We start from the raw sequence: 57,263 nt of genomic DNA, 5'->3' as shown, positions 1-57,263 counted from the left end.
CTCCGTCTTCCCACACTGCATCCCACTGGTGCGAGTTGAAGATTGGCATATCATTACCAAAGCACATCTTTACCCACGAATGGTCGGTAAAATCACCCGCCAGGTAGGCCTCTTTGCTGCTGGCGGTCTGCATCTTGCGCAGCACATCCGGCGACACTACGGGCTCTGCCGAAACCTTGCGCCAGCTTGGCGTAAATATCAGCGCATAGCGCGCTAGGTCTTCAAGCGTGGAATTCAATAAACCATAGCCAATGGCCAAACCGGCAGGAGAAATATTGATCGCCAATGGCGACCGCGCGCCGATTTTCGACCAGATACGCTCGCCAAGATAGGCGGTGTAGGTTTGTCCGGTCACGCTTTCCACTGCTGCGCACAATACTTTGGTGATAACGGAGCTATAGCGCGCAACTTTGCCCGGCGACTCGCCTGCTATGGGGGCTACGTCGCGCAGCACCTCATATTCATCTTCCTTTACCCCATCCGCATTCGGGATCCCAAAATCAGCCGCCAGCATCCGTTGAAACACAGAATGGGGGTCCATCGTGGCCTTGGCATCCTCGGAGATATCGAGACCTGACGCCATGTTCATCGCATCGATGAGCGCGACCTTGTCCCACTCGGACCCTTTTAGCATAGCCGCAAAATCAGTAACTGGCTTGGATGTGTCGACCTTGCCTTCAAGCTCTAGCATCGTAAGCAGAGTGCCCACGGCCGACTTAGCGACTGAAGCCCAGATGTGCATCTGTTCAGGATGCATGCCCGGAAAGGCTTCGTAGACGACCTCGCCTTTGTGCAGGATCATCACGCCTTGAAGCCTCGTGTCAAAATCCGCGATGTGGTCATCCAAGGTTGCACTTTCACTGCCGTCACCCAGCATGTAGGTTAAGTCCCCCAGCGATGGGTTTGGTCGACGAGCTAGTTCACTGACCGGACCTTTGGAATAGGTAAAGGCAGCCGGCACGAATTCGGTCATGTTTGTGGTGTAATACAGCGCGTGGTCGCCACCCAACTGCATGTGCGTGTTGCTAAAGTTTTTTCGGGCTGCGGCGACGAACTCGAGGTCGAACCCATCGTGTACGGCACCTACTGGCAGCGTTACTTTAGCGCCTGGTACGCTCATTGGATCGTCTGGTGCATGAACAATACGATGGCCTAAGGGCAGAAAAATACCAGAAATCTCTGACAGGGGCGTTCGTGGTTTCATTTCAGTTTTTCCTTTTCACAGTGCATTAGTTTTGCTCAGTCAAAAAGCCCCGACGTCGCGATGGGCCTCAGGTATTGCATGATCGAATCGTCCGCCGCGTTCACCGAAAAATGCACGATAACCAAATCGCGAGACGACGACGCATAGATTGCCTGCCGTTGGAAGCCAGCCTTGAACATGTCGCCGTCCGGCCAGAGTGATTGTGCCGAAATTCTTGGGTTCAGTCGCGATTTTACCGATTTCCGGGTTGATGGGCTTCGGCAGGGCAGCTGGTGGCAACAGGTTCGGGGCGGGACCACTGGTCATAATTGCTTACTCCTATTGAAAAATCAGATCGGAGGAGGCAGAATCTTCTCACCTTTTTGGCTATTCACAATTCGGCTGGGTTGAGCACTGATCCGCCGCGCAACCACGCCAGTTCTTTTGATGGATTGAAACAGTCCGAAACCTCTCCCGTTGCTCGAATGTCCTTCTTAAGATCGAACATTACGACCGGCGCTCCGTCGCTCAGGTTGAGCTTGTGCAAATCTATCCAAGCGACTGTCGGATTCTGAGTGAACTCGAAATAATACCTTCCATTGGTCAGATCACTGATCGTGCGCCAGCGGGTGGGAGAGACGTTGGGCCGGGTTGGATCACTAATACCCCAAGGCGTTGACATGTTCCGAATGACGGCCAGTACATTTGCGACAGCCTCATGGTAGTCAGCCGGCTCCTCAGGCAGCGCACTGAGATAATAGGCGCCGCGCACAAAACGTTCGTCGGCCTGCGAGCCGCCCGGAAGCGGTTGATCCCCGCCAAGACCAACATACTTCTTCATGTTTTCAAGCTGTTGTTCGTATGGTGGCGAGTTCGTCATGATTGTGACATCACGGCCTTTGTGAACGCTGAACTTTCCGTCCAACACCTCGATTACCGCCGAGTTGCCGGTCTTGTCGGCAATTGAGTAGTGGAAGGGTGACTGCACCTTGTCATCAAAATGCATCATGTAGATCGGCACGATCTGAATGCTGTCTAGCGCAGCGAGCACTTCGTCCACCGTCGCGAAGTTGTCGAGCATCCATTGCGCAAAAATCGAAACTGACAGACCGCCCTTTGAGGTATCGCGAGGGCCAAAGTCCGACTCCGCGAGATACAACAGGTTGGCGTTCAATCCCGCTTCGTTCATGCCATCAGTAATTGCCGCGCCGTAGCAGGCCCCAACTATACTTCCGTACTTCGATGTCCAGGTCTCAGGATTGTCGTCTACCGCGCCGTCACGCTTCATCCCTTTGGGAAACGCGTAAACTTTGGTTTGCAAGCTCTCGAACCAATCCTCATTCCGGCCTACCAGCATTGGTTGGCCATCCTTGTTGAAAAAAATGCGCGAACACATGGTCTTCTCCCTGTCTCAGACTCTACTGTTGATCTTGGCCTGACTGTCGCTTCAAAACTTTGAAGGTTACCTAGGCAGCGGATTACCGTTGATTGCCCGAACGATAGCACGCGCCATGCCTTCTTCCTGGTTTTCCCCATCACTGGTGCTGAAGAATGCCACGACGGTGTCGGTCTCGGGTGAGATGTAAATCCCCTGCCCGCCCACTCCGGCCTTGAACAGGTCGCCGTCTGAAAAGACAGCATCCCACTGGTAACGGTTAGAGATCGCGCCGGCATCATCCCAGAAGGTGATGCTGTTCTTCTTGCCGATCCAGCCCTTGTCGTACATGTCGAGATACGTCCGGTCATAGATCTTGGCCATGACCGCGTCAGGGATCAGTTGCTCACCAGCCAGCTTCGCGCAGCTTGGCGAAAAGGCCATGCCGAACCTGGCCAGATCGCGCAGCGTAGAGTTCATGCCGAAAAAACCGAGTGTATTTCCGGTCGGGCTGACCACGTAAAAAGCGTCATGCTCCATGCCAAGCTTAGACCACAACCGTTCTGAGAACTGCGCGTAGAGCGGTTTGTCGGCGATCCGCTCATTAATCCGGTTCATGACAAAGGTGTCGATGGAGTTGTATTCAAACTTCTGATGCGGTGGAGAATGCCGCTCCATATCGCGCAAGACATCAACCCATGTTTCATTGCGACCGCGCACATCGGGCAACATGCCGACCGCGCTCGTCGCCGCCCAGCGAAACCAGATTTGGTCAGGATCGGTGCGCGAGTTTGGCTCCGGCTCATCGTGCTCTGTGCCGTTGAGGCCCGTGGCCATGTCCATGGCTTCGACGACTTTCACCGTGTCCCATACCGATCCTTGCAATTCTGTCAGGTAGGAACTGACCGGCGCGTCCACATCGACATTCCCCTCATGTTCATGCATCGCCATCATGGTTGACCCGGTGACTTTGGTGACGGACATCCACAGATGCTTCTCATGCGGTTTCATCGTGCGATAGCGTTCGTAAACGATCTCACCACCTTTCACGACCATCATGGCGTCGATTGGTTTGGTGGCAAAATGTTCATCCACGCTGACCCAGTCACCATGCTTGTTCCGGTATTCGATATTCCCGATTGACGGGTCGACTGCGTAGGGCAGGTCGACCACGGGTCCACCGCGCATTACCTGCGCCGTTGGTCTGATTTTTGAGAAGTTCACATAGGAGTACTGCGTTTCAGGAGATGGAAACTGTACCTTGACCATATTCTCCGGCGCGTTGAGATAGGCGCTGATCTCGAGAACGCGGTCAAGCGGCACGTTTGTACTGAGATCTTCGGGTTTCGCGAGGATAGGTCCATCGGTCGATGTATTAGCCACTTTTTTGCTCCCAGCTGTAATGAAACTTGCGTTTGTCCAATATCACAATGAAATCAAACAAGATCATGAATCGAGATAGATGCAACTGTTTTCTGGTCAAACTTGTGGGTCATTCGCTTGGCGCCCCTATCTTGACCAAAGGTGCCTTACCAAAGACGTGGAAAGTAACCTTCCCCCGGTCTTTCGCGTGATGGGATACAGCCCGCCAGACCGGATCAAAGTCGGTGAATTCCTTGGTATCGAGGCGGAAGCCTAAAGTTACCCCTGAAGCTTGCGAGTCGCCGTTGAAAAAAGCTGCCCACAAGTAGGCACTTCGACAGATTTTTCTTTTTTCGCACTTTCACCAGTCGAGAGATGCACGTGCACCTCGCGACCTGTTTGATCAACAGCAAGACAATACACAATCGATTGAGAAACCGATCCAGTGGCGGCAAGAAGTCTTTTCAGGGCACTATGGCCAGAATGACGAGTCCGACGACGATAAATGTCAAGCTGGATACAGCGCCTGGTAAGCCAAAGGCAACAGCCGGTGCGGAACTCTTGGCATCCTTGCAGACCTCAGCGATTGCGACGCCTGTCATGACGCCAGTCGTGGCACCGGCGTTCTCAGCAACGTTCAACCTCATGATGAAGTGCCCGAATAAGAAACAAGAAATCGTGCAAACCGTCGTCACAAATGCTCCGGCAATCAGAAGGTTTACCCCAAAAGCCTGCATGGTCGAAATCAACGAACCACCTGCGCCAATTGCGACAGCCGCGATAAAGAGTGACAACCCTAGGTCAGAGAGCGCCGTTGCCGCGGGCGCGGATACCGACCCCATGCTGGGGCTGCGGGTCCTTAACCAACCGAGAATAGCCCCGCCAAACATGGCACCCATTGCGGACCCCCCGAGGGGTGGAATTTCAATCCCGGCTATGGTCACTGAAATCGTACCCAAGGCCGCAAATATGGCGATGAAAAATGAAGTATTCATCAAATCAGTCGTCATCTGGTTTGTGACCTCGTAACCGACTTCGTCGGCAAATATCGACACACACCGTGCTGAACCAAACACAAACAGCACGTCCCCAGCGATCAGTTCAAAATCCTCGTCGTCTATTGGCATTTCTGTACCGAGCCGCACTACGCGCTCCAGGCTGACACCGTAGCCATGCTCGTTTAGCAGTTCCGAGAGTCTTCTGCCGACGTGTGCATTGTTGGTGAGAACGAGTTCTGCCGATGCCATATCCACGGCCAAAGCGTCATTATCCGCAACTTCCGGCCCCAGCGTCTCATTACCCCTCAAGAGCAAATGGCTGGGCGCAAGGAAGGTCAAGATATCATCTTTTGCAAGGACCAGATCATCGGTGACGGTCAAACGTTCTCCATTGCGAATTACCTGCTCAAGTGAAGGTAAAGCTCCTTCTTCTCGCCGCTTTTCAACGTTTTTGACAAGCTCGCCAGTTGTACTTCCGATGTACTTCGGTAATTCCAGCCTCCAGGCCCGAACGGATGGCGCTACGCGCTTCTGGGGCACACTCCCGACTACGTCAAGTTTCGCCGCTTCTTTAGCTATGTCTGCTCCCACAAGCGTTGGGCACAATTTAATAAGGATAATTAGTCCAAATGTGCCATACAGATAAGTGATGGCGTAGGCGCTGGCGAGGATATTGCCCGCATCTGACGGCGCCATACCCTCTGGAAGCTGGACCGATCCGGAAAACACAGCGCCTTGAGCGGCGGCTAGGACCGCAGATGTTGTGACCGCGCCGGCAGTCAGCCCACCGGCGACAATGTTGTTCAAGCCAAACACCAAAGCCATGAGATAAACCGAGACCCCAGCGACCACGGCAGTAAAAACGCACATTACCAAGTATTTGAAAGCCGACTTACTTTTAAAACACGCACCAGGCCAGGTCCAACCATCGTTCCCAGAACAAAAAGGTAAATTGTAAACGTCAACCCTTTGATTATTTCCGGAACTTCGATTTGTGCCAATCCGATAACCAACCCGACAATCAGTATTCCTGTAGTTGGTCCAAGCCCGATACCGGCAATCTTCAGCTTGCCGACCAGATACCCCAATCCGATGACAACAAAGAGAAGAATGACAACATTTTCTCGAGCATAAGAAATCAAAGCTTCCACACGTCTTTCCCGATCAGGCTAGTTCCTCAACTGCAATATTGCGGCACACCAATCGATGTCCAAGGCCAAGTATTTTGTTTCAAACACCTTCGTTTCTGGCTGCTTTAGGCAAGTTATTCAGCAAAATATGACTTGTCATCAAGCGTTTTCAACAGCTTCACAATGTAGGCAATCATTCTGTGACACAGGGCTGTCACACGGGGCAAGGCTAGCTAAGGAGGAGAGTGAACGCGCCATTTCAGCCTGTTTAGGATTGCAATTGGAAAACTCATAAGATCAAGATACATCTCGATTAATGCATTATTGTGATCTCATCAAACGATGCCATGACCATGGACTCCTTGCGCCTTAAAGCTGCTATCAAATTGGCGTTGGCTTTGGTGCTTGCGTATTGGATCGCTTTGTCGATGGACTGGGCTAAGCCCTACTGGGCCGGTCTCTCAATAGTTGCTTGTTCGTTGACAACATTTGGCGAGTCCTTTCACAAAGGACTACTCCGGCTGGGTGGCACGTTCTTGGCAATTGTCGTTGCGATTGCTCTGCTGTCGCTGTTCCCGCAGGATCGTTGGCTATTTATCGCAGCGCTCAGTTTATGGCTGGCATTCTGTTGCTTCAATATGTTTCGAACGTCTCGCTCATACTTCTGGATGACTGCCGGATTTGTGGTGCCCATATTGGTCATTGGAGGCGGCGAAAACCCGGTCAATGATTTTACTGTTGTGGTTCTTCGGGCTCAGCAAACCGTCCTTGGTATTGTGTGCTTCAGTGTCGTCTACTCACTGCTATGGCCCTACAGCAGTCGGGAACAGTTCGAAGAAGAAGTACGCAAAGCACTTACTTTAAAACGACGTCTTCTCATGGCGACCTTGGACATCTTGACTGGAAATGAGCGCAAGGAAGACCTGCCAAAGCTTCGGATGCAGATCGCTCAATTGCGCTCCACTGTCGAAAGGCTTTTGGATGCCGCAATTGTCGATAGTTATGACGTCTGGGATAGACGCCTTGTCTGGCGGCAATTCGTGGCAAATATGGCGTCACTGGACCGAGAGCTTCAGCGTTTATATTTGAACGCAAGAGACTTGGAAGACTCCCGTGACACAGCCCAAGTCCAATCTCTTTGCTCCGCGATACTGAGTACCGAGCAATATCTTCTTGAAGCGGAGAAAATTCTGTCCGCAACCGCATCGCAAGCTGGGTATCACACCGAAAACCAGATTACCCAAGAAATGGTCAACAGCGGGCTAGGACACTTCCAACTTGCTGCCATGACTGCCACCCGTCACAATGTCCAACGGTCGCTAGAATACAGTCGGTCTTTGTCAGATTTGATGACCAACATTAAAGATGCAAGCTGGAAGGCAAACACCCGGCATTTGGCCTCATCCCAACAACCTAAACCCACATCCGAATTCCTTGATCGGGATATGTGGAGCGCGCTAATCCGTGTTCAGGTTATATTTCTTGCGACAGTGGCATGTGTCCTGTTTGTTCCAGGCTTTCCCAATCCGGCTCTTGTAATATGCATAGGCGTTTCTCTCGCTCTGAACCTTGCTTTACATCCGCAGGCGTCTGTCTCCGTCGCGCTGCCTTTCGCAGCGATCCTACTGTTGATTGTTGGAACTGTGCACCTTGTTCTATTACCGCTATTGGCCACCTTCTGGCAGTTGGCTTTATTAATCTTCGGCACCACAGTCCTGGTGGCTTACTTAACTTCCCGCCCGGAACAAATGATTGTTCGAAGTTTTTTCCTGAACTTGTTTCTGGTCGGCCTTCAGATCGATAATCAGCAGCAATACAGTTTCCTCTTCTTTGCAACCATGTTCATCGGTTTGTTCTGTGTAATTGTGATCATCGAATGCACGCGTTTTTTCCCGGTTTCTTTAAGGCCGGAAATCCGTGTGGAAGCTCTAACAAAGCGTTTCTTTTCTAGCGCGGATTATGTGGTCCGACACAGCCTTACCGACCAAAGAGAGCAACCAAACTGGTTTAATCGGATGCGCCTTTCGCTACATGTCAGCGAGATAGATAGCATTCCGACCAAACTTGTTCCTTGGCTATCTGCATTGTCGGAACCAGCACTGGGCAATACCAAAAGGACGGATACGCTTCAAATCGCGACAAGTTTGGAAGCGCTGAGCAGCAAGCTAATTGAATTTGCCGCAACCCGAAGACTGTCACAGGCAGCTTCACTGAGAGAAGGCGGTGGCGAAGCAATGAAGCAGTGGCGCTTGGCCGTTGCGGATGTAATGTTGGATATTGAACGCGACCCAGGGGGGATTGACCCTGAATATCTGCAAAACAGGCTTCAAAGCGCTACTGTAGCCCTTGAGAAGACTGTAGAAGTCCTAATTAACAAAGAGTCTAGTTCAAATTTGAATACCGCTGACTACGAAAACATGTATCGTCTTCTTGGCGCGTATCGCGGTCTTGCGGAGGGTGTTTTGGGGTACACCGGCAGAGCGGCATTCATTGATTGGCACGCACTACGAGAGTCCCGTTTCTGAAGTCGAGGAAAAAATGCTACCTGTTCCAAGCGAATTCGACTTTTTTGGCGTCTACCTCTCACCACTTTTCATATCTTCCCTACTGGCAGTCGTTCTAACTATGATGACGGCGCGTGTTTTGAACCGTTTCCGAATGTCGCGTTTCATCTCTCATCCGGCGTTGGTTTTTGTTGCACTTGTAGCAATCTATACGTCCGTCATCGGAACCTTTCTTATCCCGGCATAGTCAAATGAACCGAAACACCAAGTTGATCGTCACAGTTGCAATCGTACTCGTCGCTTTGGGCGCCGTGTTCTTGAAATATGCCATTTACGTATCCAACCCATGGACGCGCAATGGGCAGGTTCGCGCAAATGTTCTAGAAGTTGCACCGCGCGTTTCCGGGCCAATCGTCAACCTTCCGATACGAGACAACCAGTTTGTAAAGGCTGGGGATCTTCTCTTCGAAATCGATCCGCGCACTTTCGAAGCAGCACTGTCGCAAGCACAAGCGAGATTCGACAAAACCGTCGAAGATCTGGCTTCTTTGGATAAGCAAATTGAGGCCGCCCGTGCGAGTGTTCAGCAATATGAATCGTCGATCCAACAAGCCGAGTCTCAATTGTCTTCCGCAAAAGCCCAGCAGACAGAGGCACAACGTCAATTTGACCGGGCCTCTGTTTTGGTAAGCGACGGTCGCATCCCCGAGTCACAGTTCGACGAATTACAAAGAGATTTGGACGTTGCTCAAGCAAACACCGCCAGAGCACAAGGCGGAGTGGTTCAAGCCAAAGCCGCGCTCGCCCAAGCGCAGGCTTCGCTGGAGGGCTCAATTGCAAGCCGCGGCGTAACTGGTGAGGAAAACTCAAGCCTCCGCGAGGCTAAAGCTGCTCTAGAAGCTGCGCGCCTCAACCTTGAATTCACTAAAGTACATGCCTCAGTTGACGGATATGTGGCAAATCTGACATTGCGTCTCGGCAGCCAGGCTGTCGCTAATCAACCGATCCTTGCACTCATTGATGCCCAAAGCTTTTGGGTCGACGCTTATTTCCGCGAAAACTATGTAGGCGATATATCCCCTGGTAACCGCGCCGCCATAACGCTCATGTCTAACCCCGATATCGTAATTCCTGGGGTGGTGGATAGCATCGGGCGAGGAATTGCCAAAAGTGATGGGAGTGTTGGAGTCAATCTCTTGCCAAACGTGAGTCCAACGTTTGAATGGATCCGACTGGCACAGCGAATTCCGGTAAGAGTAGAAATTGACCAACTCCCCGAGGGAGTCGAATTGCTTGTAGGCACAACGGCGTCGGTTCTTGTGATGACTAATACGGATTCAACCGATGTAAATGAAGCGTTACCACCGCCGGCGCCGACAATTCTACAATAGTCGGTTCAATAGGTTCGGTACTCGCGAGGCCTACAAGACGACTGGTTGGTGATACGTGAGTGGTTGGAAGCGCACGGTGTCGCTGCCCCTGATCGCGTCTTTTCTAAAGTGCCTGAGTTGGCGGGCAACATGTCCGATTGGCGCCCTATGTCAAAGCATGGCGCACAAGACTAGTGACGAGACGCCAGTTCTGCTGGCCACCAGTTGTAGTGCCGCATTCCTAGTTATAACAGTGCTTTGTCAGTATCGAGAGGCGCAAAATGAGCAGAAGACGGATGTGTCGCAAACATTTGGAAAGGCCAAAGTCAGCGACTTACTGGATACACCTATCCTGCGATCTCGGCGAATAGCTGAAAGCCGGAAGTCTTATCGCTTGAGAATTGCCGCTTCCGGATCATGTTGGCGACTTCGATACCGTCCAAAGTAGCTGATGCGGATCTGAACGATTTGAACCCGCGCATGTGCCGTATGCGACGCTTGATAAACCGATGATCTTGTTCGATCAGGTTATTCAGATACTTGGACCTGACCGTTTGGATTTTGGCTAGGCAGCCGAACCGCTTCAGGATCCTGTTCACCTCTCGAATGCCCGCCGCGTTGGCGCCGCTTTTGTCGATGACGATCTTGCTCGGGATTCCATTCGTCGATAGCGCTTTGCCAAAGAACCTTGCTGCTGCTGGACGGTTCCTGCGCTCAGACAGCATGAAATCAAGAGTATTCCCAGCTTTGTCGACGGCCCGATAGAGGTACACCCAATTGCCGCGAACACGAATATAGGTCTCGTCCATGCGCCATGAACTCAGTGTTGGACGCTTCTTTGACTGCGCACGAGCAGCGACGATCGGCGAGTATTTCACAACCCACCTATTCAATGTGGCATGATCAACTCGCACACCGCGCTCAGCCATGATCTCTTCCAAGTCACGATAGGACACCGTGTACCGCAGATAGAAGTAAACAGCGTACAAAACTGCATCCTTAGGGAAATGACAGCCCTTTAACGAGATCATGCTCAAATAACCTGTTCGAAAATTAATCGACTAGTACAAAAAACTCAGATCACCCAGGCTCGTCAACTATACCTCAGAGTTTGCGACACATCCGTTTACGACACATTTTTTTAACAGAGCATTGCCTTTACTGCCCATTTTTTACAGCTTTTGAGCACTGCTTTGAAGCCGTGTTACAGGTGTATGGTGATGTTAGGCTCTTTAACCCTAGCTGTCTTTTGGCTCACCACAACTAGCAACCTTGTCTTGTTAACTTTTTCTGTCTTCTGAAATGCGCGCAGTAATCAATAGCCCTGCTTTTCACCTCGGCAGGTACACTTCATAATCCGTAGTACGGCTCTTGCTTGTGACTCAGGCATCGATCGTAGACTTCCGAGCAACTCCGATCAAACCGCAGGACCATTTAGCTTCCAGGTTTGGTATTTCCGGAATGGCTATTCGAAAACTTTTTTCTCGGAAGACGGCCAGCGTACCTGCAAATCTCTTCGCCACTTAAACGTTGACACTTCACACCCAGCTTTTCGGTGCAGCTAAAACCTGATCATTTCATGCCAGTTGAAGTAGCTGCGCTCTGTTCTCTCTCAACGAAGACAGAGCACAGCCAACCTTCGAACCCAAGGCTTACAGAATGGAACGTGACCTAGGCCAGACTGCTAGCAATCTTTTCAAGCAACGCCTGAGCTTCCTCGACTGAAACGTTTTCAATCTGAATGCGGATACGCACTTCATTGGCCGACAATTCGCCGACCACGTTGCCTCCACCGGACAACGCGACAGAAGTCAGTTTTTGCACTTGCTGAGGCCTACCTCCCCGCGACTTGATTTTGCCGGGTTGGTTCAATGATTTTAGTGCTGCGTTTAGAACAGCCCATTCTGACTTCGCATCACTCGGCTCAGAAGCGACCAAGGCATTCCGGAGCTCCGTCTGAGCGCCCGAACGCAATGCAGCCGCAAGGGACAATCCTATTTTCTCTGTCAAATCAATAGGGTATCGCAAAACGTCCCCCAATGCTTCGTGCACGAGGGCAAAACTTCTGACTTTCGAGCGCTTGGCTTTAGAAGCTGCTGCAAACAAAACATCCACCGCCTCCTCGGTCGAAGAAAAAACCCCCTGCCCCGCAGCCAACACGGCAATGCGACCTCGTTCGTATGGGCTAAGATTCGCTCTCAGTTCATTCTCTTCGACCATCGAAACGTAGGCTCCCTGCCCCGTTCCAGCCTGGCGCACAAATGCCGGGATTTTGGCAAACCGCGACTCCGTTTGAGATAGACGACGGAAGGCCACCAGTCGTCGAAAGCCGGAAATCAGCCCATAGCCTTCGCCGCTTTGCGTCACCTCAATTGGCGTTCTCAATCCGTTTTCCCGTAGCGATTCTAGCAACTCGGCCATCGCCTCTTCGTCCTCGGCCATACGGTCGCGACGAATGAAGTCAGGATCAATCGCTTCGATAGGCAGCTCTTCAGCGACCAATCCGGCGTCCTGAGCTGCGCGCCATTTGGACGCGTCACCTTGATCTTTCGCCAAAGCAGCCCGATCAGTGACGGACGTCATACCGTTTAGCATGGCAGCTTCTGCAGCAACTTGCGCTATTGGGGGCGTGACACCCGAACCCTCAAATGGGTTCAACGATGGTTTCGCGGCGAAACCTTCCTCGATCTCCTTGAGCTCCTTAGTGTCCGGCACCGAAAGTCTTCTGCGTTTAGCCATTGCTCTCACCTCCCATATTTGCGTCGCGCCACCAGCAACCGATCAGGACTTCTTTGAATTCTGCGTATGTGCGATCAAACGTTTCCCGCCCTCTGACGTAGGTTTCCCGGTTGAAGTCTCTGTAATCCGCTTCATAGATGCCGTTAACTTGCTCGCCCGCCTGCCCGACAAGCGCAGTAAAATCCTGCCGGTAAGCATTCATAAAGTCACCAAAATAAGCTTGGATGACATTCGCCATGTCTGTTTGCTGGCTGGCGTCAAACCTGGTTATGATGGCCCGAACAACGTCCCACTCAAATTTCAGTTCCGGTAAGCCTGCGGCCCTCAAGGCTGCATTCTCTCCGTCCTCTATACTGGCGAAAGTCGTGTAGAGCATATCGAAGAATCTGCCCGTTGAATCAAATTCAAGGAACGAGGCCCCCAACGGCACCAAAAGAATGTCAGCGGCTGCAAGAGCGTTGATTGTAAGGTACCCAAGTGCAGGAGGGGTATCGAGAAAGACAATATCGTAGTCATTCAGAACCCCCTCATCCTCTAAGAAATTTGTCAACCCATCCCACAACGGCCAACTCCGAAGTCCCATTCGCCACACAGGTATCTGAAACTCGGCCCAGTAGAGGTTCAACTGCGCTCCGATAAGGTCAATGTTTGGCCAATGTGTTTTTTGAATTACGTCTTTTGGGGAGGTTTTCATCGCCTCTTCTAGAGTTTCATCCAAGGCTATTTCTGGCTGTCCTGCAGCGCTTCGCACACGGTTCTCTTCCTGTACCGCACGCGCGTAATCTTTTGCTATCAAAGGGAAAACTGTTTGCCACTCATCTGCTACGCGTCCGCCCAAGATAGAGGTCATGGATCCTTGACTGTCCAAGTCAACAACCAGCACCTTGTAGCCGTCTAAGGCAGCGGACATTGCCAAATGCGCGGCGGTAGACGTTTTACCAACGCCTCCTTTGAAATTTGCGACAGCCACAACTTTCGCAGGCAATCCTTCCGGGCGATAAGGCAGGTATTCTTTCGTACTAACTCCGCCTGCCGCAAAGTGTTTTCTGAGACTTATAACTTCTTCAAGAGTAAACCATTTGGAGCCGGCCTCACCTTCTCCTTGCGGAAGTTCCGGATTGGCCTTCAATACGCGTCTTAAATGCGCAGGAGCTACCGGAATTAGGTACTTTGTTATTTCCCAAATAGAAAAACGGCGAAGGCGTTTTTCTCCGTCTGGAGCGTAACCTCTTAGTGCCAGGTCTTCCCTCCCTTTAGCACAAAAGGTTGCCGCCTTGGCAAACCGCGTGGTTCCAATAGGGTCTGGAAGTTTCCCTGCCGCTTGCTCTGGATCTAGGTTAAAGTAGGGGGGCAGGGGAGGTTGCGTCGGTTTGCTCATTGTGTGTGCCTCATAGTATGTTCGCTATTAGAGCGTATATCGCCGAACTTAACGAACATTTTACGTAGGCGCTATCCTGTGAGTCGGGGTTTTCCACAAAAAACATGGATAGAGCGCCTTGGAGGTGTGTTCTGAATAAAAAAATGAATAGAACAACGCAACAAATCGTTTATTTATTTTTAGATATTTAGAGTCTTTGCCATTAGAAAAACGTTTAAAAACAACAGTATATAGCGTTTTGGGTACCTGGTTACAGGTGTTAAGGGACCATTCTTCGGTATCAAAGGTACCCGTATGCGGGTCGATTGGTAACAGAATTCGGTGGGAAAGGGCCCGATTCGCAGGATGTGCGGAAACCCGCCTTTTAGGCTCTGAGAAAAGCAAAAAATGTATCGGCGCTGGCTCGTGGTTACGGAGGTGTGGTCAATATACAGAGGTTTCTGTGGATAAGTTCGGATGGAAAGTCTTTGGGTACCCGTCTGCAGGATAAGGGTCATCCCGTATTTAGGCACCCAAAACTGTTTGCTCCGGAGGTACCTTTCGTGTCAAATGTCACAATAAAGAGCAGTCAGGCAGAATCATGCCAGAAACGAAATTGAACCTCGACCGTCTCTCGGGTGCGTTGCGCCGTGAAGCAGTCAAAAAGAACGTCGCTGCTATACACATCAGCGGTAAGTTGACGCTATTGCAGCGTAAGTTGTCGAATGTACTTTTGCTCAACGCCTATGATGCATTGACGTCTGCGACAACCCATACAATTGATGCGCGAACACTAGCGATGATGGTTGGGTACAACTCAAACGATTTTGATACATTGCGATCAAGCCTTCGAGCTTTGGCTGAAACTGTAGCCGAGTGGGACATGCTTGATGAAAAGGGCCGTCAAGAGTGGGGAGTTTCGTCTCTTTTAAGTTTTGCAAAGCTGAAGGGCGGTGTCTGTGAATATGCCTATTCACCAGCCCTGGCTCAAAAACTCTACGACCCCAAGATTTACGCTTTGATTAACGTGCAAATTCAGAAGAACTTCAGTTCTGGTCATGGACTGGCGCTTTATGAAAACTGTTACAGGTTTGTCAGAACCGGTTCGACTGGGTGGTGGTCGTTGGATGTTTTTAGGAAGTTGATGGGCGTTGATGGAAGCGACTACTACAGTAGTTTCAAGCATCTGAACGCAAAGATTATCAAGCCGGCTGTGGCAGAGGTAAACAAGAGCTCGGATATTCTGGTTGAGGCGGATTTTCAAAAGAAAGGTCGTACAGTCACCGATATTAGGTTCAGGATTAAAGGTAACCCCCAAAAGGCAATGTTCCAAATTGACGACAGTGATGGGGTTCGAAATTTGCCGGTTTATAAGAAGTTGCTAAAGCAAGGCGTGTCTGACCGGTTAGCTCGTCAGTGGATCGCGGAGCACGGTGAAGACTACGTACAGCAGAAACTCGAATATGTAAGCGGGCAGGGGAGTGTGAAATCTGCGTTGGGGTATCTTTCAGCGGCTCTACGGGACGATTACCAATCAAACTCACCTGAGAACGACGTTGAACCTTCGCCCGAAGCCAAAGAGGCTGCTCGGCTGCGGCGCCTGGAAAAGTATGAGGAGGATCAGGCATACGCAAAAAGAGCTGCCGAGCGTTCGGAACGTTCACGTATGTTCGCTATTGTTGAGAAGTTGGTTTCGCGGCGAAACCCTACGCAAAGAGATGCTGATAAGCGTCTGTTCATGGCAGGGTTGGAAAATGAACTTGATCGAGAGCACTTCCGGACACATGGTTGGCGGTCCGGGTTGAATGCCTCTAAGATTTTTGAGTTTTGGGAAGATCTTGAGCCTGAAGCGTTCATGCTGGTTTCGAAAGATGCGTAATAGGATCTTTGGTATCTCAATAGTGTTTTGCAGTACTATATTGAGCAATTCGACGCTCGCACGGCATTAGAGCCGCAATTTGTTCATCACCCGCATATCCTTAGCAAGGAAGTTTCTCCTACCTTTGAGAATATATGTAATTGCACAACGTTGGCTGATCAAAATGCCAATTGTAGCTTACTGGGAAGAATTGGGATGCGCGACGAAAACTTTTCGTTTGGTGTGTTGAAAGGTAATACGCAAAAAGGTAGGATAATGAGCGCATAGCGCGAAGCGACTATTACTGACTTGCTGGTTTAAAAGAGCCCTATGACTCCAAAACAAACCCGTTTTCGCTGGTTTTGTTGCCAAGCTTTGAGTCACGGAACTGTCCTGGCGAATTCGCCAAAGTACCGAGCAACCAATCAGTTTGCAGTGTTGTGGACAACTGAGATACCGCAGCAGGCCATGACTTCTTCCAGATCCTGGCAAGAAATTCCGTACCGGATATAGAAAACTACCGCAAAAAGGATCACGCCCTTTTGGATTCTGCGTACCTTTGAAGAAATCCAAGAACTGGCCTTCGGCTGGTTTTACCGAAAGTCATTCATCCGCGGTATCTGACGCCGTCAATAGCCAAAAGTATGTAACAGATTCTGGTGATACTTATCGAAGTCCTACTGGGTATTTCGGATCTTGCCGTGAAGGTAGGCATTTCCGTCGGGTAGCTTCAAAGAAGATACTTTAACAAAGCAAGCGCGAAGCTACTGGATATTTGTAAAGTGTCCCACTTTCTAAAACATGCTTGATAGTGGCACTACCAACTGGTTCGCGCGTTTGAAAAATGCCTGAACTGCGCAGAGAATTAGTGTGGCCTCAAGTTTTCAAAGCCCGCATTGGTTCTAGCGCTAACAAACGCACTACTTTTGATGGTTCCTTAGTGGATGTGAATGCCTATAAGTTTACTGGTCTCTCGTGCGCTGCAATAATTGCCAAGACAATCCTCAAAACTTCCAAAAAATAGACAGTTTGCACTTTTTTTAACTTTTTTGTTGCCGAAACCGGTTTCGGAACATTGAAATACCCTTAATGACTACGAATCTTTCATATCCACTAACCAACCATTCCAGCCAGATGACTGTGTCCGGCCGAGTTAAGCTGGACGAGTTGGCCGCACACCTCGGCTTGTCCAAGAGCACGGTTTCGCGGGCGCTCAACGGGTATTCCGATATTTCTCCGGTTACGCGTGCGCGGGTTGAAAAGGCCGCGCGGGCCTTGGGGTATCGACCGCTCAGTCACGCGCAGGCGATCCGAACCGGGCAGGTTCGGGCTATTGCGATGGTGCTGAACAGCGAAGAGCCGGATCAGCACAATCCCTTCTTGCAGGACTTTCTGGCCGGAGCCTGCCAAGCGGCGAGCAGTCTCGACTGGACCATGACCATCTCTACGGCCACATCCGAGAAAGACACGCTGAAAGTGCTCAGCCGACTTTACCAGGAGCGCAAGGCAGACGGATTCATTCTACCGCGAACAGCAGTGAAGGATGCGCGCATCGGTTTGCTGCGTAGCCTCGACGTTCCGCATATCCTTTATGGGCGCACGGGCTATGGGCAGCCGAACAAGTGGGGCGAAACCTCGTGGTTCGACATTGCGGGGGAAAGTGCAATGCGCAACGCCGTTTTGCGGCTGAACGAATTTGGGCATTCGCGTATCGGCTTTGTTGGAAGCGACCCCAAGTTCAACTACGCACATCTGCGCCGTGACGGCTATGCCGAGGGTATGCAGGCTGCTGGCCTGCCTTTGGACACGGATTTAATCCGTGAGGGCGCACGCACGCGCGAAGACGGTGCGTCGCAGGGGCGGGCGCTGATGGCGCTGGAATGTCCTCCGACAGCGATTGTGTTTGCGACCGATCTGGCAGCTCTGGGGTTCTGCGCGGATGCGCAGGATCAGGGTTTCGAAATTGGGCGCGATATTTCGGTGATTGGCTACGACGGCGTACCGGAATGCCAATACGCCCGCCCGGCGCTGACAACCTTCTCGGTGGATTCGCGCAAGGCAGGGCAACGGTTGGCAACCTTGTTGATCCAGCAAATCCAAGGGGCTGACCCCTCGACATTACAAGAACTGGTTGATGCCACCCTTGTTACGGGTGGTTCGGACGGTCCGCCAAGACTGACGCCAGAAGAACTGGCGCAGAAACGACAATATCTAACAAACCAAAAACGGGGAGATCTAACATGAGACTGAAATCCAAAGCGTCCCGGCTGTTGCTTGGAACGTCGCTCGCCTTTGCGTTGACCGCGTTGTCGGCGCAAGCGGACACGATCCGGTTCTGGACCACAGAGGAACAGCCCGAGCGTTTGGCCAAGCAACAAGAGATGGCCGATCAGTTCAAAGTCGAAACCGGCACCACAGTCGAGGTAATCCCGGTCACCGAAAGCGATCTGGGAACGCGCGCTACTGCCGCATTTGCCGCTGGGGACCTGCCGGACGTGGTCTATCACACTTTGCAATACGCTCTGCCTTGGGCCGAGGCTGGTATTCTGGACACCGAAGCCGCGACCGAGGTGATCGAAGAACTGGGTGCTGGCACATTCGCTCCGGGTGCTTTGGCGATGGCTGCGTTCAATGGCGAAACCGCGTCGGTGCCGGTGGATGGCTGGACGCAGATGATTGTCTATCGCAAGGACTTGTTTGACGAGGCCGGACTTGAGGCGCCCAGTTCCTATGCAAATGTCTTGGCCGCGCTGGACAAGCTGCACAACCCGCCCGAGATGTATGGATTTGTTGCCGCAACCAAGGTGGACGAGAACTTCATGAGCCAGGTGCTGGAGCACGTGTTTCTTGCCAATGGCGTCAGCCCGGTCGGCCCGGATGGGTTCCAGCCTCTGGACGAAGCGAAGACAACCGAGGTCTTGGACTTCTACAAGGCGATTTCAAAAGCGTCGCCTCCGGGTGAGTTGTTCTGGAAGCAATCGCGCGAGCTGTATTTTGATGGCAAAGCCGCGATGATCATCTGGTCGCCCTTCATTCTGGACGAGTTGGCCGGTCTGCGCGACAGCGCGCCGCCAACAATCAACGATGATCCGACCTCGCGCGATTTGGCGTCGAAAACAGGGATTGTCACCAATTTCTCAGGCCCCTCCAACCCGGATGGGGCAGCTTGGGGCGATGTTCGGTATTTTGGGATCACCAATGACGCCGACACGGACGCGGCGATGGAGTTTGTGAAATTCGCTATGGATGACGGGTACACCCAAACCTTGTCAATCGCGCCCGAGGGTAAGTTCCCGGTTCGTCGCGGTAACGCCGAAAACCCGACCGCTTTTGCCGAAGCCTGGGCAGAATTGCCTGTAGGCGTCGACCGCAAGGCGCCGCTGGGTGATCTTTATGATCAGGCGATGATAGATGAGATTGTCGGCGGATTGGATGTGGCGCAGCGTTGGGGAGTGGCCGAAGGGCAGCTCTCGCTGGCCTCCAAGATGATCAACAGTCAGGCCATCAACCGGGTTGTGCGCCAGTATATCGATGATGAAATCGACGCCGCGGCTGCCGTGGCCGCGATGAATGATGAGCTTGCCAAGGTCCAGTAAACTCCTGCTTGACCGGCAATTGTAGCGGCGTGCGCGCCGCTACACCTAAACCTCTGAGGTCCCTTATGTCTTCGGCCACCCCACCGACCGGAACCGGGGCGCTAGCCAAACGCGAGGCGCGTCTGGCCTGGGCGTTGCTTTCCCCGACCGTAATCAGCGTATCGCTTGTCGTGATCCTGCCTTTGCTGGCGATCTTCTGGATCAGTTTCAAGCCGTTCACCTTGTCCGATCTGCGGCCGCCCGCACCCGTTGTGCGCGAGAGCTTGCGCGGATCAGGTGATGATTTGCGGATTGAATACCGCGTGCGAAACTCCAGTCAGGATATTGCTGTCACCGGTGTCACCTTAACCGACGTTTTGCCGGATGGCGTGACCGCGGGCGAGGTCTTGGCCCCTTGCGTGCTGGACGGGCAGGATTTGTTCTGTGATTTCGGCACTCTCGAAGGTGGCTATCGCGAACGTGTTCGCATTCCGGTCACGCTGGAAGGTGACCCGGATACTTTCGAAGATCTGATCGAAGGGTCCGAACCCAGCATAACTGGAAGTGGCCCAAGCGTTCTGACCAATTTCGAGTTCAGCCTCGAAAACTTCGCCCGCGTTTTTGACGGGGATGAGTTCTGGGGCGTTTTGTGGGTCACGCTGTTCTACACGGTGTTCGGCACGATCGGGGCGCTGGTGATGGGATTGTTCGCAGCCCTGTTGCTGAACAAAAGTTTCAAAGGGCAGGGGATCATACGGGGTCTTTACCTGTTCCCCTACGTGGCCCCGGTCATTGCCGTGGCCTTTACTTGGGTTACGCTGTTTGATCCGTTCTCAGGCTCTGCCAATGCGCTGCTTGTGCAAATGGGGCTGAGCAGTGAGCCTATCAATTTCTTCGGCGAACGTCCTCTGGCCCTGATCATGGTGACAGTGTTCGAGATCTGGCGCTATTTTCCGCTGTCCTTCCTGTTCATTTTGGCGCGAATGCAATCCATCGACTCTAGCATGTATGAAGCGGCAGATATGGATGGGGCGTCACCGTTTCAGAAGTTTTGGCTGCTGAGCATCCCGCAACTGCTGGGCATCCTGTCCGTGCTGTTCCTGCTGCGCTTTATCTGGACGTTCAACAAGTTCGACGACATTTTCCTGCTGACCGGCGGCAACGCGGGGACCCGTACGCTGACCGTGAACGTCTATGAACAGGCCTTTGCGATTTCCAATATCGGGGCAGGGGCGGCGGTGGCCGTGGTGATCCTGATGTGCCTGATCGCCTTCAGCTTTGTCTTCTTCCGTTTCATCAGCCGAGAGGAGGGCCTGTGATGCGCAAAGGCTATTTGACTGGTCCAGCCTTGGGCGCGCTCTGGCTGGTTGTGATTGCGACCACCGTCGCCATTACCATGTCCTTCTCGACAGGGGCGGCGTTTCGACCGCAGGTTTTGCTCTGCCTTGTTTGGGGCGCTGTAGCCGGGTTGATCTATGTGCGTTACCCCGAACGACACGCTATGGCGCGGCTTGGTCTGTCGATCATGCTAGGACTGTCGGCCCTGACGCGCTTTGGTCCCGTTCTGATCGGCTCTCAAACGTCCCTGCAGGCGTTGTTGGTGACCGTTTTTGCCATGGCTGCCGTGACGCACCTGTCGCTTACCGCGATATTGCGGGACACGCCGTTTGGGGAACTCACACGGCACGAGTTCGAGGATGCCGTGATCCGGTTCTGCACCGGCTTTGGCTATATCTTTTTCACCGCCATTGTTGTGATCCCTTTCTACGTCATGGTCATGACCAGCCTGAAATCGCAACAGGCGCTATTGCAGAACCCTTTGGATTTCTCGGTCGACCTGTCGCAGGGCAGTGCGTTGTTCCGCAGCTATACCGAGCTGTTCCGCGACTTCAATTTCGGCACCTACCTGTGGACATCATTCTATGTCTCGGTCCTGACGGTGTTCATCACGCTGGCCTTCAGTGTACCCGGTGCCTACGCAGTGGCGCGGTTCCGGTTCAAAGGCCAAAAGGCCTTCTCGCGCTCAATCCTGCTGATCTACATGGTGCCGATGATCGTGTTGGCGCTGCCGATCTACATCGCGTTCTCGCTGACCGGGCTGCGCAACTCGATCCTGGGCATCGTTATGATCTACCCGGTCACGACGATTCCGGTCGCCCTATACATGCTGCAAGGCTACTTCCGCGGCCTGCCGACCGAAGTCGAAGAGGCGGGTCTGATGGACGGCCTGTCGCGGCTGGCAGTGATCTGGAAGATCACCTTGCCGCTTAGCCTGCCGGCACTGGCTTCGGTCTCGCTTTACGTCTTCATGATCGCCTGGAACGAGTTCCTGCTGGCCTTCATGCTGCTGGATGACCCGTCGAAATTCACCCTGACCCGAGGTGTCACGATGCTGAACTCCTCGGAGATTCCACGCCAACACCTGATGGCCGGTGCGGTGATTGCCACCGTTCCGATCATGGCCCTGTTTCTGGGGCTTGAACGTTTCATGACCAAGGGCCTGACGGCAGGCTCGGTCAAAGGATGACTGACATGAACTACTATACGACCCCAAGTGAATCGGCCCGCAACATTCTGATCGCCAATGATCGCGGTGGCTATACCATCCCCACCAGCGGCCTTTACCCCTATCAGTGGAACTGGGACAGCGCGATTGCCGCGCTGGGTTTTGCCGAGTTCGACATCACGCGCGCCTGGACCGAACTTGAAACGCTGTTCTCGGGCCAATGGGCGGATGGCATGGTTCCGCATATCCTGTTTCACAAGCCCGATCCGGGTTACTTTCCAGGACCGGATGTTTGGGGCGGCACCGGGCCTATCCCGTCTTCGGGCATAATCCAACCACCACTGGCCGCCACAATGGCCCGGCGGATTTTGGACATAGACCAGGCCATTGGGGCAGAGAGGATGCGCGCGCTATTTCCCAAAATGCTGGCCTGGCATCGCTGGATCATGGCATGGCGGCTGGACGATCACGGTGCAGTTTGCACGACGCATCCGTGGGAGGCCGGGCGGGACAACGCGCCTGATTGGGACAATACGATGGCGGCGATTGATGCCTCGGATGTGGGTGAATATCAGCGCCGTGACACCAGCCACGTGAACAGCGCGGACCGACCGACGAAATACGATTACGACCGTTACATTAAACTGGTGAACATCGGGCGCGAGGTCGGCTGGGATCAGGAGAAACTGCTGGCATTGAATCCATTCCGTGTGGCCGATCCAACCATGAGTTTCACAACCTTGCGCGCCGCCCGCGATCTGTTGGCTATCAGCAACGATCTGGGGCTAGAAGCGGAAGGGCTCAGTGAGGATGTGGACATACTGGAAACCGGAGCACGTTCGCTTTGGAATGACGCGCTTGGTGCGTTTGACTCGCGCGATGCGCATACCGGTGAATGGGCGGACAGCGTCTCGAACGCCAGCTACTTGTGTTGGTATGCGGGCATTGACTCTGACCGGATGCTTGAGCGGGTCAAGACGGTTCTGACTACTGTCCCACACCCCATTCCAAGCTATGACCCGCAAATGCCCAAGTTTGACGAACGCCGCTACTGGCGCGGCCCGACATGGGCATTCATGAACATGCTGACAGGTTTCGGACTGGCCGAGATGGGCCATGGGGTTGAAGCCGAAGCCTTGCGTCTGAAAACAGCCCGGCTTATCGCGGGCCACGGATTTGCCGAGTATTTCGACCCTCTTACCGGAGGTCCGGCAGGAGGCAATTCTTTCACTTGGACGGCTGCGGTTTGGCTGCATTGGGCGGGGAAGAACTGATGGGGAGTATCCAGCTTAAAGCCGTCGAGAAATGGTTCGGCGAAGTTCAGGTGATCAAGGGCATCGACCTGGAAATACAAAACGGTGAGTTTGTCGTTTTCGTGGGGCCGTCTGGTTGCGGCAAGTCCACATTGTTGCGGATGATCGGTGGGCTCGAGGATATCTCGCGCGGATCGCTTCTGATCAATGGCGATGACGTAACCGACCATCCGCCCTCCAAGAGGGGGCTGACGATGGTGTTTCAGTCCTATGCGCTATACCCTCATCTTACCGTGGCCGAAAACATGGGTTTTTCGTTGAAAGTTGCGGGCGTGTCGAAACCTGAAATAGCTGAACGTGTGGGAAAGGCTGCCGAGGTTCTCAAATTGGATCCTTATCTGGAGCGCCGCCCCAAGGATCTTTCCGGCGGCCAACGACAGCGTGTCGCGATCGGCCGGTCGATCGTGCGCGACCCCACTGCGTTCCTGTTCGACGAGCCCTTGTCCAACCTTGATGCCGCTCTGCGGGTCGAAATGCGCTATGAGATCGCGAAACTGCACCAAAGTCTGAACCGAACCATGATCTATGTAACCCATGATCAGGTCGAAGCGATGACTCTGGCGGATCGCATCGTGGTGCTGGAATTCGGCAAGATCGCGCAGGTGGGCACTCCGCGCGAGTTGTACGAACGCCCCGCCAACCTTTTTGTCGCGCAGTTCATTGGCAGCCCAAAGATGAACGTTTTGCCTTGCTCTGTGGCGGGGGACCGGTTTCGTCTGGAAAACGGCGGGATTGGCCCATTTGACAGAACAGGTGACGCGACCCGGTTGGGTATCCGTCCTGAACATATCAGCGTTGTTGAATCTGGTGCGGGGAATAGTGATGGCGTGGTCGAGGTTGTCGAATACCTTGGGGCCGACATGTTTGTTATCGTCGACTGCGGATTTGACGAGAAGGTGACTGTTCGCCTTGGCGGGGATACGCAGATAAAGGCCGGAATGCAGGTTGGCCTTCTTTTCGCGCCTGAGAAACTGCAGTTCTTCGATGCGTCAGGGCAGGCGATCAGCGCAAATTAAAAGGGGGATAACCTTTCAAGGTTTAGTCTGGTCGTTGCCAATGTTTTGCACAGGCCATCGCTTCCAAAGCATAGTTTCATGAGCTTGTCGAAAAAATGGAGTGGCGCGGTCGCAACTTTGCTAGGTCGCCTCCAAATAGTTCTGATGGTTGAATCCAAGCGGTGCAGGGATCAATTCAACAAGCAGAGCGGCGTCAGGCGGGCGCGACACCAATAGAAACGATCTGAGAGCACAGTGTGCTCGCCGCAGTGAGTGACCGAGCCGTGGTCTGCGCCATAATCGGTAAGATCATCCATTCCAACGCCCAAGCGCTGCCAGATCGTTCCTGTTCATGCACCAACGCGTGATGCATCCCGGACACCTGTGTGGCGTTAAACCGGGCCAGTGTGACCAGCAGTTCGGCCAGAATGGGGTTCTGTTTATGTGGCATGGCCGAAGATGTCCCGCCGCCGGACAGCGTGATCTCGTCCACGCCCTGTTGGGCCATCAGGCAAATATCCTGCCCGATTTTCCCAAGCGAGCCTGAGATCCGCGACAACAGATTGGCATAATCAACCAAACCGTTGCGGTCGGTCTGCCAACCATGATCCACGTCATGCAACCCCAAAGAGTTGGCAATATGGGTCGCCAAATCCCGCCGCGCGGTCCCAATCGTCTGGCCATCGCCAACAGGGCCGCCTAGCTGAACGCGCTCGATCTTAGGGCGAATGTCTTCGATACTATGGTGAAAGGCATGTAAAGGGCTGCGCCAGGTTCCGATCCGGTGGCCGACGGTGACGGGCAGGGCTGCTTGCATCCGCGTGCGCCCCATGATTTTGCGTTCACTAAACTGTTCACTCAGATCGCCCAACATGTCCGACAGCTGCGACAGGCGCGTTTGCAGCAGGTTGCTGGTCTCGCGCAGGGTCAACGCCAAGGCCGTGTCCATCACGTCTTGGGATGTTGTTCCGGTGTGAATGGCCGGGGCCAATGGGCCTGCATCCGATCTAAGGGCCTGAACCAGAGCCGGTACAGGCAGCCCATCCGCCATGGTGCCAGCGCGCAAGGTATCCATTCCGGGCACGGCCTGTTCAATCCATGCGGCAGCAGCGTCCGCTTGCTCGGCGGGGATTCTTCCGATTGCACCCAACCCGCGCGAATAGGCGGCCTCGAAGGCCAGCATATGGGTAAGTGACCGCTCCGCCGACCAGATCTCTTGTGTCTCGGCATCTCCGAACAGGCCCGAAAACCAGGGGTGCGAGAACAGATCGGTCATAGTCTACGTCCTTATTTTGGGTCGTCCGGCCTAACGTTAGGCCGCAGCCGGGCGCAGGCCCAGAATGGCGCGCGCCTGGTCTACACTCGCAACTGGGCGGTCGTGGGCGTGGCACAAATCGACGGCTCTCTGCACCAGCGCTGCATTGGACGGGGCAAGCGTGTCGCGATCCAGACGCACGTTGTCCTCCAGCCCCGTGCGCACATGCCCGCCCGCCGCGATGGACCATTCGTTCAGCTTGATCTGCCCAGCCCCGATCCCGGCGGCGCACCACGGGACGTCTCCGAACAGGCGGTGCACGGTTTTGACGTAGAAGTCGAATACATCTCGATCCACGGGCATGGCATTGCGGACCCCCATGACGAATTGGACATAGGGCGTATCGGGCAATTGCCCCTCGCGGTGCATCCGGGCCGCTTGCAGGATATGCGACAGGTCAAAAGCCTCGATCTCGGGTTTGACGCCGTAGGTTACCATCTCACTGGCCAACCAGTTCACCAGATCGGGCGGGTTTTCATAAACGCGCGTCGGAAAGTTGTTCGATCCCACCGAAAGCGAGGCCATATCCGGGGACAGCGGCAACATGCCCCCGCGCGCTTTGCCCGCGCCGGACCGCCCCCCGGTTGAAAGCTGCACAATCATGCCGGGGCAGTGCGTTTCGATTCCCTCCTTCAGCGCTGCGAACAGGTCGGGGTCCGAGGTGGGTTTGCCCTCAGCGTCCCGCACATGGCAATGAGCGATAGAGGCTCCGGCCTCGAAAGCTTCATGAGTGCTTTCGATCTGCTCCGGCACGCTGATGGGAACGGCCGGGTTATCGGCCTTGGTGGGCACCGATCCGGTGATCGCCACACAGATGATGCAGGGGGTTTGTGAGACAGGATCAGACATCGAAAAACACCGTTTCTGAAGGGCCTTGCAATTGAATATCGAACCGGTAGCCGCCTTCAACCTGTTCCGCGATAAGAGTTTGCCTGCGCACGGGCTGCTCAATCAGGTTCAGCACCGGATCCGACGCATTTGCCGCCATTTCATCGGGGAAATAAAGCCGGGTGTTGAGGCCCAGATTGATCCCACGAGCAACCAGCCACAAGTTAATATGCGGAGCCATCACCGCGCCGGATTGGTCTGTCACGGCGCCCGGTTTGATTGTGCCGAACGCCCATTCGCCCGTCTCGAAATCCGGTATCACACGGCCCCAGCCACGAAAGCCCGGATCAACAGAGCCCTGATCGGGATAAACGCCATTTGCATCCGCCTGCCATGTTTCGATCAGTACATCCTTGACCGGCGCGCCGGTTCCGTCGCGCACCACACCGCGCACAGTGATCTTCGTCCCTGACGCGTCTGGCCCCGCGATGTCACGGCCTAACTCGTGCCGGTAGATATCGAACCCGGCGTCTCCGGGGGCCAGCCCGATATGCACATAGGGCCCCGCGGTCTGTGAGGGTGTTTCCTTGAGATAGTCCAGCTTTTGCACCATGGTCAGTTCCCCTCGGGCCGGTTTTCGAAATAAGTCGACCGCTGCCCGCGCAGCACGATGTCGAACTTATAAGCAAGACAATCGAAAGGGACGGAGGCATTGATATCCAGCGCGGCCACCAGTTGGTCAATCGCGCGCGGGTTGGGGATAGTGTTGATGATCGGACATTTGGCAATCAGCGGGTCGCCTTCAAAGTAAAGCTGCGTGATCAGGCGCTGCGCAAAGCTGGTCCCGAAGACTGACACGTGAATATGCGCAGGCCGCCAACTGCTGACCCAGTTGCGCCAAGGGTAAGCGCCGGGTTTGACGGTGCGAAACTGGTAGTAACCCAGATCATCGGTCAGCGTTCGCCCACAGCCGCCGAAATTCGGGTCGATGGCGGCCAGATAGGTATCTTTCTTGTGTCGATACCGCCCTCCGGCATTGGCTTGCCATATCTCGACCAGAGTATTGGGCACCGGGCGGGCGTTTTCATCCAGCACCCTTCCGTGCAGCAGGATACGCTCGCCCACCGGATCGCCGGTTGTAGCGAAATTGCGCAGCAGGTCATTGTCCAGCGGGTCGATGTCAACATGGCCAAAGGTCGGGCCAGACAGCTCGCTAGTGGTTCCTTCCAGAGACAAAAGCGGCTGTCTCGGAGACCGCGTCACGCTGGTTTTGTAGTTGGGGTCCAAGGCTTGCGGATGCCAGGCCCTGTCGCGTGGGAAAAGCTGGGTCATTCCGCCATGTCCTCCATCTCGGAAAAGGTTTGTTTGGCAAGGGCAATGGCCCGATTGGCGCAGGGAACGCCGGCATAGACGGCGGCGTGCAGGAAAGCCTGAAGGATATCGTCTTTCGAAGCCCCGGTATTGGCGCAGGCGCGCACATGCATGGGGATCTCGTCAAAGTTCCGCGTCGCGGCCAGGAGTGCCAGCGTAATCATAGATCGTTCGCGCGGGGTGATCGTGTCGTCCGCCCAAAGCGTGCCCCACGCAGTTTCGGTGATCATGTCCTGAAACGGCGCGTCAAAGGCGGTTTTGCGCGCCTCGGCGCGATCCACATGGGCGTCGCCCAGAACTTTGCGGCGCACGGATATGCCGGTTGCATGGCGATCCATCACAGTCCCCTTTTCGTCGGTCATCTTCAATACGGCAGCCCCACATAGTTCTCGGCCATCGCCTTTTGCGCGGCTTCGTTCGTGCGCAGAAAGTCAATCTCGGCCCGTTGCATCTTGAGGTCAAATTCGGACTGGTCGGGAAAGCGGTGCAGCAGCGTTGAAAACCACCAGCTGAACCGCTCGGCCTTCCAAACCCGCGCCAGAGCGTTTTGCGAATAGGCGTCGATCCCGGCCTCAGACCCATCTTGGTAATAGTCCTTCAAACCTTGAAACAGGTAGTGCACGTCCGAGGCTGCCGTATTCAGTCCCTTGGCCCCGGTTGGCGGCACGATATGCGCCGCGTCCCCGCATAAAAACAACCGCCCCCACTGCATCGGCTCGGTCACGAAGGAACGCAGTGGCGCGATGGATTTTTCGATCGACGGGCCGGTTACAAGGCGATCGGCATATTCCTGTGGAATGCGGCGTTTCAGCTCGGCCCAAAAAGCGGCATCAGTCCAGTCTTCAGGGTGATCGGACAGAGAACACTGGATGTAATAGCGACTCAGCGCCTCGTTGCGCATAGAACACAGCGCAAAGCCGCGATGGGACGAGGCATAGATCAGTTCGTGATGCACAGGCGGGGTTTCGGACAAAATGCCCAGCCAGCCAAAAGGATAGATCTTTTCGTATTCGCGCCGGACCGACAGCGGGATGGTTTGGCGGCTGACCCCGTGAAATCCGTCGCAGCCCGCGACGAAATCCGCATCGATACGCTGATCTTGCCCATCAGTGGTGAAGGTCACATAGGGGGCGTCGGTTTCAGCGTCATGAATGGTGACGTTTTCGGTGTTGAAGATCATCGCGCCACCTGCGGCCTCGCGCGCGTCATAGAGGTCGCGGGTCACTTCGGTCTGGCCGTAAACCAGAACTGGGGTGCCGGTATGGTGCTGGAAGTCGACCCGGAAGCAGTCGTCTTCGACCGCTATCAACGTGCCGCTATGTTCAATTGCCTCAGCGTGCAGGCGCGGGCTGGCGCCTGCCTGATCCATCAGGTCGACAAAACCCTGCTCCAGCACGCCGGCGCGGATGCGGCCCAACACATAGTCCTTGGTCCGACGCTCCAGTACGATGCTGTCGATTCCCTGCGTTGCCAGAAGCTGTGATAACAGCAAACCCGACGGCCCGCCGCCGATCACAAGAACTTGCGTCCGCATCTTATCCTCCTGTCCCCGCTGTGCAGGATTGCATTGTGCAAGAGGTTTCGCAACGCACGGATGCGGCCATACCGTTGCGATAAAAGCATAAGGGGGCCATACATGATCCCATGCGATGACTGGATACCGCCCCGTATCGGACCTAGGACGCTGGACTGATGATAAGCGGGCCTGCAAAAAAAGTTGCGATATTATGCATGTTATGCATTAAATTGCATCGCGACGCATCGCGCAGAGGAGGAAACAATGAAGATCAAACGCACGCTGATCGGGGCGTTGGGGGCTATGGCCCTTGGCATGGGAACGGTGGCAAACGCGGCCGAGTATGAATTCAACCTGCAAAGCTTCTTGCCTGCGCAGGCGACGATTCCATCGAAAATCATCGACGTCTGGGCCGACAAGATCGAAGAGGATTCGGGCGGACGCATCGAAATTACCCGCTATCCGTCGATGCAACTGGGCGGCAAGCCGCCGGAACTGCTGGATCAGGTGATCGACGGCGTGATTGACATGACTTGGAACGTCATCGGTTATACGCCGGGCCGCTTCCCGTCGACCGAAGTGTTCGAATTGCCCTTCCTGGTGAATGACGCCAAGCCCGCTTCGGCCGCGTTTTGGACCTTGCTGGAGGAAGACATCGCCGCGCGTGAGTTCTCGGACGTGAAGGTTCTGGGTGGCTGGGTCCACGGCCCCGGCATGATCCATGCCAATAAAGAGGTTCTGACGCCAGACGATTTCAACGGTATGAAAATCCGTGGCGCCTCGCGTCAGGTCAACGCCTTGCTCAGCACATTGGGCGCGACCCCGGTGGGTATGCCTGTGCCTGCGGTGCCCGAGGCGCTGTCCAAGGGTGTGATCGACGGCACGACCATTCCGTGGGAAGTGACCAAAGCGCTGAAAGTGCCGGAACTGGTAGAAAACCATACCGAATTCACAGGGCCGATGATGTATACCGTGACCTTCGTTCTGGCCATGAACAAGGAAAAATACGCCGCACTGCCGGATGATCTGAAAGCTGTCATCGACGACAACTCGGGTCTGGAGTTCTCCATGTTCGCAGGCGAAGTCCAGCAGGCCTATGACGAGCCCGCACGTGAAATCGCGCTGGATCGCGGGAACAACGTGGTGACTCTGGACGCCGAACAATCCGCCGCCTGGGCCGAGGCCGCACAGCCTGTCTATGACACCTGGCTGTCAGAGATGAACGAAAAGGGCATTGACGGTCAGGCCCTGATAGATCGGGCCAAAGCGTTGATGAACGAGTACGGCAGCTAAGCCGGACCTTCCGCGCGGGGCTCAGACAGCGCCGCGCGACATTTAAACCAAAATCTGCATCGGCACCGTTGGTGGAGGGGACATGCACCAAACGATAGAAAAGCTGGCGCGCGGCATGGCATTGCTGGGCGGCGCTGTTCTGACGGCTTTGATCCTGTTGATCTGTATCTCGGTTCTGGGCCGGTCCCTCAATACATTGCTGCATGGTTGGATCGGACAGGTTGCGCCGGGCTTTTCTGAATGGGCTCTGGGGCTGGGTGTCGGGCCTATCAATGGTGATTTTGAGATTGTCGAGGCGGGCGTGGCCTTTGCCATCTTTGCGTTTCTGCCGCTCTGCCAGTTGAATTCGGGCCATGCGGTCGTGGATATTTTCACCTCGAAACTATCGCCCCGGGTTGACCGTATCTTACGCATGTTGGCCGAGGTGGTCTTTGCCGCCGTTTTGGTGCTGATCGCAGTGCAGTTGTTCGGGGGCATGATGGCGAAGCTGCGGTTTGGTGAGAATACGTTTATCCTCCAATTCCCCGTCTGGTGGGGTTACGCCGCCAGCTTTTGCGCAGCCGTCGTGGCGGCGGTCGTTGGTCTTTATATGGCGGGCATCCGCATCCGCGAATGCGCGACAGGAAAGGAACTCCTGCCGTGAGCGATCTCGTCATCGGGTTGCTGTCCTTTCCCGCTCTGCTTTTGCTGATATTCGCCCGCGTGCCGATTGGGTTGGCCATGTTCGTCACCGGTCTGGTCGGGATTGTGACTGTCACCGGCAACCTGAATATCCCGTTGGGCCGGCTGAAATCCGAGACCTACACGACCTTCTCCAGCTATTCCCTGTCGATTGTGCCGATGTTCCTGCTGATGGGGTATTTTGCCACGCTGGGCGGGATGTCGACGGCGCTGTTCAAAGCGGCAGAGGGCTTTTTGGGCCATCGCCGGGGCGGTGTCGCCATGGCCGCGATCGGAGCTTGCGCAGGGTTCGGGGCGATCTGCGGATCGTCGCTGGCGACGGCGGCCACGATGGGGCGCGTGGCACTGCCTGAGTTACGTCGGTATGGCTATGCCGGTGGCTTCTCGACCGCCACGTTGGCCGCAGGGGGGACGTTGGGCATTCTGATCCCGCCTTCGGTTGTGTTGGTGATCTACGCGATCCTGACCGAACAGAATATCGCCAAGCTGTTTCTAGCTGCATTCATCCCCGGCGTTCTGGCGGCATTGGGTTATGTGATTGCCGTCTCGGTCTATGTGCGCCTTTACCCAGACAGCGCCGGAACCCGTCCTGCCGTGCCCTACCGTGAACGGTTTCGGCTGTTGCTGGACGTCTGGCCCGTGCTGGTTGTCTTTGGCGGCGTTGTCGGCGGCATTTATGCGGGGTGGTTCACGCCCACAGAAGGCGCTGCTGTGGGGGCGGCTGGAACCGGACTCATCGCGCTAGCTAATGGCGGGCTGACATGGTCGACGCTGAAAGACAGTTTCACTACCACGGCCAAATCCACGGCGATGATCTTCTTCATCATTCTGGGCGCGGGGTTCTATAACGGGTTTCTGGCGCTGACGAATGTGCCGCAGGAACTGGCGAATTTTGTGCTGAGTCAGGGCTTCAGCCCCTGGGCAATTCTGGCTCTGATCCTTGTGTTTTATCTGGTTCTTGGTTGTGTGATGGACAGCCTCAGCATGATCCTGTTGACGATTCCCATCTTCTACCCGGTTATATCCGTGCTGGATTTCGGCTTGGTCGACTTGATCGCGATGCAACATGATGCAGCACGTACTGCGCTGGCCGGAGCTGCCGACATCGCCCCCGACATCCGCGCTGAAGTCGAAGCCCTGATTGCCTCGGGGGCTGAGATCAGTCGCGATTTACAGAAAGAGATCGGTATCCGAGTCACACAAGGCATGGCCGACCGCATCGCCGAAGAACGCACAGCCATTTGGTTCGGTATCCTCGTGTTGATCGTGGTTGAGGTCGGGTTGATTACGCCTCCAGTCGGGATGAATCTGTTTGTGATCAACACGATGGACCGTGAAACCCGCATGACCGAGACCTACAAGGCCGTGCTGTTCTTTGTCGGATCTGACATCCTGCGTGTTGTCCTTTTGGTGCTGTTCCCGGCGATCACTCTATTCCTGATCCCATTTGGCTGACCTTTGCTGGGTTGTGCAAGAAAATGCACAAACGCAAAAAACACTGTTGCAAACATATGCGGGAGATGTGCATTATAACGCATATTTCAGGCGTCGGGGCGAAATTTTCTGAAACCCCGGTTCGAATGATCCCCCAACGAGACGACCCATAGGGGAGATGGGCGGCACATCAGGGTGATTGTTTTTCCGGCAAGCAGCCGCTGGCCCGTCGAGGGGAGGAGGAACCCGTGTCAGAAAACCAGAATGCAGCCCTTTGGTTTGTGGATCGTCACCTGCGCGAAGGGCGCGGCGACAAAGTGGCCTTTCACGAGGCCGACGGACAGCAACGCACGCTGACCTATCGCGCCTTGGCCGAGGAAAGCGCGCGGTTTGCGGGCGCGCTGACGCGCCATGACGTGCGCCGCGAAGAACGTGTGGCGATGGTTGTGCTGGACCAGATCGAATTTCCGATCCTGTTCTGGGGCGCGATCAAGGCCGGAGCCATTCCGGTGCCGATCAACACATTGCTGTCCGCGCCGGTATATGCCGCGACCCTGAACGATAGCCGCGCGACGGTTCTGATCGTATCGGCCGAGATGTGGGCCACGATCGCACCTGCGATCCAAGGCAATACAAATCTGCGGCAGGTTATCGTTGTAGGCGACGCGCCCGATGGCACCACCAGCCTTGAGGCGTTCATGGACGGGGCCACGCCAGTGGAAACCGTCACCTCGGACAGTGATGAGGCCGCGTTCTGGCTCTATTCCTCGGGCTCGACGGGTCTGCCGAAAGGTGTGCGCCATGTGCAGTCCAGCCTTCGGGCCACCGCCGATACATTCGGGGCGCAGGTGCTGGGTATCCGGGAAGAAGACGTGGTGTTCTCGGTCGCCAAGCTGTTCTTTGCCTATGGGTTGGGCAACGGGCTGACCTTTCCGCTGTCGGTTGGGGCAACGACGATCCTTCTGGGTGGCCGCCCAACGCCGGATGTGGCGTTTCAGATCATCGCCGCGCACAAGCCGACGCTATTTTGCGGTGTGCCCACCTTCTTTGCCGCGATGAACGCACGGTTCGAGGCGGGCGATCTACAAAGCGAACCAAATCTGCGCCTGTGTACTTCGGCTGGCGAGGCGCTACCGCGCGAGGTGGGTGAGGCGTGGGAGAAGAATATGGGTGCGCAGATCGTGGATGGCGTGGGCTCGACCGAGATGCTGCACATTTTCCTGTCGAACCGCCCCGGTGACATAGTCTACGGAACTTCTGGCACGGCGGTGCCCGGCTATGACGTGCGTCTGGTCGACGAAGCCGATCACGAGGTTGGCGATGGCGAGGTGGGCGAGCTGCTGGTGCGGGGTCCTTCCTCTGCCGAAAGCTATTGGAACCGGCGCGAGAAATCGCGTGCGACTTTCGAGGGGCATTGGACCCGGACTGGCGACAAGTATGAGCGCACAGCCGAGGGTCGCTATATCTATTGCGGGCGTACGGATGACATGTTCAAGGTGTCCGGTATCTGGGTCAGCCCGTTCGAGATTGAACAGACGCTGATCGAACACCCCGCCATTCTGGAGGCCGCGATTGTGGCCCATGCCGACGAGCAAGGCCTGGACAAGCCTCGCGCCTTTGTCGTTCTGAAAGATGGTCAAAGCGCGGATGCGATTGGGGATCTGAAAGACTTTGTCAAAGACCGGATCGGCAAGTGGAAATATCCGCGCTGGGTCGAGGTGGTGGACGATTTGCCCAAAACCGCAACCGGCAAAATCCAACGTTTTAAACTGAGGGAAACCGCATGATCTGGCAGGATGGCGGCTCGGGCCGCATGGATGTGAACGGTAGGGAATTGGAATATGGCACCTGGGGCCCTGCGCCACAGGATGCGCCAACCATCGTATTGCTGCACGAAGGGCTGGGTTGCGTCGCGATGTGGCGGGATTTCCCTGCCGAGATTTCGGCGGCAACCGGCTTTGGTGTTCTGGCCTATTCCCGTGCTGGCTACGGCCAATCCGATCCAGCAGAGCTGCCGCGCCCGCTGGACTACATGACCGTCGAAGCGCAGCAGGTTCTGGGTCCCGTTCTGGATCAGACTGGCATTCAGCGGGCGGTTCTGCTGGGCCATTCCGACGGTGCGACGATTGCGGCGATCTATGCAGGCTCGGTCTCGGACCAGCGGGTGCGGGGGCTAATCCTGATGGCGCCGCATTTCTTTACCGAAGAGATGGGGTTGGCTTCGATTGCCGCCGCGCGGGAAGCGTTTGATACCGGCGACCTAGCAGGGCGGCTGGCGTCTTATCACCGCGACCCGGCGGCGATGTTTAATGGCTGGTGTGATGCGTGGCTGGACCCCGGTTTCCGCAACTGGAACGTGGCGGATGTCATCGACTACCTGCGCATTCCGACGCTTGCGATTCAGGGGCGTGATGATCAGTATGGCACACTGGCTCAGATTGCCGAGGTTGAAACCCGCAGCTATGCCCCAGTCGAAACAGCCATACTGGACAATTGTCGACACGCCCCTCAGTTTGATCAACCCACAGCAACCCTGACAGCAATCGCAGAGTTCACCGCCCGGCTTGAGCGGTTGGAACACGCAATGCCTGAAATGGCATGACCAGCGACTGTTGGCCTCCGCATGCTTACGTACCGGGTCAGACAGCGCGTCACCCCGAAGGTCTGTTTGACCCGCTGAAAACCGGCCTGGCGGATGTTGCGCCGTCGGATCTGGTGGGTACATCTGCCTGGACCAGCGGTTTGGCCTTTCTGAACGAAGGGTATTTTTGGGAGGCGCATGAGGTGCTCGAGGCCGTCTGGCTGGCCTGCCCGCCCAATTCGCCAGAACGTCTGATGGTGCAGGCGGTTATCCAATACGCAAACGCCTGTCTGAAAGGTCGGATGGGGCAGCCTCGCGCGATGGCGCGGCTAATGACCTTGTCCGACGATCTGGCTTGCGAGGCGGTGGACCGGGCAGGAGGGGCTGTTCTGGGTTTGAATGGTGAGATGTGCAAAATAATGCACAACAAGGTAGCAGTAGAGGGTAGAATCGGCAAAAAATGCATCTAAAAGATGCGTTATGTTGCACTCATTCCTTTACTCGATACATGCAGCGCACTATCCTGCATGTCTGAACGTAGGAGTTGCACATGACCAAGGTCATCAATTTTCAGACCCATCCATCGCAGTATCGCCATTGGCGGGTGGAATATGAAGGGCCGATTGCGAACCTGTTTATGGATGTCGACGAAGATCAAGGGCTGTTCGAGGGGTATCAACTCAAGCTGAACTCTTACGATCTGGGCGTCGATATCGAACTGGCCGATATTGTGCAACGGATGCGCTTTGAACATCCCGAAGTGAAAGTGGTCGTCATGCAATCCGGTAAGGACCGGGTGTTCTGCGCGGGTGCCAATATCCGGATGCTCGGGGGGGCGGCCCACAGCCACAAGGTGAACTTCTGCAAATTCACCAATGAGACGCGCAACACCTACGAAGCTGCCGAAAAGGACAGCGGCCAGAAATATATTGCCGCCGTCAAAGGCGCTTGCGCAGGGGGTGGCTACGAGCTAGCGCTGGCCTGCAACCACATCATGCTGACCGATGACAGCACGTCCTCGGTCGCGCTGCCCGAAGTGCCTTTGCTGGCGGTTCTACCCGGAACTGGTGGGCTGACGCGGGTGACGGATAAACGCAAGGTGCGGCGCGATCTGGCAGATGTGTTCTGCTCGACCGAAGAAGGGGTCAAAGGCAAGAGGGCGCTGGATTGGCGTCTGGTGGATGAGGTCGTGCCGAACTCCAAGTTCGACGCCACCGTGCAAGAACGTGCCCGCGAATTCGCCGCCGCGATGCCCAAGCCGGATGCCACAGGGGTTGCTTTGGGTCCGTTGGACAAGACGGTCGGCGAAGATGGATCGGTCACGTATAGCCTGATTGAAGTGGCTGTTGATCGGGATGTCCGCAAGGCGACCGTGACGATCAGCGGCCCGGATGCCGACGCTCCGCAGGACATGGCCGCGTTCACGGCGCAGGGGGATCAGGCCTATCTGTTGCGGCTGGCGCGCGAACTGGACGACGCCATCCTGCACCTGCGCCTGAATGAGATGGAGTTGGGGCTTCTGGTCTTCCGCACCCAAGGCGACCCCGAGCTGTTCCAGGCGCATGAGGCGCTGTTGCTGGTCAACCGTGACCACTGGCTGGCCAACGAGGTGCTGCAGTATTGGAAGCGCCTACTGAAACGGATCGACGTCACATCACGGTCGATGTCAGCGCTGGTCGAACATGGCTCGTGCTTTACCGGTATTCTGGCCGAAATCCTGTGGGCGGTGGATCGCACATATATGATGGAAGACGAGTTCGAAGGCGACAATCGTCCCTTGGCGACGGTCACTCTGACTGATGCGAATTTTGGACCTTTGCCCATGGGCAATGACCTGACCCGGCTTGAAACCCGGTTCTACGGCACGCCCGATGCGGCGGGCCAGATGGAAGACCATAAAAACACCGCGCTGGATGCCGAAGCTGCCGACGAGCTGGGCCTTGTGACGATGATCCTGGATGACATCGACTGGGAAGACGAGATCCGCATCTTCGAGGAAGAGCGCGCCTCATTCAGCCCCGATGCAATGACCGGGATGGAGGCGAACCTGCGTTTCGCGGGCCCCGAAACCATGGAAACCCGCATCTTTGGCCGCCTGACCGCATGGCAGAACTGGATTTTCAACCGTCCCAATGCGGTGGGTCCCGATGGCGCGTTGCAACGGTACGGCACCGGGCTACGCGGCGAATATGACATGGAACGTGTGTGACAGGTTCCGCCCGAGCTTCATCAGGAGAAAGACATGCTAGACGTCATCAACGTAAGTTACGACACTCAGATCCCCAACAATGTCGGCCTGAGTCAGGACCGCAAGGTACTGAAAGCGCTTGAGAAATGGCATCCCGGCTATATCGACTGGTGGAACAAGCTGATCCCACAGAACTTTCAGGAATCCATGGTCTATCTGCGCACTGCCGTCAGTGTTGACCCCAAAGGCTGGGCCAAGTTCGACTATGTGAAAATGCCGGAATACCGTTGGGGCGTTCTGCTGGCTCCGCAGGTCGAAGAACGCATCATTCCAATGGGTGAGCATAAGGGTGAGAAAGCATGGCGGGAGGTGCCGGGCGAATACCGCAACATGCTCAAACGTCTGATTGTCATTCAAGGCGATACCGAGCCGGGCTCGGTCGAGCAGCAGCGGTTCTTGGGACTGACTGCGCCGTCGCTTTATGACATGCGCAACCTGTTTCAGGTCAACGTGGAAGAAGGCCGCCACCTGTGGGCGATGGTCTATCTGCTGCAGAAATACTTTGGCAAGGATGGCCGGGAAGAGGCGGATGACCTGCTGATCCGGTCCTCGGGCTCTGAAGAAGCGCCGCGGATGTTGGGCGCCTTTAACGAAGAAACGCCCGATTGGCTGTCTTTCTTCATGTTCACCTATTTCACTGACCGTGACGGCAAGATGCAGTTGGAAAGTCTTGCGCAATCTGGATTTGATCCGCTCAGCCGAACATGCCGCTTTATGCTGACCGAAGAGGCCCACCATATGTTTGTGGGCGAAACCGGTGTCAGCCGTATCGTGCAACGCACCTGCGAGGCGATGAACGAGGCCGGTTTGACCGACCCCTACGATATCGGCAAAGTGCGTGATCTGGGCGTGATCGACCTGCCGACGATCCAGAAAAAGCTGAACCTACACTATTCGCTGTCGCTGGACCTGTTCGGGCAGGAGGTCTCGACCAATGCCGCCAACGCCTTCAACGCGGGTATCAAGGGCCGGTATATGGAGAACCGTATCGACGACGACCACATGCTGCAAAGCGACACTTATGCAGTTAAATCCATTGTTGATGGGGCGATCGTGACGCAGGATGTACCTGCGCTGACCGCGATCAACATGCGGTTGCGCGACGACTATGTCCGCGATGCCTCGGGCGGTGTCGGGCGTTGGAACAAGATCATTCAGAAGGCCGGGATCGAATTCAACTTGGCCCTGCCAGACGAGGCGTTCCACCGCCAGATTGGCGTCTTTGCCGCGATCAAGGCCAATCCCGAAGGCGATATCATCTCTGAGGCGGAATGGGCCGCGAATGCCGACAAATGGCTGCCGTCCAAGGAAGATGGGGCCTATATCCAGTCGCTTATGGTGCCGTGCTATGAGCCCGGCAAATACGCAGGCTGGATCTCGGCCCCAAAGGTTGGGATCGATAACAAGCCTGGCGATTTCGAATATGTGAAACTGCACATGGCCTGATCTCGGGCCTGTTTGGCAGGGCAGTGGGGACCCCCTCTGCCGGCCGCATCTTGCCAGCCAACGCGGGAAGGAAATGGATGATGGCGGCGGAACGCTCCGCACTCAGCGCAGACAAGGCCGAGATACAGCCCAATCACTCGGTTATCCGGGGGCGTTGTCTTGGCTGTGACACCTGCACCGGCATCTGCGCAGCACTTATCGACGCCATGACCCTTCCCGCCCTTATCCAGCGACGGCATAAATCATGAACAAACCCATCAAACAGCACCTGATCGACCCGGAAATCTGTATCCGTTGTTACACCTGCGAGATGACCTGCCCCGAACAGGCCATCGAACATGACGACAACAACGTGGTTGTGAATGCGGATCTGTGCAACTTCTGCATGGATTGCATCCCGGTCTGCCCGACCGGTTCGATCGACGAATGGCGCGTCGTGACCGAGCCTTACAGCCTTGAGCAGCAATATGAGTGGGAGGAGTTGCCGGAACAAGAGGATCTGGTCTCGGATGACGCCGACACCGGGATTGAGGCGCTGGATGATGCGATGGCCGCGTTGCTGGCCGATGCCCATAAGGGTGCGGGGGGCAAATCCAAGGCCCCCGCCACGGCGTCGAAACCCACGATCAATCTGTACAACTTGGGCAAACCTGTTCAAGCCGTTGTGCAGGGCAACTACCGCCTGACCGAGGCGTCCTCGGACAGTGACGTGCGCCATATCATTCTTGATTTTCAGGGCCACCCGATGCCGGTTCTGGAAGGTCAGTCGATCGGGATCATCCCGCCCGGCACCACCGGCGAAGGGCAGCCGCACCTGCCGCGGCTTTACTCCGTGTCCAGCCCGCGCGATGGCGAACGTCCCGGTTTCAACAACGTCTCACTGACCGTCAAACGCGAAGAGGGCGGCGTTTGCTCGAACTATGTCTGTGATCTGAAAAAGGGTGATGCGGTCAATGTTACCGGCCCGTTCGGGTCGACCTTTCTGCTGCCTGATGATCCCGACGCGCGCATCCTGATGATCTGCACCGGCACCGGCTCGGCCCCGATGCGCGCCTTTACCATGCGCCGTCAGCGCAAGGTGGGCACGATCCACGGTGGCATGACGATGTTCTTCGGGGCGAGAACGCCTGACAGCTTGCCCTATTTCGGGCCGTTGCAGAAAGTGCCCAAGACGCTGTTGGATCAGCATCTGGTATTCAGCCGGCAAGAGGGGCAGGACAAGGAATATGTTCAGGACAGGATGCTGGCCAAACGAGACATCGTCGCCGACTTGCTGCAAGACACCAACAGCTACGTTTATATCTGCGGCCTGCGGGATATGGAGGACGGGGTCGAGCAAGCTCTGACCGAAATCTCGGCGGGCGTTGGACAGGACTGGACCGCGCTGCGGGATCAGATGCGCGACGCGGGTCGATACCACGTGGAGACCTATTGATGTTGGTCCGGCCGGCCTCGGCCTATCGGCATGATATCCGGGTGACGTGGGGCGATTGCGACCCGGCGCGCATCGCCTATACCGGGCGCCTGCCATGGTTCGCACTGGATGCGATCAACGCCTGGTGGGAAGAGCATCTGGGTCAGGGCTGGTATCAGCTGGAACTGGACCGCAATGTCGGCACGCCCTTCGTCCGGCTTGAGATGGACTTCAAATCGCCGGTCACGCCCCGGCACACGCTGGCCTGTCACGTATGGCCCAGTCGGTTGGGCACATCCTCCATCACGTTTCGCGTCGATGGCGAACAGGATGGCCAACTGTGCTTTTCGGCCCAGACCGTCAGCGTCTTCATCGTGGCAGACGCGTTTGAAAAACGCCAACCTCCGCAGGATATCCAAGACCTGTTGGCTCCGTTTTTGTGTGACGCGGAGCAGACCGGGACATAACCGTTTTCCTTTTTGGTCCGGCGAACGTATTGTGCATTATTATACACATTCGGAATTGCGAAACATGGCGGAAATTACAACCTTCAGCGGGGTGTCGACCCAGATCGACACGGAATCCGAGATCGAACGCAGCATCTCGGCGCTGATGGTGCAGGTGGGTGAACGGGTCCGCAGCGCGCGTGAACGCAAGGGCATTTCTCGTCGGGTTCTGTCCGAAAGCTCGGGCGTGTCACAGCGCTATCTGGCGCAGCTTGAATCCGGGACGGGCAATATTTCGATCGGGTTGCTGCAACGGGTCGCGCATTCGTTGGATCACCGAATCGAGTGGTTTGTTGGCGCAGAAGATCCGTGGAATTCCACAAGCCTACGCGTGGCCGAGCTATTTTCTGCAGCCGATAGCGAAACACGTGATCAGGTGTTGCAGGCGCTCTCGCCGGGCAGCGATCAGGGTGGACGGGCACAGCGCGTCTGTCTGATTGGCTTGCGCGGTGCGGGGAAATCGACGCTTGGTAAACTTGCGGCTGAACAACTGGATGCGCCATTTTTGGAGCTGAACAAAGAAATCGCCCTGCATGGCGGAATGCCGATTGACGAGATCCTCGCCCTTTACGGGCAGGAAGGCTATCGCAAGCTTGAGGCCGGGTCTTTGGATCGGGTCATCGAAAACTATGACCGCGTGATCCTGGCTGTGGCCGGTGGCATCGTGTCCGAGCCTGAAACTCTTAACAAGTTGCTGTCCAGTTTCCATACGATCTGGCTGAAGGCCTCGCCGCAGGAGCATATGGACCGGGTGCGCGCGCAGGGTGATGAGCGGCCCATGGCGGGCAATGCCGACGCGATGGAGCAGCTGACCTCGATCCTGGCAAGCCGAGAGGTTCTTTATGCGCGGGCGCGGTTCATGCTGGACACGTCGGGGCGGGCGCTGGACCAGTCGCTGGATGAATTGGTGACGATGATCCGGACGCAAAAGCTGTTGGAAGCGTGACCTAGGCCTATATCCGTACATAAGTGAACTATAACGCAGAAGGAGCCGATGATGGCCGTGGATGTCTGGCGTCAGGGAGCCGTCGGGTTTGTCAGGCTGAACAACCCGCCTGTGAATGCCATCGGTCTCAGCATTCGGCAGGGCTTGCGGGATGCGGTGGCTTGGGTTCAGGCACAGAAAGGTCTGTCGCGGGTGGTGCTGCATGGATCACAGCGCGCATTTGCTGCGGGTGCGGACGCGCGAGAGTTTGACACGCCGCCAGTTGCGCCGCATTTGCCGGAAATTTTGAATGGGATTGAGGCCTCGGACGTGCCGTGGGTTGCGGCGATCACGGAGGGTGCGTTGGGCGGTGGGTGTGAGCTGGCGCTGGCCTGCCGCTATCGGATCGCGGCGCCGGGTGTCCGGATTGGCCTTCCCGAGGTGACGCTGGGCGTGGTGCCCGGCGCGGGCGGCACGCAACGCTTGCCCCGCCTGATCGGGATTGCGGCTGCTGTCGAGTTGATTGCAACCGGCAAGCCCGTTCCGGCTGAACAGGCCGAAGCCTTGGGGCTGGTGGACGGTATCGCAGAGGACCCGGTGGATGTTGCGCTGCATCTGGACGTAGGCACGCTGGAGCTGTCTGTGCCGCCCGGATTGCGGGACCGGCCCGCCGCAGATGATACGGCGATTGCGGCCGCGCGCGCCGATGTCTCGCAGCGGATGCCCCACCAGATCGCGCCGCCAAAGGCGATTGATCTGGTGGCCCTGTCGACCACGGCCACTTTGTCGGAAGCAATGGCCCAAGAACGCGCGACGTTTTTGGACCTGCGGCAAGGCGCACAAGCCCGCGCCCTTCGCCATATCTTCTTTACGGAACGCGCTGTGCGTGGGCAGGACGCCCCCAGCACTAGCCACATCGCAAATCGCATTCTCGCGCGGTACCACGAAGCGGCGGATACGGTGCTGATGGATGGCTCGACCCCGTGGGAGGTGGACGAGGCCATGGTCGAATTCGGCTATACCATGGGCCCTTACGAGGCGCAGGACCTGAACGGTGTGGACATCGCTCTTGCCAATCGCCGCGAAAACGCCCCGCGCGACCCGAACCGCCGAAATATTCCCATCGCGGACCGGATGCTCGAGCTGGGCAAGCTGGGCAAAAAGGTCGGAGCAGGCTGGTATCGATATCCCGGCGGGGGTGGGAAGGTTGACGACCCGATCGTGGCCGACCTGGCATTGGAGGAGGCACATTTCGCAGGGATCACCCGCTGTGACTATTCTGAGGAGGAGATCAGGGACAGGCTGCTATGTGCGATGATCAACGAAGCGGTTGGTCTGCTTGACGAAGGAATTGCCTTATCGGCTCGAAGTATTGATCTTGTTACCGTAAGAAGCTGTGGCTTCCCACGGTGGCGTGGTGGGTTGATGTTTTATGCGGATACGATCGGGGCTGAAACTATCTTGGCGCGTCTGGATACCTATGCGAACGAAGACAGTTTGGTTTGGGCACCCAGCCCTTCCCTGCGATATTGCGTGGAAAACAACGTCTGCCTGTCTGACCGGTTTCCGACCAAGTGACACTTGGAGACCCACAGTTAAACTTATCTGTTTAGAAAAGATCAGACGTTCGGGATTGTTGGAAGAAGAGTTCTCATAAACTGAGGAAGAGATGTCAAAACAGCGGCTTGAGCCCGGAATGGGCTTTCTGACTTCGCCAGTTCTGAGAGAAATAGGCCCGTCTTTGAGGTCGATCCCCAGACGCCGGAGTTCACCACTTGTGCCGATGTTCTGTGCATTCGCATAGGAACATGGTTAAACGCCCGGAAAGGTAATATGACGCGAGTGAATAGGCGTCACGGAGTTATCAACCAAACAGCGTTTTCTGGTTTGCTAAAAACTGTATGAGATAGCCATGTACTGTGCGAAAGGGATTTGATCTGCTCTGGCTGTTCATCTCCCGAACGATGGCTAAGATGGCGCCATGTCCAAGGTCAGACCGCGCATTCCACATGATTATTTTCCGCCTTTTGGTGGGTTGAAATCCTTCTACGAGGTTGCTTTGACCGGCAGCGCCGTCAAGGCAGCGGAACGCTTGCAAGTTTCGGCGTCGTCTATCAGCCACCAAGTCAAGTCGCTTGAATCCGAATTGGGGGTCCGGTTGGTCGAAAACCGCAAGGGACGTCTGTTTCTGACCGCCGATGGCGCACAGTTTTTTGATCAGATCAAAGGGCCGATGTTCGAGATACTGCGCGCGACCGAGGCCATCCGTTCGATGCCGGGACGCAAGCGGATATCTTTGACTCTGACGCCGTCTTTTGCAGCCGGCTGGCTGTTGCCGAGGCTTTCCGATCTTGAACGTAGCCACCCCGATCTTGAGGTCAATTTGGTCACCACAACACGTGTGGTTGATCTAGAACGGGAAAATGTTGATCTGGCAATCCGGCGGGGAATGGGCGAGTGGCCTCAAACGGTTGTAACTCCGCTTATGCGCGAAGTCATCGTGCCCGTGATTTCGCCTGCGTTTGCTCAGACGATTGGGGGTATGGCGCTGGCGGAAGTTTTGAAAACCCAGCGGGTTTTGGCAAATACGACCGTGGATGCAGAATGGGATCACTGGTGCCAGGCGCGGGGGTTTCAACCTCCGGCGGCCAATCAGCGGTACAGTCTTGAAACCTATGAATTGACGATTCAGGCGGCACAGGACGGTTTGGGTATTGCTTTGGGCCGCAGGCCGCTGGTGGATTCTTTGCTTTCTGCTGGCGTTCTGTGCGCGCCTTTTGATCTGCCCGACGCCGACAATATCGGCTATTATGTCGCGCGGCCCGATGGTGCCATGCGGTCCGATGTCAAGCGGTTCCATGACTGGTTGCTGACGCAAAGGAATTGAATTTTTTTCAACTCTTGCTGAGGTTTTTGCAGTACAAACCTGTTCCTTCGCAACCTAGCTTCAAACTAAGGTTTGCAGGAGTTTGGCGATGGCCCAGCACAGTGACATTCAGCGCAACGGCCCCCTGTCGGGCATCAGGGTCATTGATCTGACCGCCGTTGTGTCCGGCCCCATGAGCACGATGATCCTTGCCGATCAGGGAGCCGATGTAATCAAGATCGAACGCGCCGACGGCGACTTTACCCGTCACGTGGCGACTCGCCGAGGGGGACATTCGGCCTCTTACCTGAACAATAACCGCAACAAACGCTCGGTGTTGGCCGATCTGAAAAATCCCGATGATATCGCCATGATCAAGACGCTGGTGCAGGACGCCGACGTGTTTATCCAGAATTTCCGCCCCGGTGTCGTGGATCGTCTTGGGCTTAGCTATGAAGTGCTGAGTGTGCTCAACCCCCGGCTGGTCTATATGTCCATTTCTGGGTTCGGGTTCGACGGACCTTTGGCCAATAAGCCTGTCTATGACCCGCTGATACAGGCGTTATCGGCGCTGACCACGGTTCAGGCCGGATCGGACGAGGAGCGTCCGCGTCTGGTCCGCACGATCCTGCCCGACAAGCTGACGGCGGTACAGGCCAGTCAGGCGGTGACCGCCGCGCTGTTTGCCCGCGAACGCACAGGAAAGGGCCAGAAGGTCACGCTGTCGATGCTGGACACAGTGGCGGCTTTCCTCTGGGCCTCGGACATGAACGGCCACACCTTTGTGGGCGATGAGATGGAGGTTGAAGCCAGCCAGTCTTTCCATGATTTGATCTATGAGGTGAAAGGCGGATACCTCAGTATTTCGATCATGCAGAACAAACATTGGGAGGCTCTGGCCCATGCCACAGGTCGCCCTGATATCATCGACGACGAACGCTTTAAAACGACCGAGTTGCGCGACATCAACCGGGACGCGCGGCTGGACTTGACGCAAGAGATGGTGCGTGACCTTGACCGTGACACGTTGTTGACTGCACTGGAAGAGGCGGGTGTCCCCTGTGCCCCTGTCCTGACACGACGCGAGATGCGCCAACATCCGCAGCTCGAGGCCAATGGTATGTTCGTCGAATATGACCACCCGACTGCCGGTCGCCTGCGGCAGACCCGGCCGGCTGCCGTGTTTCATGGTACTCCGGCGACCGACTTGCGCCCCGCGCCGGAACTGGGCGAACACACTGCCGAGGTCCGTGCGAGCCTGACCCCAAACCCTCTGGCGGATGCATCATGATTGACTTCTATTACTCCCCCACACCGAACGGTTGGAAAGTCGCGATCATGCTGGCCGAAACTGGTTTGGATCATCGCACCATTCTTATGAACCTGCGCGGTGGCGACCAGTTCCAACCCGACTTTCTGGCGATCAGCCCAAACGCCAGGATGCCGGCCATTCTGGACCATGACGCAGACGGTGGCCCGCTGAGTGTTTTCGAAAGCGGCGCCATCATGTTGTACCTGGCAGATCGCAGCGGCCAATTCGGCCCCGAAACCCCACGCGAGCGGATCGCCTTTACCGAATGGCTGTTCTGGCAGGCAGCCAATCAGGGTCCGATGGGCGGTCAACTGAGCCATTTTGTGAACTATGCGCCGAAGGACCAGCCCTATTCCCACAAGCGATACAAGGGCGAGTTCGAACGATCTCTGGCGGTCCTAGAGAACCGGCTTGAGGGGCGCGAGTATATGTTCGACCGCTATACGATCGTAGATATGATGTGTTTTCCGTGGGCCTTCATCGCGAAACCTTTAGGCGTTTCATTGGATGCTTTTCCAAACGTTGCCGCCTGGCGTCAACGGATCAAGGCACGCCCTGCCGTTCGTGATGCGATCAACCTGCACAAAAACGCTCAATTCACGGGCAAAGCCACGGCGCAGCAGAACGAAACCCTGTTCAACCAATCGGCCGCCCACCTGATGCCAACAAAAGAGAAGTCCCAATAAAATCAGAACCACCAGCAAGGAGACACCAATGCCCAAGATCGAAGGAAGCTGCCTGTGCGGACAGGTCACCTATAGTTCTAGCGCCGATGAGCCTGCCATGATGGTCGTCTGCCATTGTCCGGATTGCCAGCGGCAAAGCGGCTCGGCCTATTCGACCAATGTGCTGGTGCCGACCGCGTCGATCGCATTCGAGGGTGACAGCCGCAGGACCTATGTGATGAACGGGGCATCCGGGCAGCCGGTGACCCGTAATTTCTGCGGCAATTGCGGCTCGCCCCTGTCGACCGAGATGCCGGCCTTTGGTGACCTTGCGGCGGTAAAGGCGGGGACGTTGCAGGACAGTTCATGGGTCAAGCCATCGATCCAGATCTGGTGCAATTCTGCGCAACCCTGGGGCCCGGTTTCGGATGAAATGGACAAAGCGCCGGCCAATCCGGGCTAAACGTCTGATTTGACACACTGGCCCGTGCCTGATGAGATCATGCGCGGGTCATAGTTAAAACGAGCAGGACATTGCCTTATGAAAGTTGCCGCTGTTCAGGCCGCTCCGGTCTTTCTTGATCCACAGGCCAGCACGGACAAGCTGATCGCCCTGCTGCGGGATGCGGCATCCAATGGGGCCGAATTGGTTGTCTTCCCCGAGGTGTTTTTGTCCGGCTATCCCGTATGGCTGCGCGCCCCGAGCGTGGCCCATAATGACGAGCTGCTGAAGATCGGGCATGTAGCCTATCTGAAGTCCGCGATTACGACCGACGGCCCCGAGATTGCTGCTATCTGTGCCGAGGCAACTGACCTTGGCGTTGCCGTCATGACCGGGATCGTTGAACGGGCTGGTTCGGGCGGTTCGGTTTATGCCTCGTTGGTGACAATCCTGCCCGACAAGGGTGTCGTGAATGTGCATCGCAAGCTCAAGCCGACGTTTCACGAAAGGCTGCTATGGGCCGATGGGGATGGGCATGGTCTGGCTGTTCAGGATTGGAAAGGCATCCGGGTCGGCGGTTTGAATTGCTATGAAAACTGGCAGCCTCTGGCCCGGCAAGCGCTGTACCAGCAGGGAGAACAGTTGCATATCGCAACATGGCCAGGTGATCTGGACGTAACCGACCACATCACACAATTCATCGCGATGGAGGGGCGAGTTTATGTTGTTTCGGTTTCGGGTCTGCTGCGCAGCAGTGACATTCCTGACAGCTTCCCCTTGCGAAAACACGTAACCGAGGGGCGCGATGTCATCAACGACGGCGGTAGCATGATCGCGGCACCCGGTGGCAAATTGATTGCGGGCCCAGTCACGGGCGAAGAGATCACGCTCTATGCTGAGATCGATGTGGATCAGGTTATCGCCGCACATCTGAAACTGGACCCGGCAGGGCATTACAGCCGTCGCGACATCCTTAGCCTCAACCAAAGCAAACAGCGGTTGGACTAACGGCAGCGGTCAGGCAGAGCCGAAGGTTTCATAGTGGATTTGGCTTCCGTCTATTCCGGCAGCTTCTAAACCTAACTTCAGATCAGTCACGAATCCGGCGGGACCGCAAAGCATGTAAAGCGCATCCGCACCGGTATCGAGCGCCAGAACCTCTGCGGCCGTGACACGGCCTTCTGCGTCGAAATCGCGGCCAACCAGATCGCCGCTGTCGGGTTGGCTGAAAAACACGCGTTTCCGTGCGCCGCGGGTCGCCGAGATCAGGCGGTCTGTTTCTTGGGACAGTGCATGGTGACGACCGTTGCGTGCGCCATGCACGAACCATACCTGGCGTCCGGTATTCTGTTGCGCCAACCGATGCAGCATGGCCATCATTGGTGTCAAACCAACACCCACGCTGACCAGAACCAAAGGGCGTGTTGAATCAGGTATCAGAAAATCACCAGCCGGAGGGCGGGCTTCGATCGTGTCTCCTGTTTTGATGCTGTCGTGTAAGAATTGCGATGCAGTCCCACCTGGCTCGCGCTTTACAGTGATCCGGTAAGTGTCTTCACCGGGTTTGCCCGACAGGGAATAAGACCGACGTATCTTTACATCATGCGCAGGTATTTCGAGGGCGATCGGCAAATGCTGCCCGGCTTGAAAGGGTGACAGAGTATCGCCCTCGGCCGGAGCGAGGTGGAACGATGTGATCCCCTCGGCCTCGGATTTCTTGTCGACTACGGTCAGGTTTTGCGACGGGGCAGGGTCCGCTGACCAACGTAACGAAAGTGCCTCGGTCCGTTCAATCACCGCGTCGATCGTAACGTCGATCATGCGCAAAATGTTTGGATCACGCGCTTCTTCGGGCGCCCAGTCGATCTTGGCGCGCCCGGTCAGATGCAAAAGTCCACCGGTTGCGAAATCGACAAACAACAATCCGACACGGGGGTCTTGCAGCAGATTTCCAATCGTGTTGAAAAAGTTATTCCCGGAATAATCCGGTATGCGCAACCGGGTTGGGCTGATCACGCGCACGAACCCTGGCTCACCGCCTCTATGCGAAGCGTCGTACCCATCCGAGGCCGCCTTTTGCGGGGCGTGATGACCGGAACCCAGGAAAAGCGTGTCAGCGGCACGGATGCGAGCGATTTGGCCGGGGCTGAGATGGTAGGATTCTTGGGCTTCTGTGGGCACGGTTCGCGGGGCGCGCCACCAGTCGCGTTCATTGATGTACTGCGGGCAGTTTCCGAATGTTTGGCGAATGTCTATGATCAGCCCTTGGTCTGAACGTCGGGTCCGGCCGCTAAGACGGTTGCGGCGCCTTGTGGCCAGTTCGATCCCGACGACCCCAATATCGGTCCCTTCCTGCAGGCTGTGTACCAGAGGGTCCAGCGGGTCAACTTGTGTATCCAACGTCAGGCGTTCCGGATCAGGAGACCCGATGAAACCATCAGGCCCTTCGATGATTGTTGCCCAGACCTGACCGTCCGAGTCACCTGAGGCGACGACGAGAAACGGTTGCGTCTGATAGAACGTACGGTGCTGTTCGGGCATGAAATCGCGTATATAGCGTGTTCCGATGGTGGCAATATTATCCGCGCCCGCGCGTTTTTGTGCGGCCAGTTCACCGGCATGGAATGGGGTATCTGCGTCGACCATCGGTTCACTCCTTCTTTATTTCCCAACACTGGGAACCCTTGCCCGAAGCTCTTTACACTCAAGTTTCGGGCAGGTTTGGTTCAGGCCACGAGGCCCGCAGCGGTGGAGGGCATCGGTTCAAAGCCATCCTGGGCCTCGAAACGCGCGATCCAGGCCCGTACGTTTGGGTAAGGGTCAAGCGAGACATTCCCCTCGGGCGCATGGGCGGTGTAGGAATAGCCAGCTACATCTGCAATGGTCGGGCGGTCGCCAACCAGCCAATCACGCCCCTCAAGGCCATTTTCTAGCTTTTTCATTGCCTTGGCTGCGGTGGCCGCGGCAAAATCGGCATCCAACGGAGCACCAAAGACTGTAATCAAACGTGCGGCACATGACCCAAACGCAATTTCACCTGCGGCAAGGGTCAACCATTTCTGGACAGCAGCTTCTCCGACTGGATCGCTGGGCATCCAGTCAGACGCATATTTCCGGGCAAGGTACACCAGAATTGCGTTCGAATCCGATACGACGACATCGCCATCTTGCAAGACCGGCACTTGACCGTTTGGGTTCATGTCCAGAAATTCTGGTGTCTTGTGCTCTCCGGCAGCCAGATCAACAAAGATGGCCTCATGCGCAATTCCTGCGAGCTGGGCGAAGACCAAAGCACGATGCGCGTGACCTGATTTCGGGAAATGGTGGATACGAACTGCGTCGGACATCTGTTGGCTCCTGTCATTCATAAGCTGTGTCTGACGGACAGATAACTCTTGCGAAGTTGGATGATAATTGTCAGATTTTGCGAATAATTAGGCCCTGAAAGGGCGCAATTAAATGGACAAGATTGATCGAATGCGCGCATTCGCGCTGGTGGCAAAAAATGCCTCTTTCACGTTGGCGGCGCAGCGGATGGGGCGTTCATCTCGACTGGTCAGCAAATATGTTGCTGATCTGGAAGAGGCATTGGGCGTGCAGCTTTTGAACCGTACGACACGCAGCGTATCCCTGACAGATGCGGGTGCGACGTATCTGGCAATGTGCGAACCGCTGCTGGATGGGTTTGACGAACTTGAGGAAACAGTCCGAAACGCCCAGAAATCACTGCGCGGCGTAATCCGGATTTCTGCGCCGACCGGCTTTGGCTCGGTGCGGCTTGCGCCGTCACTTGCGGCCTTTGCAACACAGCACCCCGAGGTCGAGATTGACCTGAACCTGTCCGACCGCAGGGTGTCGATCATTGATGAGGGTCTGGACCTCGCTATCCGGATAGGTCCGATGCGCGACAGTTCACTGAAAGTGCGTCAACTGGGGCAAATGCCTTTAATCGTATGCGCATCCCCCGCGTATCTGGACCGCGCAGGCACGCCGACAGACCCACGCGCCCTGGCGACACATGACTGCATTCTTGACGGGAACATGTCCGAGCCCGGGCTGTGGCGGTTCGATATCAAAGGCGAAGATGTGGCGGTTCCGGTAAGCGGACGGTTGCGCGCCAATGCCCCCGCAGCTTCGGCGCGTCTTGCGATGGATGGTGTGGCGATCGCACGATGTCCTGCTTACACAGTAGCTGAGGCTCTCAGGTCGGGTGCTTTGATCGAACTGTTTGCTACTTACCGTGTGGCACCTTATGTCGTCGCCGCTCTTTTCCCGCAAAATCGCCGTATGACGACCCGCGTCAGGCACCTGATCGACCACCTTGCAAAAGACGACCTCATCACAAACGCAGGCGCGTGACCAGGCGGGGGTATTTGTCTAAGATCACCTCAGACAATGAATTTGCGGAACGTATTTGCCAAGGCTGCGTTACTTGCCAGAAAAGAGCCTGACGAGAAGATGTCTTGATCCGGCCAAAGCGGGTGCACGACCCCTTTGGCTTCCTGCACCAACAGAATTCCTGCAGCCATGTCCCACGGACCCAGGTTCCGCTCCCAATACCCTTCAAGCCGCCCGGCGGCGACATAGGCAAGATCAAGGGCCGCAGCGCCGTTTCTGCGAATACCGGCACACTCTGGCATAAGTCGTTCAAGGTCCTGAAGGGCAGGTTTCAGATAGGTCACACGCCCCCCGGCAGGGACGCCAGTGGCAAACAAAGCTGCGGTCAGATCACCTTCGCCGCTGACCGATATCTGTCGCCCGTTCAAAAATGCGCCGCAGCTGCGTTCGGCTGTGAACATTTCGGCTTTCTGGGGATCGTAGATCAAGGCAGCCAGTACATCGTCGCCATCACATAACGCTATGGATATGGCCCAATGGGGAATACCTTTCAGGAAATTCGTCGTCCCGTCCAACGGATCCACCACCCATCGCAAAGCCGTCCCGATGCCCGCGCGCGTTCCAGTCTCTTCACCGAGCCAACCATACTTGGGATAGGTCGCGGTCAGGTGCAGATTGATTTCCGCTTCTGCCGTGCGATCTGCGTCGGATACGAAGTCGCCTTTGGATTTTTGTGAAATGTTTAGCGTGTCGCGGGTCTTGAAGGCTTGTTGCAACCCGGCCCCGGCGCGAAGCGCGGCCCGTGCCATCGCTTGCATGTGTTCAGACGCCTTGGGCGACAGCCAAGGAGTAACTTCCTGCGGCAACGTCATCTGTTGGAATACCGTATTCTATGGCAGAGGGTCGATGGATCTTCCAGAATAGACCCGTAATTCTCTGGAAGATCTGCGAATTCAGTTTCACCCGAAATCAATGCGTCCAGAACTGGGTCTGCCAACAGGTCAATCGCCTTGGTTAGCCGCATTTTGTAGTCCCAGCGCGCTCCCAAATGTGCGGGGATACGACCGACTTGGCTGCTGATGATCCGCAACCGCCTTTGATGGAATCGGGCACCAAGCGGCACGGTCGTGAGGTGATCACCATACCAACTGGCCTCGATAATCGTTGCTTCGACACCGGCAGCGTTTATTGCTGTCGCCAATCCGCTTGAGGTGGCTGAGGTGTGGATGACCATGTCTGCGTCTTCGGGCACGTTTTCGGGGGCGGCAAATGCACAACCCAACTGTCCGGCAAGGGCGGCCTTGTCCGGGTTGATGTCCACTATGCAAACCTCGGTTCCTGGCGTTCTGGCGCACAGGTATCCGGTCAGCGCGCCGACAACACCGCCGCCAACAATGGTCACTTTGCTGCCTGCGCAAACGCCCGCGTCCCACATGATGTTCAATGCCGTTTCCATATTGGCCCCCAACACGGCGCGGGCAGGAGGAACGGATGGGTTGATCGAAATGGCCGCATGTGAGGGTATGCTGAACCGTGTCTGGTGGGGATATAGCGCGAATACAGTCTCACCCTCACGCGGTCCGGATTGAACGGTGCCAACAGCCGAGTAGCCATATTTGACGGGGAAGGTGAAATCGCCTTGCTGAAACGGCGCACGCATGGTGCCATGTTCGCTGCGCGGTACCTGACCGTAAAACACAAGCCGTTCGGTGCCCCGGCTGATGCCCGAGAACAGGGTGGACACTTGTACATGGTCCAGGCCATCAAGGATGTCCGTTTCGCGTATTTCAGTGCTAGCGGCTTTGGTAATCCATAAAGCCCGTGTAGGCTGTTCTGGGTTGGCGGTCATTGTTCAAAGTTCAACTTATTCGCGTTAGGACGCATGAGCAGCGTTCCGGCAGGGTAAGGGGTAGGTGGCCACTTGTTCATGTCGAGGTTCCAGTGTGCAGTCAAACAGGACGTCGGTACCCAAACCATAGACGTCCGTCTTGGGCCGAAGGGCCTGCGCTAGGCTGGCGACCGGTGATGTGGTCAGCCCTTGTGGTCCGGCCCCGATCAATAGGGGTGCAACCGCGACATGCAGCCGGGTCAGCAGCCCTGCTTCAAGAAACTGAGCAATCGTGATGCCGCCACCTTCGATCAAGACGCGATTCAATCCGCGCTGACGCAAGGCGCCCAGGATTTGTGCTGGCGAAATCCAATGGGTGCGCGGCAACTTGACCACTTCGATATGGTCGGGACGCGGTGCATCTACCGATTGGATGACTATGCACCGGGCGTTCATGTCCTGCATCAGACCGATATCGTTTGGCATCCTCCCGTTTGGGTCAATGATCACGCGGACCGGATTTTGACCTTTGACGAGGCGAACGGTGAGGCGTGGGTTGTCATGCAGTGCAGTTTTAACGCCGATCACAACCGCATCCGACAAAGCCCGTAGACGGTGTAAATGTACCAGCCCTTCGCGCCCCGAGATGTCTTTGGCATCGCCCGACACAGTTGCAATCCGTCCGTCCAGTGATTGCCCGATCTGCCCGATTACCTGACCCGAGGGGTTCGGCTGTGCTAACGCTCCGTAGACAGAGATAGCCCGCTTTTCGCCTTCCGTCCAATCCGGATCGCACAGACAACCATGACCCGCTCGAACGGCAAGAATGCGGTCCCAAACCCTGGGTGTTACGTCAACGTCGTGCATTGGTTTCTCCGCATTCTGTATAGAGTTGAGCGACTGTCATCGCGGTACCGATAAGTGATCAGTGTGCCCAATCATCCCAAGCGTTTCCGCGACTGCGCCCCGCCTGTCTCTTCCCCAATCGAGTGCGTGTTTCGCGCCAGCCTCGTGGGCTGCCTGCGCGATTCCGTCTAAAACTGCGTCATGCAGTTGGGTCTCTTGCGGCCCCAACCGCCAAGGGCTTTGTGCGGAAGCAACAGTGTAGCCCACTATTTCGCTCAATTCCGCAAACCGTGACCCGGATAACGGCCCCAGCGCTGGTCCCAAACCTTTGTCGTTCGTCTGGTGCCGGTTGAACGCAAGAGTGACGACACAGTCACGTTCATCGTTGGGTGTCCAGCTCATTTGGCCATCGTAGTTCAGGGCCGTGTAGATTGGTATGCCCGCATCGGCTGCACGGAGGATCAGAGCATTGATCCAGCTTTCGGGCACAAGATCGAACAAGGCCGAAGCCGTGATCAGGCCGACGTCCCCGAGCGGCAGATTTTTTACGTCACCGAGATTGCCGACGACGCATTCGGCTTCGGGATGGCGATCACTTGCAATACGCAACAGGGTCGCGTCGTTGTCGAAAAAGCGCCAACGCATCTTGCCGAACCCTGCTTGAACAAATGCCCGGGCCGTTGATCCGGTGCCACTGCCCAGATCCAGTACAACGGACCCATCCTGAACGCTGCCTGCGGCTCTAGCGAGCAGTTTTGGATCGCGGGCCCGGTGATCGGCTGGTTCCCGAAGATTCAGCCAATCCGGTTCAAAGCTGGTTTCAGATGTCTGCTTCATACCACCCACGCGCCACATGGCTTTCGTGCAGCTGCACCCGAATGTGTTTGACGCGGCCATTGTCGCCCAATCCGCTGGTTTTTGCGACCGTCTTGAGTTGATCCCAAATGTGATAGCAAAGAAACTCTGTCGTTGTGATCTTGCCCTTTAACGCTGGGACTTCGTCCAGATTGGCGTAGCGCAGCGGGGCAAGCGTGTTGGCCAGAGCCTCGGTGGCCAAGCCGATATCAACGACCAGACCGTTTTCATCCAGATCTTCGGTGTAAAACGCCGCATCCACCACGAAGGTCGCGCCGTGCATCCCTTGCGCGGGGCCAAAAACAGGAGAGGGTAGGGAATGTGCGATCATTACATGGTCGCGGACTTCAACAGCAAACATAGGCGGTCCAGTTCATTTCGTGGGTCCAGAGGGGAAAGGCGGCACAATTGACTCGGCCACCCGTTTGATGACATCGGCGAAATGCCGGGTTGTGTCGTGCCAGCTCGGCAACCCTGCCGACTGTTCCAGTGAAGCCTGCGCAGCTTTCACCAACTGATCCGGGTCTTCCAGCAGGGTGCGCAATTCGGCTGCAAAGGCATCGGGTTGATCGGCGGGCACAAGACGCCCGGCATGGCCAACCGTTTCGGGGACCGCACCGACTGCGCAGGAAACAACCGGCAGACCGTGCAGCATCGCCTCGCTCAGGACCATGCCGTAGCCTTCGTATCGTGTGGCCAGAGCGAACATACTTGCGCGTCGGTATGCATCCTCGATGGCGGCACCATCGACCTCGCCCCTTAGTTGGATACGATTGGCTAACCCTGCATTCGAGATCAGTGATTGCAATTCTGCGGTATAGTTTGGGTCTTGCGGGCGGCCGATAATTTCCGCTTGCCAAGGCAGGTCGGCAATTTGCGCCAAAGCAGAGATCAGAACGTCGTGGCCCTTGCGCGATGACAATAATCCAACACTCAGGATCAGCGGTGGTGAAACAGGTGCTGAACCAGTCATGGGGCGCAGGAAGCCGGGGCTTGCCACAGTAATCCGATCAGGGGACACACCGAAATCGGCCCAAAGCGTCTCCCCGATATGGGTGCTGGTCACGATGACATGGGCGACATGTTCCAGCACTGCGGCCTCGTTGCGGATCAAATCCTGTGCGCGGGCGGGATCTGTTCCGGTTTCCAGCCCAAGCGGATGGTGGACAAGCGCGATCACAGGTGCGGCAATACTGGCGACACCTTCGGGTGGCATGGCGCCCAGAGCCAAACCGTCCACGATAACCGGGGTAGAGGCAGGAACGGCCCGCAGAGCATTCAGCGCAGTTTCCATGTCATGCGCAGGTGCATTCGGAAAACTGCCGGGCAGTTCCAGATGCGCGGTTGGGCAGCCGATTTGGTTCAACAAATCCAATACGGTCGCATCATAGATATAACCGCCGGTGCGCTGGTCTTTGTCTCCGGGTATCGCAAAAACGGCGCTCATGATGCGTTTTCCAAGGGATTTGTGTTCAACTCAGCTTCGGAGGGCATAAAAACAAAAGCAACCGCAGGAAGGGCGGCCAACAGCATCACAGCACCATAACAGATACCCATCGCGATCCCAGCTTCGGGCGATGCCCCCAGTATGGGAAAAAGCGCGGCGGCGGCGCCTTCTCTCCATCCCCAACCGGCGATCGACAACGGAACCAGCATGGCGCACAAGACCAAGGGCAGAACTGTCACGCTTGCCTCAATCGATAGTTCTGTTCCAGTAGCACGGGCGCATGCATAGAGGCCGAAGATCAACAGAGCAGCGGCCGTCATGGCATGAGCCGAAATCTCTGGGCGGACCATCAGCACAAGGCAGAACTTCGTAAAACGGGCTGTCTTTTGAGCCGACGCCAGCCAGATCAACACACCGAAAGTCAGGGTAACGCCAGCTCCCAGCATCCATCCTGTCCCGCTGGGCCATTCGATTCCACCCGGCCACAACAAACTAACGGACAGACCGGCAAAAAGGACCGCAAACAGAGCCACCTGACCCATAAGCCGCTCGGCCACGACGGATTGCGCTGCGCGTTTCAGGTCGCCATGCTGGCGTGTTCGGATTGCACGGCTGACATCGCCAACGACACCACCGGGTAACAGGGAATTGGCGAGAAGGGCTAGAAAATATTCCTTTAGCGCTGCGCGGAAAGTCATCTTCAGCTCCAACGCCCGCGCGGTTAGCTGCCATCGCCGTGCCATTGATAGGGTGCTGCAATTCAAGGCAAGGATTGCTATCACAATCCAGAACGGCTGAGCTTCGCGCAGTCTTTCCCAGACCTCTCCGGCCGCGCTCCACC

Annotated in this window: 53 protein-coding genes (2 of these 53 running past the window's edge); 29 read left to right on the top strand and 24 right to left on the bottom strand. The window is 56.0% G+C overall.

What is annotated here, in order from left to right:
• From AC2TAD_RS14550 to AC2TAD_RS14525, 6 genes are all read right to left on the bottom strand, one after another.
• Positions 1-1,120: the 5' portion of a serine hydrolase domain-containing protein gene (locus AC2TAD_RS14550; protein WP_480868522.1), read on the bottom strand. 155 nt of this gene lie to the left of the window's left edge; only the first 1,120 of its 1,275 coding nucleotides appear in the window; its start codon is at positions 1,118-1,120; the stop codon falls past the left edge of the window.
• A 123-nt stretch (positions 1,121-1,243) separates the two neighbouring features.
• Positions 1,244-1,510: a hypothetical protein gene (locus tag AC2TAD_RS14545; protein WP_170621461.1), complete on the bottom strand. Its 267-nt coding sequence runs from the start codon at positions 1,508-1,510 to the stop codon at positions 1,244-1,246.
• A 64-nt stretch (positions 1,511-1,574) separates the two neighbouring features.
• Entirely contained in the window at positions 1,575-2,579 is a 1,005-nt protein-coding gene (locus AC2TAD_RS14540; protein ID WP_170621463.1) for a linear amide C-N hydrolase, read from the bottom strand.
• A 66-nt stretch (positions 2,580-2,645) separates the two neighbouring features.
• Positions 2,646-3,941 (bottom strand): serine hydrolase domain-containing protein, encoded by a 1,296-nt coding sequence (locus AC2TAD_RS14535; protein ID WP_170724468.1) that lies wholly within the window; start codon positions 3,939-3,941, stop codon positions 2,646-2,648.
• Between the two features lie 443 nt (positions 3,942-4,384).
• Complete coding sequence (locus AC2TAD_RS14530; protein WP_480868520.1) at positions 4,385-5,788, bottom strand: aspartate-alanine antiporter-like transporter; 1,404 nt, start codon at positions 5,786-5,788, stop codon at positions 4,385-4,387.
• Positions 5,788-6,069 carry an aspartate-alanine antiporter-like transporter gene (locus AC2TAD_RS14525; protein ID WP_353392278.1) on the bottom strand — a complete coding sequence of 94 codons (282 nt, stop codon included), beginning with the start codon at positions 6,067-6,069 and terminating at the stop codon, positions 5,788-5,790. The genes AC2TAD_RS14530 and AC2TAD_RS14525 overlap by 1 nt, the downstream gene beginning before the upstream one ends.
• Before the next feature lie 326 nt (positions 6,070-6,395).
• Here AC2TAD_RS14525 and AC2TAD_RS14520 point away from each other — a divergent pair, with 326 nt between their 5' ends.
• From AC2TAD_RS14520 to AC2TAD_RS14510, 3 genes are read left to right on the top strand one after another with little or no spacing between them, the layout of a single operon-like run.
• The gene (locus AC2TAD_RS14520; protein WP_480868518.1) at positions 6,396-8,573 is read left to right on the top strand and encodes an FUSC family protein; all 2,178 of its coding nucleotides are present in this window, start codon (positions 6,396-6,398) and stop codon (positions 8,571-8,573) included.
• Positions 8,574-8,586: 13 nt separating this feature from the next.
• On the top strand, positions 8,587-8,799 hold the full coding sequence (locus AC2TAD_RS14515) for a DUF1656 domain-containing protein (RefSeq protein ID WP_353392282.1): 213 nt from the start codon (positions 8,587-8,589) through the stop codon (positions 8,797-8,799).
• A gap of 4 nt (positions 8,800-8,803) precedes the next feature.
• Positions 8,804-9,943 carry an HlyD family secretion protein gene (locus AC2TAD_RS14510; protein WP_353392284.1) on the top strand — a complete coding sequence of 380 codons (1,140 nt, stop codon included), beginning with the start codon at positions 8,804-8,806 and terminating at the stop codon, positions 9,941-9,943.
• A 326-nt stretch (positions 9,944-10,269) separates the two neighbouring features.
• Here the strand turns inward: AC2TAD_RS14510 and AC2TAD_RS14505 are convergent, their stop codons facing one another.
• The 3 genes from AC2TAD_RS14505 to AC2TAD_RS14495 all read right to left on the bottom strand — a co-directional run bounded on the left by AC2TAD_RS14505 (position 10,270) and on the right by AC2TAD_RS14495 (position 14,039).
• The gene (locus AC2TAD_RS14505) at positions 10,270-10,953 is read right to left on the bottom strand and encodes an IS6 family transposase (RefSeq protein ID WP_480868515.1); all 684 of its coding nucleotides are present in this window, start codon (positions 10,951-10,953) and stop codon (positions 10,270-10,272) included.
• Positions 10,954-11,593: 640 nt separating this feature from the next.
• On the bottom strand, positions 11,594-12,424 hold the full coding sequence (locus AC2TAD_RS14500) for a ParB/RepB/Spo0J family partition protein (protein WP_480868513.1): 831 nt from the start codon (positions 12,422-12,424) through the stop codon (positions 11,594-11,596).
• A 229-nt stretch (positions 12,425-12,653) separates the two neighbouring features.
• The gene (locus AC2TAD_RS14495; RefSeq protein ID WP_170754356.1) at positions 12,654-14,039 is read right to left on the bottom strand and encodes an AAA family ATPase; all 1,386 of its coding nucleotides are present in this window, start codon (positions 14,037-14,039) and stop codon (positions 12,654-12,656) included.
• 580 nt (positions 14,040-14,619) lie between these two features.
• Between AC2TAD_RS14495 and AC2TAD_RS14490 the strand changes: the two genes are divergently transcribed.
• From AC2TAD_RS14490 to AC2TAD_RS14460, 7 genes are all read left to right on the top strand, one after another.
• Positions 14,620-15,897 (top strand): replication initiation protein, encoded by a 1,278-nt coding sequence (locus AC2TAD_RS14490; protein WP_480868511.1) that lies wholly within the window; start codon positions 14,620-14,622, stop codon positions 15,895-15,897.
• A gap of 1,068 nt (positions 15,898-16,965) precedes the next feature.
• Positions 16,966-18,120 (top strand): LacI family DNA-binding transcriptional regulator, encoded by a 1,155-nt coding sequence (locus AC2TAD_RS14485; RefSeq protein WP_480868509.1) that lies wholly within the window; start codon positions 16,966-16,968, stop codon positions 18,118-18,120.
• The gene (locus AC2TAD_RS14480) at positions 18,117-19,472 is read left to right on the top strand and encodes an ABC transporter substrate-binding protein (RefSeq protein ID WP_480868507.1); all 1,356 of its coding nucleotides are present in this window, start codon (positions 18,117-18,119) and stop codon (positions 19,470-19,472) included. The genes AC2TAD_RS14485 and AC2TAD_RS14480 overlap by 4 nt, the downstream gene beginning before the upstream one ends.
• 65 nt (positions 19,473-19,537) lie before the next feature.
• Positions 19,538-20,770: a carbohydrate ABC transporter permease gene (locus AC2TAD_RS14475; RefSeq protein WP_170754350.1), complete on the top strand. Its 1,233-nt coding sequence runs from the start codon at positions 19,538-19,540 to the stop codon at positions 20,768-20,770.
• On the top strand, positions 20,770-21,978 hold the full coding sequence (locus AC2TAD_RS14470; protein WP_480868505.1) for a carbohydrate ABC transporter permease: 1,209 nt from the start codon (positions 20,770-20,772) through the stop codon (positions 21,976-21,978). Before AC2TAD_RS14475 ends, AC2TAD_RS14470 begins: the two co-directional genes overlap by 1 nt.
• A 5-nt stretch (positions 21,979-21,983) precedes the next feature.
• On the top strand, positions 21,984-23,231 hold the full coding sequence (locus AC2TAD_RS14465) for an MGH1-like glycoside hydrolase domain-containing protein (protein WP_480868502.1): 1,248 nt from the start codon (positions 21,984-21,986) through the stop codon (positions 23,229-23,231).
• Complete coding sequence (locus tag AC2TAD_RS14460; RefSeq protein ID WP_480868500.1) at positions 23,231-24,286, top strand: ABC transporter ATP-binding protein; 1,056 nt, start codon at positions 23,231-23,233, stop codon at positions 24,284-24,286. The genes AC2TAD_RS14465 and AC2TAD_RS14460 overlap by 1 nt, the downstream gene beginning before the upstream one ends.
• Before the next feature lie 193 nt (positions 24,287-24,479).
• Here the strand turns inward: AC2TAD_RS14460 and AC2TAD_RS14455 are convergent, their stop codons facing one another.
• Genes AC2TAD_RS14455 through pobA form a run of 6 tightly spaced genes read right to left on the bottom strand, consistent with a single transcriptional unit; the run spans position 24,480 to position 29,313 of the window.
• Positions 24,480-25,541, bottom strand: a complete 1,062-nt coding sequence (locus tag AC2TAD_RS14455; protein WP_480868498.1) for a 3-carboxy-cis,cis-muconate cycloisomerase — start codon at positions 25,539-25,541, stop codon at positions 24,480-24,482.
• A gap of 36 nt (positions 25,542-25,577) precedes the next feature.
• A complete protein-coding gene (locus tag AC2TAD_RS14450; RefSeq protein WP_170754340.1) occupies positions 25,578-26,429 on the bottom strand; it encodes a 3-oxoadipate:acetyl-CoA acetyltransferase in 852 nt (283 codons plus the stop codon).
• Positions 26,422-27,021: a protocatechuate 3,4-dioxygenase subunit alpha gene (gene pcaG / locus AC2TAD_RS14445; protein ID WP_480868496.1), complete on the bottom strand. Its 600-nt coding sequence runs from the start codon at positions 27,019-27,021 to the stop codon at positions 26,422-26,424. Before pcaG ends, AC2TAD_RS14450 begins: the two co-directional genes overlap by 8 nt.
• Positions 27,022-27,023: 2 nt before the next feature.
• A complete protein-coding gene (gene pcaH, locus AC2TAD_RS14440) occupies positions 27,024-27,740 on the bottom strand; it encodes a protocatechuate 3,4-dioxygenase subunit beta (protein WP_480868494.1) in 717 nt (238 codons plus the stop codon).
• Positions 27,737-28,117 (bottom strand): 4-carboxymuconolactone decarboxylase, encoded by a 381-nt coding sequence (gene pcaC, locus AC2TAD_RS14435; RefSeq protein WP_480868492.1) that lies wholly within the window; start codon positions 28,115-28,117, stop codon positions 27,737-27,739. Before pcaC ends, pcaH begins: the two co-directional genes overlap by 4 nt.
• 26 nt (positions 28,118-28,143) lie before the next feature.
• Positions 28,144-29,313, bottom strand: a complete 1,170-nt coding sequence (gene pobA, locus AC2TAD_RS14430; protein WP_480868491.1) for a 4-hydroxybenzoate 3-monooxygenase — start codon at positions 29,311-29,313, stop codon at positions 28,144-28,146.
• 246 nt (positions 29,314-29,559) lie between these two features.
• Between pobA and AC2TAD_RS14425 the strand changes: the two genes are divergently transcribed.
• From AC2TAD_RS14425 to AC2TAD_RS14340, 18 genes are all read left to right on the top strand, one after another.
• Complete coding sequence (locus AC2TAD_RS14425) at positions 29,560-30,588, top strand: TRAP transporter substrate-binding protein (RefSeq protein WP_480868489.1); 1,029 nt, start codon at positions 29,560-29,562, stop codon at positions 30,586-30,588.
• Between the two features lie 82 nt (positions 30,589-30,670).
• The gene (locus AC2TAD_RS14420; RefSeq protein WP_480868488.1) at positions 30,671-31,231 is read left to right on the top strand and encodes a TRAP transporter small permease; all 561 of its coding nucleotides are present in this window, start codon (positions 30,671-30,673) and stop codon (positions 31,229-31,231) included.
• On the top strand, positions 31,228-32,724 hold the full coding sequence (locus AC2TAD_RS14415; protein WP_480868486.1) for a TRAP transporter large permease: 1,497 nt from the start codon (positions 31,228-31,230) through the stop codon (positions 32,722-32,724). The genes AC2TAD_RS14420 and AC2TAD_RS14415 overlap by 4 nt, the downstream gene beginning before the upstream one ends.
• Before the next feature lie 227 nt (positions 32,725-32,951).
• Complete coding sequence (locus tag AC2TAD_RS14410) at positions 32,952-34,490, top strand: benzoate-CoA ligase family protein (RefSeq protein ID WP_480868484.1); 1,539 nt, start codon at positions 32,952-32,954, stop codon at positions 34,488-34,490.
• Complete coding sequence (locus tag AC2TAD_RS14405; RefSeq protein ID WP_480868483.1) at positions 34,487-35,305, top strand: alpha/beta fold hydrolase; 819 nt, start codon at positions 34,487-34,489, stop codon at positions 35,303-35,305. Before AC2TAD_RS14410 ends, AC2TAD_RS14405 begins: the two co-directional genes overlap by 4 nt.
• Complete coding sequence (locus AC2TAD_RS14400) at positions 35,302-35,754, top strand: DUF309 domain-containing protein (RefSeq protein WP_480868481.1); 453 nt, start codon at positions 35,302-35,304, stop codon at positions 35,752-35,754. Before AC2TAD_RS14405 ends, AC2TAD_RS14400 begins: the two co-directional genes overlap by 4 nt.
• Positions 35,755-35,834: 80 nt before the next feature.
• Positions 35,835-37,493 (top strand): 2,3-epoxybenzoyl-CoA dihydrolase, encoded by a 1,659-nt coding sequence (gene boxC / locus AC2TAD_RS14395; protein ID WP_480868479.1) that lies wholly within the window; start codon positions 35,835-35,837, stop codon positions 37,491-37,493.
• Between the two features lie 33 nt (positions 37,494-37,526).
• Complete coding sequence (gene boxB, locus AC2TAD_RS14390) at positions 37,527-38,978, top strand: benzoyl-CoA 2,3-epoxidase subunit BoxB (RefSeq protein WP_480868477.1); 1,452 nt, start codon at positions 37,527-37,529, stop codon at positions 38,976-38,978.
• 80 nt (positions 38,979-39,058) lie between these two features.
• On the top strand, positions 39,059-39,226 hold the full coding sequence (locus AC2TAD_RS14385) for a hypothetical protein (RefSeq protein ID WP_170783010.1): 168 nt from the start codon (positions 39,059-39,061) through the stop codon (positions 39,224-39,226).
• Complete coding sequence (boxA, locus tag AC2TAD_RS14380) at positions 39,223-40,413, top strand: benzoyl-CoA 2,3-epoxidase subunit BoxA (protein ID WP_480868475.1); 1,191 nt, start codon at positions 39,223-39,225, stop codon at positions 40,411-40,413. The genes AC2TAD_RS14385 and boxA overlap by 4 nt, the downstream gene beginning before the upstream one ends.
• A complete protein-coding gene (locus tag AC2TAD_RS14375; RefSeq protein ID WP_480868473.1) occupies positions 40,413-40,859 on the top strand; it encodes an acyl-CoA thioesterase in 447 nt (148 codons plus the stop codon). Before boxA ends, AC2TAD_RS14375 begins: the two co-directional genes overlap by 1 nt.
• A gap of 64 nt (positions 40,860-40,923) precedes the next feature.
• On the top strand, positions 40,924-41,844 hold the full coding sequence (locus AC2TAD_RS14370) for a helix-turn-helix transcriptional regulator (RefSeq protein WP_480868471.1): 921 nt from the start codon (positions 40,924-40,926) through the stop codon (positions 41,842-41,844).
• 48 nt (positions 41,845-41,892) lie between these two features.
• Positions 41,893-43,401, top strand: coding sequence for an enoyl-CoA hydratase-related protein (locus tag AC2TAD_RS14365; RefSeq protein WP_480868469.1), 1,509 nt, complete (start codon positions 41,893-41,895; stop codon positions 43,399-43,401).
• A 403-nt stretch (positions 43,402-43,804) separates the two neighbouring features.
• Complete coding sequence (locus AC2TAD_RS14360; RefSeq protein ID WP_480868467.1) at positions 43,805-44,710, top strand: LysR substrate-binding domain-containing protein; 906 nt, start codon at positions 43,805-43,807, stop codon at positions 44,708-44,710.
• An 88-nt stretch (positions 44,711-44,798) separates the two neighbouring features.
• Positions 44,799-45,980, top strand: coding sequence for a CaiB/BaiF CoA transferase family protein (locus tag AC2TAD_RS14355; RefSeq protein ID WP_480868466.1), 1,182 nt, complete (start codon positions 44,799-44,801; stop codon positions 45,978-45,980).
• Positions 45,977-46,687, top strand: a complete 711-nt coding sequence (locus tag AC2TAD_RS14350; protein WP_170724620.1) for a glutathione S-transferase C-terminal domain-containing protein — start codon at positions 45,977-45,979, stop codon at positions 46,685-46,687. The genes AC2TAD_RS14355 and AC2TAD_RS14350 overlap by 4 nt, the downstream gene beginning before the upstream one ends.
• 28 nt (positions 46,688-46,715) lie before the next feature.
• On the top strand, positions 46,716-47,129 hold the full coding sequence (locus tag AC2TAD_RS14345; protein ID WP_170355221.1) for a GFA family protein: 414 nt from the start codon (positions 46,716-46,718) through the stop codon (positions 47,127-47,129).
• Between the two features lie 78 nt (positions 47,130-47,207).
• Positions 47,208-48,116, top strand: a complete 909-nt coding sequence (locus AC2TAD_RS14340; protein WP_480868464.1) for a carbon-nitrogen hydrolase family protein — start codon at positions 47,208-47,210, stop codon at positions 48,114-48,116.
• Positions 48,117-48,125: 9 nt separating this feature from the next.
• Here the strand turns inward: AC2TAD_RS14340 and AC2TAD_RS14335 are convergent, their stop codons facing one another.
• Both AC2TAD_RS14335 and AC2TAD_RS14330 read right to left on the bottom strand, forming a co-directional pair.
• A complete protein-coding gene (locus tag AC2TAD_RS14335) occupies positions 48,126-49,754 on the bottom strand; it encodes an FAD-binding oxidoreductase (RefSeq protein ID WP_480868463.1) in 1,629 nt (542 codons plus the stop codon).
• 80 nt (positions 49,755-49,834) lie between these two features.
• The gene (locus tag AC2TAD_RS14330; protein ID WP_480868461.1) at positions 49,835-50,455 is read right to left on the bottom strand and encodes a glutathione S-transferase family protein; all 621 of its coding nucleotides are present in this window, start codon (positions 50,453-50,455) and stop codon (positions 49,835-49,837) included.
• 112 nt (positions 50,456-50,567) lie between these two features.
• Here AC2TAD_RS14330 and AC2TAD_RS14325 point away from each other — a divergent pair, with 112 nt between their 5' ends.
• On the top strand, positions 50,568-51,467 hold the full coding sequence (locus tag AC2TAD_RS14325) for a LysR family transcriptional regulator (protein ID WP_480868459.1): 900 nt from the start codon (positions 50,568-50,570) through the stop codon (positions 51,465-51,467).
• A 29-nt stretch (positions 51,468-51,496) separates the two neighbouring features.
• On the opposite strand, the gene AC2TAD_RS14320 is transcribed toward AC2TAD_RS14325, so the two are convergent.
• The 7 genes in view from AC2TAD_RS14320 to AC2TAD_RS14290 are tightly spaced (at most 36 nt apart) and all read right to left on the bottom strand, a layout consistent with a single transcriptional unit that may run on beyond the window.
• Complete coding sequence (locus tag AC2TAD_RS14320; RefSeq protein WP_480868457.1) at positions 51,497-52,318, bottom strand: inositol monophosphatase family protein; 822 nt, start codon at positions 52,316-52,318, stop codon at positions 51,497-51,499.
• A complete protein-coding gene (locus AC2TAD_RS14315; RefSeq protein ID WP_480868455.1) occupies positions 52,315-53,295 on the bottom strand; it encodes a zinc-dependent alcohol dehydrogenase in 981 nt (326 codons plus the stop codon). The genes AC2TAD_RS14320 and AC2TAD_RS14315 overlap by 4 nt, the downstream gene beginning before the upstream one ends.
• A 24-nt stretch (positions 53,296-53,319) precedes the next feature.
• Positions 53,320-54,141, bottom strand: a complete 822-nt coding sequence (locus AC2TAD_RS14310) for a RibD family protein (protein ID WP_480868454.1) — start codon at positions 54,139-54,141, stop codon at positions 53,320-53,322.
• A gap of 36 nt (positions 54,142-54,177) precedes the next feature.
• Positions 54,178-54,957, bottom strand: coding sequence for a class I SAM-dependent methyltransferase (locus AC2TAD_RS14305; RefSeq protein WP_480868452.1), 780 nt, complete (start codon positions 54,955-54,957; stop codon positions 54,178-54,180).
• Positions 54,941-55,336: a 6-pyruvoyl trahydropterin synthase family protein gene (locus AC2TAD_RS14300; RefSeq protein WP_480868450.1), complete on the bottom strand. Its 396-nt coding sequence runs from the start codon at positions 55,334-55,336 to the stop codon at positions 54,941-54,943. Before AC2TAD_RS14300 ends, AC2TAD_RS14305 begins: the two co-directional genes overlap by 17 nt.
• A 12-nt stretch (positions 55,337-55,348) precedes the next feature.
• The gene (locus AC2TAD_RS14295) at positions 55,349-56,422 is read right to left on the bottom strand and encodes a glycosyltransferase family 4 protein (RefSeq protein ID WP_480868448.1); all 1,074 of its coding nucleotides are present in this window, start codon (positions 56,420-56,422) and stop codon (positions 55,349-55,351) included.
• Positions 56,419-57,263, bottom strand: the 3' portion of a protein-coding gene (locus AC2TAD_RS14290; RefSeq protein WP_480868446.1) for a lysylphosphatidylglycerol synthase transmembrane domain-containing protein. 58 nt of this gene lie beyond the right edge of the window; the window shows 845 of its 903 coding nt (coding positions 59-903); its start codon lies off the right edge, out of view; it ends in the stop codon at positions 56,419-56,421. Before AC2TAD_RS14290 ends, AC2TAD_RS14295 begins: the two co-directional genes overlap by 4 nt.

This window comes from Ruegeria sp. HKCCD7628 (assembly GCF_057221005.1).
The sequence above is the reverse complement of the archived record's forward strand: the minus strand, read 5'-3'. Positions and strand labels throughout refer to the sequence as shown.

Excerpts from the sequence above, each read along its gene's own strand:
- AC2TAD_RS14545 (WP_170621461.1), bottom strand. The coding sequence starts at position 1,510 with ATGACCAGTGGTCCCGCCCCGAACCTGTTGCCACCAGCTGCCCTGCCG.
- AC2TAD_RS14540 (WP_170621463.1), bottom strand. The coding sequence starts at position 2,579 with ATGTGTTCGCGCATTTTTTTCAACAAGGATGGCCAACCAATGCTGGTA.
- AC2TAD_RS14530 (WP_480868520.1), bottom strand. The coding sequence starts at position 5,788 with ATGTGCGTTTTTACTGCCGTGGTCGCTGGGGTCTCGGTTTATCTCATG.
- AC2TAD_RS14520 (WP_480868518.1), top strand. The coding sequence starts at position 6,396 with ATGACCATGGACTCCTTGCGCCTTAAAGCTGCTATCAAATTGGCGTTG.
- AC2TAD_RS14515 (WP_353392282.1), top strand. The coding sequence starts at position 8,587 with ATGCTACCTGTTCCAAGCGAATTCGACTTTTTTGGCGTCTACCTCTCA.
- AC2TAD_RS14510 (WP_353392284.1), top strand. The coding sequence starts at position 8,804 with ATGAACCGAAACACCAAGTTGATCGTCACAGTTGCAATCGTACTCGTC.
- AC2TAD_RS14505 (WP_480868515.1), bottom strand. The coding sequence starts at position 10,953 with ATGATCTCGTTAAAGGGCTGTCATTTCCCTAAGGATGCAGTTTTGTAC.
- AC2TAD_RS14495 (WP_170754356.1), bottom strand. The coding sequence starts at position 14,039 with ATGAGCAAACCGACGCAACCTCCCCTGCCCCCCTACTTTAACCTAGAT.
- AC2TAD_RS14490 (WP_480868511.1), top strand. The coding sequence starts at position 14,620 with ATGCCAGAAACGAAATTGAACCTCGACCGTCTCTCGGGTGCGTTGCGC.
- AC2TAD_RS14485 (WP_480868509.1), top strand. The coding sequence starts at position 16,966 with ATGACTACGAATCTTTCATATCCACTAACCAACCATTCCAGCCAGATG.
- AC2TAD_RS14480 (WP_480868507.1), top strand. The coding sequence starts at position 18,117 with ATGAGACTGAAATCCAAAGCGTCCCGGCTGTTGCTTGGAACGTCGCTC.
- AC2TAD_RS14475 (WP_170754350.1), top strand. The coding sequence starts at position 19,538 with ATGTCTTCGGCCACCCCACCGACCGGAACCGGGGCGCTAGCCAAACGC.
- AC2TAD_RS14470 (WP_480868505.1), top strand. The coding sequence starts at position 20,770 with ATGCGCAAAGGCTATTTGACTGGTCCAGCCTTGGGCGCGCTCTGGCTG.
- AC2TAD_RS14465 (WP_480868502.1), top strand. The coding sequence starts at position 21,984 with ATGAACTACTATACGACCCCAAGTGAATCGGCCCGCAACATTCTGATC.
- AC2TAD_RS14460 (WP_480868500.1), top strand. The coding sequence starts at position 23,231 with ATGGGGAGTATCCAGCTTAAAGCCGTCGAGAAATGGTTCGGCGAAGTT.
- AC2TAD_RS14455 (WP_480868498.1), bottom strand. The coding sequence starts at position 25,541 with ATGACCGATCTGTTCTCGCACCCCTGGTTTTCGGGCCTGTTCGGAGAT.
- AC2TAD_RS14450 (WP_170754340.1), bottom strand. The coding sequence starts at position 26,429 with ATGTCTGATCCTGTCTCACAAACCCCCTGCATCATCTGTGTGGCGATC.
- pcaG (WP_480868496.1), bottom strand. The coding sequence starts at position 27,021 with ATGGTGCAAAAGCTGGACTATCTCAAGGAAACACCCTCACAGACCGCG.
- pcaH (WP_480868494.1), bottom strand. The coding sequence starts at position 27,740 with ATGACCCAGCTTTTCCCACGCGACAGGGCCTGGCATCCGCAAGCCTTG.
- pcaC (WP_480868492.1), bottom strand. The coding sequence starts at position 28,117 with ATGGATCGCCATGCAACCGGCATATCCGTGCGCCGCAAAGTTCTGGGC.
- pobA (WP_480868491.1), bottom strand. The coding sequence starts at position 29,313 with ATGCGGACGCAAGTTCTTGTGATCGGCGGCGGGCCGTCGGGTTTGCTG.
- AC2TAD_RS14425 (WP_480868489.1), top strand. The coding sequence starts at position 29,560 with ATGAAGATCAAACGCACGCTGATCGGGGCGTTGGGGGCTATGGCCCTT.
- AC2TAD_RS14420 (WP_480868488.1), top strand. The coding sequence starts at position 30,671 with ATGCACCAAACGATAGAAAAGCTGGCGCGCGGCATGGCATTGCTGGGC.
- AC2TAD_RS14405 (WP_480868483.1), top strand. The coding sequence starts at position 34,487 with ATGATCTGGCAGGATGGCGGCTCGGGCCGCATGGATGTGAACGGTAGG.
- AC2TAD_RS14400 (WP_480868481.1), top strand. The coding sequence starts at position 35,302 with ATGACCAGCGACTGTTGGCCTCCGCATGCTTACGTACCGGGTCAGACA.
- boxC (WP_480868479.1), top strand. The coding sequence starts at position 35,835 with ATGACCAAGGTCATCAATTTTCAGACCCATCCATCGCAGTATCGCCAT.
- boxB (WP_480868477.1), top strand. The coding sequence starts at position 37,527 with ATGCTAGACGTCATCAACGTAAGTTACGACACTCAGATCCCCAACAAT.
- AC2TAD_RS14385 (WP_170783010.1), top strand. The coding sequence starts at position 39,059 with ATGGCGGCGGAACGCTCCGCACTCAGCGCAGACAAGGCCGAGATACAG.
- boxA (WP_480868475.1), top strand. The coding sequence starts at position 39,223 with ATGAACAAACCCATCAAACAGCACCTGATCGACCCGGAAATCTGTATC.
- AC2TAD_RS14375 (WP_480868473.1), top strand. The coding sequence starts at position 40,413 with ATGTTGGTCCGGCCGGCCTCGGCCTATCGGCATGATATCCGGGTGACG.
- AC2TAD_RS14370 (WP_480868471.1), top strand. The coding sequence starts at position 40,924 with ATGGCGGAAATTACAACCTTCAGCGGGGTGTCGACCCAGATCGACACG.
- AC2TAD_RS14365 (WP_480868469.1), top strand. The coding sequence starts at position 41,893 with ATGATGGCCGTGGATGTCTGGCGTCAGGGAGCCGTCGGGTTTGTCAGG.
- AC2TAD_RS14360 (WP_480868467.1), top strand. The coding sequence starts at position 43,805 with ATGTCCAAGGTCAGACCGCGCATTCCACATGATTATTTTCCGCCTTTT.
- AC2TAD_RS14355 (WP_480868466.1), top strand. The coding sequence starts at position 44,799 with ATGGCCCAGCACAGTGACATTCAGCGCAACGGCCCCCTGTCGGGCATC.
- AC2TAD_RS14350 (WP_170724620.1), top strand. The coding sequence starts at position 45,977 with ATGATTGACTTCTATTACTCCCCCACACCGAACGGTTGGAAAGTCGCG.
- AC2TAD_RS14345 (WP_170355221.1), top strand. The coding sequence starts at position 46,716 with ATGCCCAAGATCGAAGGAAGCTGCCTGTGCGGACAGGTCACCTATAGT.
- AC2TAD_RS14340 (WP_480868464.1), top strand. The coding sequence starts at position 47,208 with ATGAAAGTTGCCGCTGTTCAGGCCGCTCCGGTCTTTCTTGATCCACAG.
- AC2TAD_RS14335 (WP_480868463.1), bottom strand. The coding sequence starts at position 49,754 with ATGGTCGACGCAGATACCCCATTCCATGCCGGTGAACTGGCCGCACAA.
- AC2TAD_RS14330 (WP_480868461.1), bottom strand. The coding sequence starts at position 50,455 with ATGTCCGACGCAGTTCGTATCCACCATTTCCCGAAATCAGGTCACGCG.
- AC2TAD_RS14325 (WP_480868459.1), top strand. The coding sequence starts at position 50,568 with ATGGACAAGATTGATCGAATGCGCGCATTCGCGCTGGTGGCAAAAAAT.
- AC2TAD_RS14320 (WP_480868457.1), bottom strand. The coding sequence starts at position 52,318 with ATGACGTTGCCGCAGGAAGTTACTCCTTGGCTGTCGCCCAAGGCGTCT.
- AC2TAD_RS14315 (WP_480868455.1), bottom strand. The coding sequence starts at position 53,295 with ATGACCGCCAACCCAGAACAGCCTACACGGGCTTTATGGATTACCAAA.
- AC2TAD_RS14310 (WP_480868454.1), bottom strand. The coding sequence starts at position 54,141 with ATGCACGACGTTGACGTAACACCCAGGGTTTGGGACCGCATTCTTGCC.
- AC2TAD_RS14305 (WP_480868452.1), bottom strand. The coding sequence starts at position 54,957 with ATGAAGCAGACATCTGAAACCAGCTTTGAACCGGATTGGCTGAATCTT.
- AC2TAD_RS14300 (WP_480868450.1), bottom strand. The coding sequence starts at position 55,336 with ATGTTTGCTGTTGAAGTCCGCGACCATGTAATGATCGCACATTCCCTA.
- AC2TAD_RS14295 (WP_480868448.1), bottom strand. The coding sequence starts at position 56,422 with ATGAGCGCCGTTTTTGCGATACCCGGAGACAAAGACCAGCGCACCGGC.